Source organism: Roseateles saccharophilus, assembly GCF_031458095.1.
Taxonomy (GTDB): domain Bacteria; phylum Pseudomonadota; class Gammaproteobacteria; order Burkholderiales; family Burkholderiaceae_C; genus Pelomonas; species Pelomonas saccharophila_A.
Map to the genome: position 1 here is coordinate 675815 of NZ_JAVDXU010000003.1, position 57671 is coordinate 733485.

47 protein-coding genes (2 of these 47 running past the window's edge) are annotated in these 57671 nt (G+C 66.6%); 16 read left to right on the forward strand and 31 right to left on the reverse strand.

What is annotated here, in order from left to right; all coding sequences use genetic code 11:
- The 4 genes from J2X20_RS22050 to J2X20_RS22065 form a co-directional block, all read right to left on the reverse strand.
- Positions 1-133 carry the 5' end (the start) of an FmdB family zinc ribbon protein gene (locus tag J2X20_RS22050; protein ID WP_310269548.1) on the reverse strand. Its footprint begins 173 nt before the window's first position, so only the first 133 of its 306 coding nucleotides appear in the window; its start codon is at positions 131-133; its stop codon lies beyond the left edge, outside the window.
- Between the two features lie 52 nt (positions 134-185).
- Positions 186-1649, reverse strand: a complete 1464-nt coding sequence (locus J2X20_RS22055) for a high affinity choline transporter 1 (protein ID WP_310269551.1) — start codon at positions 1647-1649, stop codon at positions 186-188.
- 81 nt (positions 1650-1730) lie between these two features.
- Positions 1731-3293, reverse strand: coding sequence for a ubiquinone biosynthesis regulatory protein kinase UbiB (ubiB, locus tag J2X20_RS22060; RefSeq protein ID WP_310269554.1), 1563 nt, complete (start codon positions 3291-3293; stop codon positions 1731-1733).
- Positions 3290-3835: a hypothetical protein gene (locus tag J2X20_RS22065; protein WP_310269557.1), complete on the reverse strand. Its 546-nt coding sequence runs from the start codon at positions 3833-3835 to the stop codon at positions 3290-3292. The genes ubiB and J2X20_RS22065 overlap by 4 nt, the downstream gene beginning before the upstream one ends.
- Before the next feature lie 131 nt (positions 3836-3966).
- Here J2X20_RS22065 and J2X20_RS22070 point away from each other — a divergent pair, with 131 nt between their 5' ends.
- The 8 genes from J2X20_RS22070 to rfbC are packed head-to-tail and all read left to right on the forward strand — an operon-like array spanning position 3967 to position 12440.
- Complete coding sequence (locus tag J2X20_RS22070; RefSeq protein WP_310269560.1) at positions 3967-5355, forward strand: undecaprenyl-phosphate glucose phosphotransferase; 1389 nt, start codon at positions 3967-3969, stop codon at positions 5353-5355.
- Positions 5336-6592 carry a hypothetical protein gene (locus J2X20_RS22075; RefSeq protein WP_409034184.1) on the forward strand — a complete coding sequence of 419 codons (1257 nt, stop codon included), beginning with the start codon at positions 5336-5338 and terminating at the stop codon, positions 6590-6592. The genes J2X20_RS22070 and J2X20_RS22075 overlap by 20 nt, the downstream gene beginning before the upstream one ends.
- Entirely contained in the window at positions 6592-7611 is a 1020-nt protein-coding gene (gene galE, locus J2X20_RS22080) for a UDP-glucose 4-epimerase GalE (RefSeq protein ID WP_409034185.1), read from the forward strand. Before J2X20_RS22075 ends, galE begins: the two co-directional genes overlap by 1 nt.
- A gap of 15 nt (positions 7612-7626) precedes the next feature.
- Positions 7627-9060: a mannose-1-phosphate guanylyltransferase/mannose-6-phosphate isomerase gene (locus J2X20_RS22085; protein ID WP_310269563.1), complete on the forward strand. Its 1434-nt coding sequence runs from the start codon at positions 7627-7629 to the stop codon at positions 9058-9060.
- Positions 9057-10115, forward strand: coding sequence for a dTDP-glucose 4,6-dehydratase (gene rfbB / locus J2X20_RS22090; RefSeq protein ID WP_310269566.1), 1059 nt, complete (start codon positions 9057-9059; stop codon positions 10113-10115). Before J2X20_RS22085 ends, rfbB begins: the two co-directional genes overlap by 4 nt.
- On the forward strand, positions 10112-10993 hold the full coding sequence (gene rfbD / locus J2X20_RS22095) for a dTDP-4-dehydrorhamnose reductase (RefSeq protein ID WP_310269569.1): 882 nt from the start codon (positions 10112-10114) through the stop codon (positions 10991-10993). Before rfbB ends, rfbD begins: the two co-directional genes overlap by 4 nt.
- A gap of 8 nt (positions 10994-11001) precedes the next feature.
- Complete coding sequence (rfbA, locus tag J2X20_RS22100) at positions 11002-11886, forward strand: glucose-1-phosphate thymidylyltransferase RfbA (protein ID WP_310269572.1); 885 nt, start codon at positions 11002-11004, stop codon at positions 11884-11886.
- A gap of 2 nt (positions 11887-11888) precedes the next feature.
- Complete coding sequence (gene rfbC, locus J2X20_RS22105) at positions 11889-12440, forward strand: dTDP-4-dehydrorhamnose 3,5-epimerase (protein ID WP_310269575.1); 552 nt, start codon at positions 11889-11891, stop codon at positions 12438-12440.
- Between the two features lie 64 nt (positions 12441-12504).
- On the opposite strand, the gene J2X20_RS22110 is transcribed toward rfbC, so the two are convergent.
- From J2X20_RS22110 to J2X20_RS22120, 3 genes are all read right to left on the reverse strand, one after another.
- A complete protein-coding gene (locus J2X20_RS22110; RefSeq protein WP_310269576.1) occupies positions 12505-13596 on the reverse strand; it encodes a nucleotidyltransferase family protein in 1092 nt (363 codons plus the stop codon).
- A gap of 84 nt (positions 13597-13680) precedes the next feature.
- Entirely contained in the window at positions 13681-15006 is a 1326-nt protein-coding gene (locus tag J2X20_RS22115) for a UDP-glucose dehydrogenase family protein (RefSeq protein ID WP_310269579.1), read from the reverse strand.
- A 65-nt stretch (positions 15007-15071) separates the two neighbouring features.
- Positions 15072-16079: an NAD-dependent epimerase gene (locus J2X20_RS22120; protein ID WP_310269581.1), complete on the reverse strand. Its 1008-nt coding sequence runs from the start codon at positions 16077-16079 to the stop codon at positions 15072-15074.
- Between the two features lie 379 nt (positions 16080-16458).
- On the opposite strand from J2X20_RS22120, the gene J2X20_RS22125 reads away from it, so the two are divergent.
- The gene (locus tag J2X20_RS22125) at positions 16459-19581 is read left to right on the forward strand and encodes a carbohydrate-binding domain-containing protein (RefSeq protein ID WP_310269583.1); all 3123 of its coding nucleotides are present in this window, start codon (positions 16459-16461) and stop codon (positions 19579-19581) included.
- A 271-nt stretch (positions 19582-19852) separates the two neighbouring features.
- Here J2X20_RS22125 and J2X20_RS22130 read toward each other — a convergent pair whose 3' ends face one another.
- From J2X20_RS22130 to pstS, 21 genes are all read right to left on the reverse strand, one after another.
- Positions 19853-20854: an acyltransferase family protein gene (locus tag J2X20_RS22130; RefSeq protein ID WP_310269585.1), complete on the reverse strand. Its 1002-nt coding sequence runs from the start codon at positions 20852-20854 to the stop codon at positions 19853-19855.
- Positions 20855-21092: 238 nt separating this feature from the next.
- On the reverse strand, positions 21093-22205 hold the full coding sequence (locus J2X20_RS22135) for a DUF1972 domain-containing protein (protein WP_310269588.1): 1113 nt from the start codon (positions 22203-22205) through the stop codon (positions 21093-21095).
- Positions 22202-23347, reverse strand: coding sequence for a glycosyltransferase family 4 protein (locus J2X20_RS22140; RefSeq protein ID WP_310269591.1), 1146 nt, complete (start codon positions 23345-23347; stop codon positions 22202-22204). The genes J2X20_RS22135 and J2X20_RS22140 overlap by 4 nt, the downstream gene beginning before the upstream one ends.
- A gap of 11 nt (positions 23348-23358) precedes the next feature.
- A complete protein-coding gene (locus tag J2X20_RS22145) occupies positions 23359-24552 on the reverse strand; it encodes a glycosyltransferase (protein WP_310269594.1) in 1194 nt (397 codons plus the stop codon).
- 34 nt (positions 24553-24586) lie between these two features.
- Positions 24587-25576: a GT-D fold domain-containing protein gene (locus tag J2X20_RS22150; protein WP_310269598.1), complete on the reverse strand. Its 990-nt coding sequence runs from the start codon at positions 25574-25576 to the stop codon at positions 24587-24589.
- Positions 25577-25683: 107 nt separating this feature from the next.
- Positions 25684-27504 carry a right-handed parallel beta-helix repeat-containing protein gene (locus tag J2X20_RS22155; RefSeq protein WP_310269601.1) on the reverse strand — a complete coding sequence of 607 codons (1821 nt, stop codon included), beginning with the start codon at positions 27502-27504 and terminating at the stop codon, positions 25684-25686.
- The gene (locus J2X20_RS22160; protein WP_310269603.1) at positions 27501-28259 is read right to left on the reverse strand and encodes a glycosyltransferase family 2 protein; all 759 of its coding nucleotides are present in this window, start codon (positions 28257-28259) and stop codon (positions 27501-27503) included. The genes J2X20_RS22155 and J2X20_RS22160 overlap by 4 nt, the downstream gene beginning before the upstream one ends.
- Positions 28260-28270: 11 nt before the next feature.
- Positions 28271-29479 carry a glycosyltransferase family 4 protein gene (locus tag J2X20_RS22165; protein ID WP_310269606.1) on the reverse strand — a complete coding sequence of 403 codons (1209 nt, stop codon included), beginning with the start codon at positions 29477-29479 and terminating at the stop codon, positions 28271-28273.
- A complete protein-coding gene (locus J2X20_RS22170) occupies positions 29476-30972 on the reverse strand; it encodes a lipopolysaccharide biosynthesis protein (protein WP_310270015.1) in 1497 nt (498 codons plus the stop codon). The genes J2X20_RS22165 and J2X20_RS22170 overlap by 4 nt, the downstream gene beginning before the upstream one ends.
- Positions 30973-30985: 13 nt before the next feature.
- Positions 30986-32407, reverse strand: a complete 1422-nt coding sequence (locus J2X20_RS22175; RefSeq protein ID WP_310269609.1) for an O-antigen ligase family protein — start codon at positions 32405-32407, stop codon at positions 30986-30988.
- Entirely contained in the window at positions 32404-33336 is a 933-nt protein-coding gene (gene fcl, locus J2X20_RS22180; RefSeq protein ID WP_310269611.1) for a GDP-L-fucose synthase, read from the reverse strand. The genes J2X20_RS22175 and fcl overlap by 4 nt, the downstream gene beginning before the upstream one ends.
- Before the next feature lie 7 nt (positions 33337-33343).
- Positions 33344-34468 (reverse strand): GDP-mannose 4,6-dehydratase, encoded by a 1125-nt coding sequence (gene gmd, locus J2X20_RS22185; protein ID WP_310269613.1) that lies wholly within the window; start codon positions 34466-34468, stop codon positions 33344-33346.
- A 17-nt stretch (positions 34469-34485) separates the two neighbouring features.
- Positions 34486-35190 carry an exosortase-associated protein EpsI, B-type gene (epsI, locus tag J2X20_RS22190; protein ID WP_310269615.1) on the reverse strand — a complete coding sequence of 235 codons (705 nt, stop codon included), beginning with the start codon at positions 35188-35190 and terminating at the stop codon, positions 34486-34488.
- Positions 35187-36083 (reverse strand): exosortase B, encoded by an 897-nt coding sequence (xrtB, locus tag J2X20_RS22195; RefSeq protein ID WP_310269618.1) that lies wholly within the window; start codon positions 36081-36083, stop codon positions 35187-35189. The genes epsI and xrtB overlap by 4 nt, the downstream gene beginning before the upstream one ends.
- Positions 36084-36146: 63 nt before the next feature.
- Complete coding sequence (locus J2X20_RS22200; RefSeq protein WP_310269620.1) at positions 36147-37004, reverse strand: polysaccharide biosynthesis tyrosine autokinase; 858 nt, start codon at positions 37002-37004, stop codon at positions 36147-36149.
- Between the two features lie 32 nt (positions 37005-37036).
- Positions 37037-38473: a chain length determinant protein EpsF gene (gene epsF / locus J2X20_RS22205; protein ID WP_310269622.1), complete on the reverse strand. Its 1437-nt coding sequence runs from the start codon at positions 38471-38473 to the stop codon at positions 37037-37039.
- 13 nt (positions 38474-38486) lie between these two features.
- Complete coding sequence (epsE, locus tag J2X20_RS22210; protein WP_310269624.1) at positions 38487-39329, reverse strand: polysaccharide export protein EpsE; 843 nt, start codon at positions 39327-39329, stop codon at positions 38487-38489.
- Positions 39326-40306, reverse strand: coding sequence for an EpsD family peptidyl-prolyl cis-trans isomerase (locus J2X20_RS22215; protein ID WP_310269627.1), 981 nt, complete (start codon positions 40304-40306; stop codon positions 39326-39328). The genes epsE and J2X20_RS22215 overlap by 4 nt, the downstream gene beginning before the upstream one ends.
- A gap of 380 nt (positions 40307-40686) precedes the next feature.
- Complete coding sequence (gene ubiE, locus J2X20_RS22220; protein ID WP_310269630.1) at positions 40687-41418, reverse strand: bifunctional demethylmenaquinone methyltransferase/2-methoxy-6-polyprenyl-1,4-benzoquinol methylase UbiE; 732 nt, start codon at positions 41416-41418, stop codon at positions 40687-40689.
- 5 nt (positions 41419-41423) lie between these two features.
- Complete coding sequence (locus J2X20_RS22225; RefSeq protein WP_310269633.1) at positions 41424-41816, reverse strand: gamma-butyrobetaine hydroxylase family protein; 393 nt, start codon at positions 41814-41816, stop codon at positions 41424-41426.
- 22 nt (positions 41817-41838) lie between these two features.
- A complete protein-coding gene (gene pstS / locus J2X20_RS22230) occupies positions 41839-42882 on the reverse strand; it encodes a phosphate ABC transporter substrate-binding protein PstS (RefSeq protein ID WP_310269636.1) in 1044 nt (347 codons plus the stop codon).
- Positions 42883-42994: 112 nt separating this feature from the next.
- Here pstS and J2X20_RS22235 point away from each other — a divergent pair, with 112 nt between their 5' ends.
- Positions 42995-45025, forward strand: a complete 2031-nt coding sequence (locus J2X20_RS22235) for a M13 family metallopeptidase (protein WP_310269638.1) — start codon at positions 42995-42997, stop codon at positions 45023-45025.
- Positions 45026-45735: 710 nt separating this feature from the next.
- Here J2X20_RS22235 and J2X20_RS22240 read toward each other — a convergent pair.
- Positions 45736-47553 (reverse strand): S8 family peptidase, encoded by a 1818-nt coding sequence (locus tag J2X20_RS22240; protein WP_310269640.1) that lies wholly within the window; start codon positions 47551-47553, stop codon positions 45736-45738.
- Positions 47554-47983: 430 nt separating this feature from the next.
- Here J2X20_RS22240 and J2X20_RS22245 point away from each other — a divergent pair, with 430 nt between their 5' ends.
- Positions 47984-48484: a hypothetical protein gene (locus J2X20_RS22245; RefSeq protein WP_310269643.1), complete on the forward strand. Its 501-nt coding sequence runs from the start codon at positions 47984-47986 to the stop codon at positions 48482-48484.
- On the opposite strand, the gene J2X20_RS22250 is transcribed toward J2X20_RS22245, so the two are convergent.
- Both J2X20_RS22250 and J2X20_RS22255 read right to left on the reverse strand, forming a co-directional pair.
- Entirely contained in the window at positions 48474-48893 is a 420-nt protein-coding gene (locus tag J2X20_RS22250) for an HIT family protein (protein ID WP_310269645.1), read from the reverse strand. The two genes, J2X20_RS22245 and J2X20_RS22250, sit on opposite strands and share 11 nt — an antisense overlap.
- Positions 48890-52744, reverse strand: coding sequence for a DUF3683 domain-containing protein (locus tag J2X20_RS22255; protein WP_409034186.1), 3855 nt, complete (start codon positions 52742-52744; stop codon positions 48890-48892). The genes J2X20_RS22250 and J2X20_RS22255 overlap by 4 nt, the downstream gene beginning before the upstream one ends.
- A gap of 235 nt (positions 52745-52979) precedes the next feature.
- Between J2X20_RS22255 and ugpB the strand changes: the two genes are divergently transcribed.
- The 5 genes from ugpB to ugpQ form a co-directional block, all read left to right on the forward strand.
- Complete coding sequence (ugpB, locus tag J2X20_RS22260) at positions 52980-54275, forward strand: sn-glycerol-3-phosphate ABC transporter substrate-binding protein UgpB (RefSeq protein ID WP_310269650.1); 1296 nt, start codon at positions 52980-52982, stop codon at positions 54273-54275.
- A gap of 138 nt (positions 54276-54413) precedes the next feature.
- Positions 54414-55301 carry a sn-glycerol-3-phosphate ABC transporter permease UgpA gene (ugpA, locus tag J2X20_RS22265; RefSeq protein WP_310269652.1) on the forward strand — a complete coding sequence of 296 codons (888 nt, stop codon included), beginning with the start codon at positions 54414-54416 and terminating at the stop codon, positions 55299-55301.
- The gene (ugpE, locus tag J2X20_RS22270) at positions 55301-56149 is read left to right on the forward strand and encodes a sn-glycerol-3-phosphate ABC transporter permease UgpE (RefSeq protein WP_310269655.1); all 849 of its coding nucleotides are present in this window, start codon (positions 55301-55303) and stop codon (positions 56147-56149) included. The genes ugpA and ugpE overlap by 1 nt, the downstream gene beginning before the upstream one ends.
- On the forward strand, positions 56150-57205 hold the full coding sequence (locus tag J2X20_RS22275; protein ID WP_310269657.1) for a sn-glycerol-3-phosphate import ATP-binding protein UgpC: 1056 nt from the start codon (positions 56150-56152) through the stop codon (positions 57203-57205).
- Positions 57202-57671 carry the 5' portion of a glycerophosphodiester phosphodiesterase gene (ugpQ, locus tag J2X20_RS22280; RefSeq protein ID WP_310269659.1) on the forward strand. It continues 265 nt past the right edge of the window, so only the first 470 of its 735 coding nucleotides appear in the window; its start codon is at positions 57202-57204; the stop codon falls past the right edge of the window. Before J2X20_RS22275 ends, ugpQ begins: the two co-directional genes overlap by 4 nt.

Consider the following 57671-nt stretch of genomic DNA (forward strand, 5'->3'; position numbering starts at 1 on the left):
CGGCGGCGGTGATCTGCTTGGAAAAGCTCTCTGCCGAGCAGGCCGGGCAGGTGGTCAGCGGCGCGTCGGACAGCTTTTGCAGCACGTCCTTGGCGTGGCCACAGGCGCTGCAGCGATAGGCGTAGATCGGCATGGCGAGGTCTTCGGGGGCGAAAAGCCCGCCATTTTAGCGGAGGCGCCCGGACTCAGCCGTGGGGCTGCAGATGGTGGCTGACATGCTCGCGGCGGTCGGTCAGCAATTGGGGCATCAGCGAACCGATGACCATGCCGGCCAGAGCGGCCAGCAGGCCGGCAAGTTGGCCCGGGAAGAGCTCGCCCCAGGTTGTCACCTGCGGGAAGAAGGACACCCAGACGGCGATGCCGGCAAAGATGGAGAACACGGCGCCCTGGGTGGTCGCGCGGCTCCAGTACAGGCCGAAGACCAGGGGCACGAAGGCAGCCACCAGCGTCACCTGATAGGCGGCGCTGACGAGGTCGTAGATGGACGTGCCCTGCAGCGCGATGGCATAGGCCAGCACGGCGAAGGCGAAGATGACCAGGGTCACGCGCATGGCGACCAGGGACTGCTTGTCGCTCATGCCGGGGCGGATCTGCTTGAGGATGTTCTCGACGAAGCTGGTCGTCGGCGCCAGCAGCGTGGCCGACGAGGTGCTCTTGATGGCCGACAGCAAGGCGCCGAAGAACAGGATCTGCATCAGCAGCGGCATATGGCCCATGACAAAGCTGGGCAGCACGCGCTGGTAGTCGTTCTGGGCCAGCTCCAGGGCCTTGTCGCCCATGACGCTGACGGCGGCCAGCACGATGAACATGGGCACGAAGGCAAAGGCGATATAGCTGAAGCCGCCGATCATGGCGCCGCGCTGGGCGGTCTTGGCGTCCTTGGCGGACATGACGCGCTGGAAGACGTCCTGCTGGGGGATGGAGCCCAGCATCATGGTCAGGCCCGAGCCGATGAACATGGCCATCTGCGTGAAGCTGGGCTCGGGCAGGAAGCGGCCGAGGTCGCGACTCTGGGCCAGGGCCAGCACCTTGTCGGCACCGCCGGCCAGGTCGGCCGCAAAGACCGCAATGATGCCCAGGCCGAAGACCAGCACGATCATCTGGATGAAGTCCGTCCAGGCGACGGCCAGGAAGCCGCCGATGACGACGTAGACCAGCACTGCCAGCAGGCCGACGACCATGCCGGTCTGGGGGCTCATGGCGCCGTCGGTCAGGATGTTGAAGACCAGGCCCAGGGCCGTGACCTGGGCGGCCACCCAGCCCAGATAGCTCAGGATGATGGCCAGCGAGCAGAACACCTCCACGCCCTTGCCGAAGCGCTGACGGTAGAAGTCGCCGATGGTCAGCAAATTCATGCGGTAGAGCCGGCTGGCGAAGAAGGCGCCCACCAGCACCAGGCAGAAACCGGCGCCAAACGGGTCCTCGACGACGGCGCCCAGGCCGCCCTGCACGAACTTGGCGGGCAGGCCCATGACCGTTTCGGCACCAAACCAGGTCGCGAAGGTGGTCGTGACGACCATGATCAGCGGCAGGCTGCGTCCGGCAACGGCGAAGTCCGAAGTGTTCTTGATCCGCGTGCCGGCCCAGACGCCAATGCCCAGGGTGCCGAGCAGATAGAGCACGACGAAGACGATGAGCGTGGTGTTCATGGGCGGGGGGAGCGGGGAAAGGACCGAAAAACGGCGCGGATTATGAAGGCGGCGCCGCACGGCGGCCCTAGGGAGTGGAACTTAGAGCGTCAGGCCCAGAAAGCGCGCCGTCAGCCAGGCCGCGGCCACGCCCAGGGCAAAGCCTGCCGCACCCCAAAGCAGGCCGGACAGCAGCCGGTTGGTGCGCCGCAATTCGCGTACCAGGGCGCTCATGTCGGCGTCGCGGCCAGGGTGGGCCTGATTCTTCAGCGCATCGTGCAGCAGGCGCGGCAGCTCGGGGATGAGCTGGGCGAAGCGCGGCGCCTCCTTCTGCAGCTGCTTGGCCAGGGCCGGCCAACCGACCTGCTCATTCATCCAGCGCTCGAGGAAAGGCTTGGCCGTGGCCCACAGGTCCAGCTCGGGGTCGAGCTGGCGGCCCAGGCCTTCGACGTTGAGCAGGGTCTTCTGCAGCAGCACGAGCTGGGGCTGGATCTCGACGTTGAAGCGGCGCGAGGTCTGGAACAGGCGCATCAGCACCTGGCCCAGCGAAATGTCCTTCAGCGGCCGGTCGAAATGAGGCTCGCAGACGGCGCGCACAGCGCTTTCCAGCGCATCGACCCGGGTCTCGGGCGGCACCCAGCCCGAGGCGATGTGCAGCTCGGCCACCCGCTTGTAGTCGCGCTGGAAGAAGGCGATGAAGTTCTGCGCGAGGTAGTCCTTGTCCACCTCGGTCAGCGTGCCCATGATGCCGAAGTCCAGGGCCACATAGCGGCCGAAGGTCTCGGGCGCCAGGCTGACCTGGATGTTGCCCGGATGCATGTCGGCGTGGAAGAAGCCGTCGCGGAACACCTGGGTGAAGAAGATGGTCACGCCGTCGCGGGCCAGCTTGGGGATGTCGATACCGGCGGCCTCGAGCGCGGGTCGGTGCGAGATCGGCACGCCCTTCATGCGCTCCATGACGATCACCTCGGGGCTGCACAGGTCCCAGTGCATCTCGGGCACCAGCACCAGGTCCAGGCCGTCCATGTTGCGGCGCAACTGGGCGGCATTGGCGGCCTCGCGCACCAGGTCCAGCTCGTCGTGGAGGTAAGTGTCAAACTCGGCGACGACCTCGCGCGGCTTCAGGCGCCGGCCGTCGGACGAGAAGCGCTCGATCCAGACCGCCAGCTGACGCATCAGCGACAGGTCGTCGTCGATGACGTCCAGCATGCCCGGGCGCAGCACCTTGACGGCGACCTCGCGGCCGTCCTTCAGCGTCGCGAAATGGACTTGCGCGATGCTGGCGCTGGCCACGGGCTCGGCGTCGAAGCTGGCGAACAGCTCCTCCAGCGGCCGGCCGAAGGCGCGTTCCACCATCTCGCGCGACACCGCAGCGGGAAAGGGCGGCACGCGGTCCTGCAGCTTGGCCAGCTCCAGGGAGACATCCAGCGGCAGCAGATCGCGCCGCGTCGACAGCACCTGGCCGAACTTCACGAAAATGGGGCCAAGGTGCTCCAAAGCGAGGCGCAGGCGCACGCCGCGGGGCTGCTGCCAGCGCCGGCCCAGGCGGGTCAGCCGCCTCAGCAGCTGGAAGCGCCGCCGGCGCAGGCCCGACAGGGCCAGATCATCGAGACCGAAGCGCCAGACCGTCCACAGGATGACCAGCAGCCGCGAGACAAACCTCATGCGCCGCTACCGGACGTCGTCTTCGCGAAACGCGCGGCCATGCCGGACAGGGTACGCCTCAGGGTGCGGCCGAACTGGGCGAGCTGGCGGGCGGGCAAAGGCCCGACGATGCCGGCCAAGTCGTCCTCGATGTCCCAGCGCAGGTTGTCCATCAGCCAGTGCATCTCGCCGGCTACAGCCGCGTCACCCTGCACGCTGACCGTGGGCGGCTCGCCAGTGAGGGCACCCAGGGCCAATTTGGCGGGGTTGGAGGCGTCGATCTCGATGCGCAGACCGCTGGCGCCCTGAGGCGCCGCATCCAGGCGTTCGAAAAGACCCGCGGGTGTGACACCCAGTATCAGATCAGGCGCCGCGGGCAGCAGGCCGGGCCAGCCCGCCAGATGGACGACGAGGCCACGTCCGGCCAGGGGCCGCAGGCGTTGCGCGGCAATGGGCTCCCGCGACACGACATGGTTGATCAGCAAGACAAGGCGGTCCTGCAGGGCCGGCATCAGCAGGGGGCTGAGCGACGGCAGGGGCGGCATGGGCCAGGAAGCAGACATACACAAGATTGTAGGCAGCGGACCATGAACAAGGGACGTGGGCGGTTCGTCTGTCAAATTTGTTGATAGAGAATCCCTGATCGTTTTCCAGACCCGGGCAAACCCGCGCCCGAGGACCACCGCACACCACGATGTTTGAGGACCGCAGCTACAAAAGGACGTTCTACAGCGCACCCCAGTCGGTCGAATCGCTGATTGCCGCCTTTCTCGAACCCGGCCTCATCGTTCTGACCTTTCTTGTCGTGAACGGCCATTTCGACGAGCCGGTGCTGCGCCCGACCTTGACGCTGTGCCTGCTCGTCTTTGCCCTTACCTTCCCGGGCCGCAACCGCTTCGGCGACCACCCGGCGAGTGCCCTTGTGGACGTGCTGTCCTCGTGGTTGGTACTGCTGGGCATCCTGCTGCTGTGCGGCTATGCGACCAACAGCCTGCACTACTTCGAGAACGAAGTGCTGCTGTGGTGGGCCGTCATCACGCCCGTCGCCCAGATCGCTGCCATCGAGACCGGGCGGCGCATCCAGCAGTGGCGGGCGCGTGACCCGAGCGCGCGGCGCACGGCCGTCGTCGTCGGGGCAGGCCCGCTGGGCCACAAGGTGGCGCGCGCCCTGCGCGACTCCCAGGGCGTCATTTGCCTGGGCTATTTCGACGATCGCAGCCCGGAGCGCCTGCATCCCGAGGCCGGAGCATCCATGCTCGGCACGCTGGCCCAGCTCAGCGAATTCGTGCGCGACAAGGGTGTGCGCGAGGTCTACATCACCCTGCCCCTGGGCTCGCAGCCGCGCATCGTCGAACTGCTGGAGCAGGTGCAGGGCACGACGGCCTCCCTCTTCTTCGTGCCCGACGTGTTCGGCATCAGCATCATCCAGGGCCGGCTGCAGGACATCTCCGGTGTGCCGGTCGTCGGCATCTGCGAGACGCCTTTCACGGGCACCAACCAGCTCATCAAGCGGGTCAGCGACATCGTGCTGGCCTCGCTGATCCTGATCCTGATCTCGCCGCTGCTGCTGGTGGTTGCCATCGGCGTCAAACTCAGCTCACCCGGCCCCGTTATCTTCCGGCAGCGCCGCAACGGCCTGGACGGCGAGGAAATCATCGTCTACAAGTTTCGCTCGATGCGCGCCCAGGACAACGGCAATGTCGTCAAGCAGGCCACCAAGGACGACCCGCGCATCACCCGCTTCGGCGCCTTCATCCGCCGCACCTCGCTGGACGAACTGCCGCAATTCATCAACGTGCTGCAGGGCCGCATGAGTATCGTGGGCCCCCGCCCCCACGCGGTCGCCCACAACGAGGAATACCGCAAGCTCATCAAGGCCTATATGGTGCGCCACAAGGTCAAGCCCGGCATCACCGGCTGGGCCCAGGTCAACGGCTTGCGTGGCGAGACCGACACCATCGACAAGATGGTGGCACGCGTCGAATACGATCTGGAATACCTGCGCAACTGGTCGCTGGCCCTCGATCTGCAGATCATCCTGCGGACGGTGAGGCTGGTGGTGTTTGATCGCCATGCCTACTAAGCCTTCTCACCATTGCCGCTGGGCCGCGCTCGCGCCGCTGGCTGCCGCCCTCCTGGCGAATCAGGCCGCGCAAGCGCAGACGGATGACACCACGCCGTTTTATGTCGGTGGATCTCTGGGCTTGGCGCACGTCTCCAACGTCTACAGGGAGTCGACCGCCACCAACAACGACAGGGTCACCAGCGTCGGGCTGCTGGGTGGCATCGACAAGAAGCTGGGTCGGCAACACTTGACGCTGGACGGCTCGGTGCAGGACAACCGGTACTCGGAGAATCGCGATCTAAACAACCTGTCCTACACCCTGAAAGGTGCGGTCAACTGGCAAACAGTGGGCAATCTGTCGGGTGTGCTGAGTGCCAAGTCGGATCGATCCCTCGCCGACTTCAATATCGGCAACGGCGTTGACCCCATCCTCAAGAAGAACATCGAGCGTGAAGATGAATACCAGGCCCTGGTGCGCCTCGGCGTCGCCACGCGCTATACGCTCGAAGCGGGTTGGTCCCACCGACGGCGAGACTTCAGCGCCTCGGAATACGACCGTTTCAACTTCCACCAGAACACCGGCTCCTTCGGCATCTACGCAACACCGGGCGCCAACGTCAGGCTGGGCCTGGCAGCAAGGCACACCAGGGGCCAAAACCCGCGCTATCCCGTCGGCTTTGCGCTGGACCCGGAGACCTTGCAGATCGTGGTCGTGTCGGCGCCCAACGACTACACCCGCAACGACCTCGACTTCACGACGAAGTGGAGTACCGGCGGGCGCAGTACGCTGAACACGCGGATCAGTCGCAGCAAGACCCACAACAGTCTGGACACGCGGCTGCGGGATTTGAGCGGCACGACGGGCAGCCTCGGCTGGAATTGGCAGCCCACAGCCAAATTGCAGCTGAATCTGCAATACGCTCGCGATACCGGCCAGGAAAGCCTGGTTCAGGCCGCCGATCTGAACCGTGTCTACACCTCCCAGCAGCTGGGCGGCAGCTACGCCCTCACCAGCAAGCTCAGCTTGAGCGCCAAGGGCAGTCGCAATCGCAGCACCCGCACGAACTCGACAGGCGCTGCCGTCGTGGATGCGCTGGACGACTTCAAGACCTACAACCTTGGCGTGCGCTGGGCCTTCTCCCGCGGCATCAGTCTCAGCTGTCAATACGACCACGCCGACCGTGACAACAGCGTGCCTCAGTACGTCTACAGCGCCAGCAGCTATGGCTGCACCGCACAAGCCATCCTCTACTGATGACCACCGTTCTGCTCACCGGGGCCGCCGGCTATATCGCTTCGCACACCTGGCTGGCGCTGCAAAAGGCCGGCTACCGCGTCGTCGGCGTCGACAACTTCGTCAACAGCTCACCCGTCGTGCTGGAGCGCCTGGCCGAACTGGCCAGCGCGCCCATCGAGTTCGAGCGTGCCGACGTCTGCGATGCGGCGGCCATGGACGAGATCTTCGGCAGCTACCGGCCCGCCGCCGTCGTGCATTTCGCGGCCTACAAGGCTGTCGGCGAATCGGTCAGCCAGCCGCTGGCCTATTACCGCAACAACCTCGGCGGCCTCGTCAACACCTGCGAGGTCATGAGGCGCCACGGCTGCACGCGCATGGTGTTCAGCTCCAGTGCGACGGTTTACGGCGCACCCGAGAAGCTGCCGCTGCGCGAAGATGCGCCGACTTCGTCGACCAACCCCTATGGCGCCACCAAGCTGATGGGCGAGCAGATCCTGCGCGACCTCGGCGTGGCGGACCCGGGCTGGCAGACGGCCTGCCTGCGTTACTTCAACCCTGTCGGCGCCCATGAGAGTGGCCGTATCGGCGAAGACCCGCGTGGCACACCCAACAACCTGATGCCCTATGTGGCCCAGGTCGCCGTCGGCCGGCGCGAGAAGCTGTCGGTCTTTGGCAACGACTACCCGACACCGGACGGCACGGGCGTGCGCGACTACATCCACGTCACCGACTTGGCCCAGGGTCATGTCGCGGCGCTGCGCTGGCTGCTGGCCAACCCGGGTTCGCTGACCGTCAATCTGGGCACTGGACAGGGGTATAGCGTGCTGGATCTGGTGCGCGCCTACGAGGCCGCCAGTGGTCGCAAGGTGCCCTATGAAGTCGTGCCGCGCCGCCCAGGCGATATCGCGGCCTGCTGGGCCGACCCGAAACTGGCCCGTGAGTTGCTTAACTGGGAAGCCAAGCTCGACCTTGCCCGCATGTGCGAGGACAGCTGGCGCTGGCAACACGACAATCCCCATGGATTCAAACCTGCCTGACACGGGCGCAAAACAATGATCCAGGTTCAACCCGTCATCATGGCCGGCGGCTCCGGCACCCGGCTGTGGCCGCTGTCGCGCAGCGGCTATCCCAAGCAGTTCCTCGTGCTGTCCGGCAATGAAAGCCTATTCCAGCTGGCTGCGCGCCGCCTCGCCGCGCTGGCCTCACCCGAGTTCGAGCTGGCCGGCCCCTGCATCGTCGGCAACGAGGAGCACCGTTTCCTGGTCCTGGACCAGTTGCGCGAAACCCGGCAGGAACCCAGCAGCGTGCTGCTGGAGCCCATGGGCCGCAACACGGCTCCGGCGCTGACGCTGGCCGCCCTGGCGGCACTCGAGGGCGGCAAGGACCCGGTGCTCGTCGTCACGCCGGCCGACCAGACCGTCACCAACGCCGCCGCCTTCACGTCCGCGCTGCAGGATGCCGTGCGCATCGCCGCGGAAGGCGCCATCGCCATCCTCGGCATCACGCCGGACCGCCCCGAGACGGGCTATGGCTATATCCGCACCGCCGGCGACTCGGCCAGCCTGTCGGTGGCCCAGTTCGTCGAGAAGCCCAACCTCGAGACCGCCCAGCGCTATCTGGCCGAGGGCGACTACTACTGGAACAGCGGCATGTTCGTGCTGCGTGCCAGCGTCTGGATGAAGGCGCTGGAGCGCTTCCGTCCCGACATCGCCACGGCCACGCGCGCGGCCTGGGACGCGCGCAAGACCGACGCCAAGTTTGTGCGCCCGGGCAAGGCGGAGTTCGCCGCCGTGCCCAGCGAGTCCGTGGACTACGCCGTCATGGAACGCTGCCCCGGCACCGACATCCCTCTGCGCATGGTGGCGCTGGATGCCGGCTGGAACGACCTGGGCGCCTGGGAGGCCGTCTGGCAGGTGGCCGAAAAAGACGCCGACGGCAACGCTTTTGTCGGTGACGCCCTGATCGCCGACAGCAAGAACACCCTGGTCCACGCCACCAGCCGCCTCGTCGGCGTGGTCGGCCTGACCGACATCGTCGTCGTCGAGACGGCCGACGCCGTGCTGGTGAGCGACCGCGCTCGCAGCCAGGAGGTCAAGCAGATCGTCAACCGCCTGGGCGCCGAACAGCGCGGCGAACACGCCCTGCACCGCAAGGTGCACCGCCCCTGGGGCTGGTACGACAGCATCGACTCGGGCGAGCGCTTCCAGGTCAAGCGCATCATGGTCAAGCCGGGGGCCTCCCTGAGCCTGCAGATGCACCACCACCGCGCGGAGCACTGGATCGTCGTCAGCGGCACGGCCGAGATCGTCAACGGCGACAAGACCATCCTGCTGACCGAGAACCAGTCCACCTACATCCCGCTGGGCCAGACCCATCGCCTGGCCAATCCGGGCAAGGTGCCGCTGGAGATCATCGAGGTGCAGTCGGGCTCCTACCTGGGCGAGGACGACATCGTCCGCTTCGAAGACACCTACGGAAGAACATGACCATCCTCGTCACCGGCGGCGCCGGCTTCATCGGCAGCAATTTCGTGCTGGACTGGCTGCGCCAGTCGGATGAGTCCGTCATCAACCTCGACGCGCTGACCTATGCCGGCAACCTCGAGAACCTCGCCTCGGTGGACGGCGACGCGCGCTACATCTTCGTCAAGGGCGACATCTGTGACCGCAGCCTGGTCGACCAGCTGCTGTCCACGCACAAGCCGCGCGCCATCGTCCATTTCGCGGCCGAAAGCCATGTGGACCGGTCCATCCAGGGCCCCGGCGCCTTCATGAAGACGAATGTCGAAGGCACGTTCACGCTGCTGGAAGCCGCACGCGCCTACTGGACGGGACTCGTAAGCGAGGCCAGGCAGGCCTTCCGCTTCCACCACGTCTCCACCGATGAAGTCTATGGCTCGCTGAAGCCGTCGGACCCACCCTTCGCCGAAACCAATCCCTACGAGCCCAACAGCCCCTATTCGGCCAGCAAGGCTGCCAGCGACCACCTCGTGCGTGCCTGGCATCACACCTACGGCCTGCCGGTCGTCACGACCAACTGCTCGAACAACTACGGGCCCTATCACTTCCCCGAGAAGCTGATCCCGCTGATGATCGTCAACGCGCTGGCGGGCAAGCCCCTGCCCGTCTATGGCGACGGCCAGCAGATCCGCGACTGGCTCTACGTGACCGACCACTGCAGCGGCATCCGCGCCGTGCTGGCCGGAGGCCATCTTGGCGAGACCTACAACATCGGCGGCTGGAACGAGAAGGCCAACATCGACATCGTCAAGACGGTCTGCGCCCTGCTGGACGAGCTCAAGCCCTCGCCCGAAGGCCCTTATGAGCGCCTGATCACCTATGTGAAGGACCGCCCCGGCCACGACCGCCGCTATGCCATCGATGCGCGCAAGATCGAGCGCGAACTGGGCTGGCGCCCGGCCGAGACCTTCGACACCGGCATTCGCAAGACGGTGCAGTGGTATCTCGACCATCCGGACTGGGTGGCCCGCGTGCAGAGCGGTGCCTACAAGGACTGGGTCGCCAAGCAGTACACGCCATGAAGATTCTGCTGCTGGGCAAGGGCGGCCAGGTCGGCTGGGAGCTGCAGCGCTCGCTGGCCGTCGCCGGCGAAATCGTCGCGATGGACCATGACGATGGCGCCGACTTCACCCAGCCCGAAGCCCTGTTGGCCAGGGTCAGGAGCATTGCTCCCCAAGTCATCGTCAATGCCGCAGCCCACACGGCCGTCGACAAGGCCGAAAGCGAGCCCGAGCTGGCACGCCAGATCAATGCCAGGACACCTGCCCTGCTCGCCATCGAGGCCAAGCGCATGGGCGCCATGCTGGTGCACTACTCGACGGACTATGTCTTCGACGGCAGCGGCAGCCACGCGCGCGACGAAGAAGCCCCCATCGGCCCCTTGAGCGTCTACGGCGCCACCAAGGCCGAGGCGGAGGACGCCATCCGCGCCAGTGGATGCCAGCACCTCATCCTGCGCACCAGCTGGGTCTATGGTGCCCGAGGCGGCAACTTCGCCAAGACCATGCTGCGCCTGGCCGCCGAGCGCGAGCAGCTCAAGGTCATCGCCGACCAGATCGGCGCCCCCACTGGCGCCGACCTGCTGGCCGACCTGACTGTGCACATGTTGCGCGCCGCGCGCGTGAATCCAGCCTTGACCGGCACCTACCACGCGGTAGCGGGCGGCGAAACAAGCTGGCACAACTATGCGCGATTCGTCATCGAGTTCGCGCGGACAAGAGATAGCCTGATCAAGGTTGCTGCGGAGCAGGTACTGCCGATCCCGACGAGCGACTATCCAACGCCCGCCAGACGCCCGCTGAATTCGCGACTTTCCACGGACAAGCTGCAGCAGCGCTTCGGCCTGCGGCTGCCAGGCTGGCAGCAGGGGGTCGAGCGCATGCTGAACGAAATTCTTTGAGGTCTCCAATGAAAAACCGCAAGGGCATCATCCTCGCCGGAGGCTCTGGCACGCGCCTGCATCCGGCGACGCTGGCCGTCAGCAAGCAGTTGCTGCCGGTCTACGACAAGCCCATGGTCTATTACCCGCTGAGCACCCTGATGCTGGCGGGCATCCGCGACATCCTACTGATCAGCACGCCCCAGGACACACCCCGCTTCGAAGCCCTGCTCGGCGACGGTTCGCGCTGGGGCCTGAACATCAGCTATTGCGTCCAGCCCAGCCCCGACGGCCTGGCCCAGGCCTTCATCCTGGGCCGCGACTTTGTCGGCGGTGCGCCCAGCGCGCTGGTGCTGGGCGACAATATCTTCTACGGTCACGACTTTGCTGGCCTGCTCGGCAGCGCGACAGGTCGTGAAAGCGGCGCCAGCGTTTTTGCCTATCACGTGACGGACCCCGAGCGCTACGGCGTTGTCGCATTCGACCGCGGCCTGCGGGCGCTTTCCATCGAGGAAAAGCCCAAGGTGCCCAAGAGCAATTACGCCGTCACGGGCCTGTACTTCTACGACGAGCAGGTCTGCGATATCGCCGCCAGCATCAAGCCCAGCGCGCGCGGCGAGCTGGAAATTACCGACGTCAACGCGCATTACCTGAAGCAAGGTCAGCTCAGCGTCGAGATCATGGGGCGTGGCTATGCCTGGCTGGATACCGGCACCCACGACAGCCTGATGGAGGCTGGCCAGTTCATCGCCACGCTGGAAAAGCGGCAGGGCCTGAAAGTCGCTTGCCCCGAGGAAATCGCCTTCCGCTCTGGCTGGATCAACGCTGCGGAGCTTGAAGCCTTGGCCCGGCCACTGGCCAAGAACGGCTACGGCCAGTACCTGCTCAAGCTGCTCACCGATCTGGCACATTGACCATGAATCTGACCCCTACGGCCCTGCCCGAGGTTCTGCTCATCGAACCCAAGGTCTTTGGTGACGCCCGCGGCTTCTTCATGGAAAGCTGGAACGAGGAGCGCTTCAACCAGGCCGTCGGCTACGACGTCCATTTCGTTCAGGACAACCACTCGCGCTCCTCGCGCGGCGTGCTTCGCGGGCTGCACTACCAACTCGCCCCGCATGCCCAGGGCAAGCTGGTGCGCTGCGTATCCGGGGCGGTATTCGATGTCGCCGTCGACATGCGGCGGTCCAGCCCGAATTTCGGCCGCTGGGTCGGTTACGAGCTGTCGGCCGAGAACCGACGCCAGGTCTGGATTCCGCCCGGCTTTGCCCACGGCTTCGTCGTCATCAGCGAAACCGCGGACTTTCTCTACAAGACCAGTGGACGCTATGCGCCCGAACAGGAGGGAGCAGTGCGCTGGGATGATCCGACCATCGGCGTTGACTGGCCCCTTGACGGTATCCAGCCTCAGCTGTCGGCCAAGGATGTGGCAGCGCCGCTGCTGCAACAGGCGCGCTGCTTCGACTGAAGGTTCCAGGGCCCCGCTGAGCGCACGTCAGGCGCCAGCCTCATGGCCCTGGCTCCCGCAAGGTTCATGCGCGCGCGTCGCCCCAGCGCAATGGCGTGATCTCGTCGCCCACATAGCTGGTGTGGCCAGTGCGATCCACGCAGTACTGGGGCGAGATGATCATCTCGCGCACGGTCATGCCCTCGCCGATGCGGGTGTGCTCGATCAGGATGGACTTCTCCACGACCGAACCGGCTCGCAGATGCGAGCCGTGCCCGATCCAGGTCGGCCCGACCACACGGGCACCAGGTTCGATGCGCACGTTGGAGCCTATGTAGACGGGCCCCTCGATATGCACCTTGTCCCAGTCCACTGAGGTGTTGAGACCGACCCACACCTGAGGCCGCACCTCGCGACCGGGCATGTCCATCTGCGCAACTTCACCGGCCATCACCTGCTGCGTGACGGCCCAGTAGTCGGTCACGCGACCGATATCAATCCAGTTGAACGGCCGCTTCTGGGCAAAGAAGGGCAGCCCCTTCTCGACCAGCAAGGGAAACAACTGGCTGCCGATGTCGAACTCCACGCCCGATGGGATCAGATCGAGCACCGCCGGCTCGAAGATGTAGATGCCCGTTGAAGCCAGGGTGCTCCTGGCCTCCTCGGGCTTGGGCTTTTCCTGAAACGAAGTCACACGGCCGTCGGCATCGGCGACAACGATGCCGTAATTCTTGGTCTGGTCGCGGGGCACCTCGAGGGTGACGACGCTCGCGATGGCTCCCTTGGCCTTGTGCTCGGCCAGCGCCGCGCCAATGTCCAGATCGATGACGGCATCGCCGCACAGCACCAGGAAGGTTTCGTCGAAGAAACCGCCGAAGTCCTGGATCTTGCGCATGCCACCCGCCGAACCGACAGGCTTGCAGACGATTTCACCTTGCTCTCGCACACCTTCGTACGAATACCCCAGCTCGACGCCCCATCGGTGGCCGGAACCGAAGTAGTTCTCGATCTTCCAGTGCATGAAGGCCACGTTGACCATGATCTGCTTGACGCCATGGCGCGCCAGATGCTCGACCAGGTACTCCATGACCGGCTTGCCCAGGATGGGCACCATCGGTTTGGGCGTGTGCTTTGTCAGCGGGCGCACCCGAGTGCCCTGGCCGGCGGCCAGGATCATTGCTTTGGCCATACCGGCCTCCTAACGCAGTGAGTGATGCGCGGGAGCAAGCAAGGCCCAGGCCTGCCCCAAGCAGTTAGGGGGTCAGCCGCGACCGATGCCGCTGTAGTCGATGCCCAGCGCCTTCATCAGCTTGGGGTCGTAGAGATTGCGGCCGTCAAACACCATCGGCGCCTTCAACGCAGCCTTGATCGCATCGAAGTCCGGCGTGCGGAACTCCTTCCACTCGGTCACGATCAGCAGCGCGTCCGCACCCTGGAGCGCGGCCTCGGCGCGCTCCACCAGCGTCACGTCGTCACGCGGGCCCAACACACGGGCCGTCTCAGGCATCGACACCGGGTCGTAGGCCGCCACCGTCGCGCCGCGCTTCGTCAGCTCGTCGATGACCACCAGCGACGGCGCCTCGCGCATGTCGTCGGTATTGGGCTTGAAGGCCAAGCCCCAGATGGCGAAGCGGCGCCCCTTCAGGTCATTGCCAAAGCGGGCCACCACCTTGTCGACCAGCACGCGCTTCTGGCGCTCGTTGGCTTCCTCGACGGCTGTCAGCACCTTCAGCGGGATGCCGTTGTCGGCGGCGGTCTTCACCAGCGCCTTGACGTCCTTGGGGAAGCAGGAGCCGCCGTAGCCGGCACCAGCGTAGAGGAACTGGTAGCCGATGCGCGGATCGGAGCCGATGCCGCGGCGCACCAGCTCGATGTCGGCACCGACGCGTTCGGCCAGCAGGGCCAGCTCATTCATGAAGCTGATGCGCGTGGCCAGCATCGCATTGGCGGCGTACTTGGTGAACTCGGCGCTCTTCACGTCCATGACCAGCATGCGGTCCTGGGTACGGTTGAAGGGCGCGTACAGGGCGCGCATCAGCAGCGTGGCCTGCTCGTCGTCGGAGCCGATGACCACGCGATCCGGCTTCATGAAGTCCTCGACCGCCGCGCCTTCCTTCAGGAACTCGGGGTTGGAGACGACCGCATAAGCCATATCCCCCAGGCCGCGCTTCTCGAGCTCTTCCTTGACCGCGGCGCGGACCTTGTCGGCCGTACCAACCGGCACCGTGCTCTTGTCGACGATGACCTTGTAGTCCGTCATACGCTGGCCGATGGAGCGGGCCGCGGCCACAACGTATTGCAGGTCGGCAGAGCCGTCTTCATCCGGCGGCGTGCCCACGCCGATGAAGAGCAGAGTGCCATGGTTCACGGCCATGTCCACGTCGGTCGTGAACTGCAGGCGGCCCGCCGCCACATTGCGACGCACCACTTCCAGCAGCCCCGGCTCGTGGATGGGGATCTCGCCATCGTTGAGGATGCGGATCTTCTCGGGATTCACATCCAGGCAAACCACATGGTTGCCCATTTCGGCCAGGCAGGCCCCGGTGACCAGGCCCACATAGCCGGTGCCGATGGCGGTGACTTTCATTCTCAATCCTCGTGCAAAAACGGTTCACCCGTTTGTAACGCAGGCGCGTGACAGCGCCGTGGGAATCAGACCTTGTAGTAGTCCCGATACCAGGCGACAAAGCGCTGAATTCCTTCAGGTACAGGCATCGCAGGGCGAAAGTCTGTCCAGGCTGCGAGTTCCTCCACATCGGCGTGCGTGGCCGGCACGTCGCCATCCTGCAGCGGCATGTAGTTCTTGATTGCCTCACGGCCCACCGCCTGCTCGATGGCCTCGATGAAGCTCATCAGTTGAATAGGCGCATGGTTGCCAATGTTGAACACGCGATAGGGCGCGCTGGAACGCGCCGGATCGGCCTTGCTCGGGTCGTAGGTCGGGTCCGCCGTCGCCGTGCGGTCCAGCACGCGCACCACACCCTCGGCAATGTCGTCGACATAGGTGAAGTCGCGAATCATCTTGCCGTGATTGAAGACGTTGATGGGCCGCCCTTCGATGATCGCCTTGGTGAACAGGAAGAGAGCCATGTCGGGGCGGCCCCACGGGCCGTACACCGTGAAGAAGCGCAGGCCCGTCGTCGGCAACCCAAAAAGGTGCGAATAGGTATGGGCCATCAGCTCGTTGGCCTTCTTCGTCGCGGCGTAGAGGCTGATGGGATGGTCGACGCTGTGATGCTCCGAGAAGGGCATCAGCGTGTTGCCGCCATAGACGCTGGAGCTGGACGCGTAGGCCAGGTGCTGCACACCGCCGTGGCGGCAGCCTTCCAGGATGTTGGTAAAGCCGACGATGTTGCTGTCGATGTAGGCGTGGGGGTTCTCGATGGAATAGCGCACGCCGGCTTGGGCGGCGAGGTGCACGACACGGTCGAAACGCTGCTCGGCGAAGAGCTTGGCCATGCCTTCGCGGTCGGCCACGTCCATCTTCACGAAGCTGAAGCCGGCCTTGGGCGTCAAACGCGCCAAACGGTCATGCTTGAGCTGGGGGCTGTAATAGTCGTTCAGGTTGTCCAGGCCTACCACCTGATCGCCCCGCGCCAGAAGGATCTGGCTGACATGCATACCGATGAATCCGGCGGCGCCGGTGACGAGGACTTTCAACGCTGATCTCCCACTTGCAATTGAGGCTCGCTGTCGCGCAAGCCGGCGACAAGGCGCCGCCGCGAGCCCAGTATTCTCCCTCAGGGGTAGGCGATAGCACGCGCCCCTCCCCCACAAGCAGGGTCTGCCCCGCTGGGCATCCCGAGCCCTCGAAACCGCTCCTCCTACAAAGTCCCGAGCGCCTCGTCACCCCTCACTAGCGGGGGTTAGGTGCATTCCCTGCCCCCTGCAGGCGGAATTAGTGCTCGTTCGTTTCAATGCCTTACCCCCACTGCCCCCGAACTGCGAGTTATCTCACTGCGTCGCAGAGGGGCTCTCAAGACAATTCCGGGCACACGCTGAATGAAGTCCGATCAGCGGCAACCCAGAGTTTTCGACCATGAAGCAAAGCGATCACAAACTTGTAGACACCCGCAAGGGCGCCCTGGCTGGGCTGGTGGCTTCCACCGCCCTCCTCGCCGCCTGCGGCGGTGGATCCGGCGCTTCGGACAGCGCCAGCGCGACCCCCGCGGCCGCGACGGTTCCCGCCGCGACCGCGGCCAGTGTCGAACAGCCCATGGCCAAGGCCATGGCCGCGGGCGATCCCGGCACCAACCTGGTGATCAAGGCCCGCGGTGTCCTCGCCGGAAACGTCGGCCCGACCATCGAGATCCGCGTCAACGGCCTGCAGGTCGCCACCACCGAAGTGCGCTCCACCACGCTGCAGGACTACAGCTTCAGCGTCGCCGGCCTCGGCCCCGGCAGCGCCATCGACATCGTCTACACCAATGACGCCGTCGTCGGCGGCATTGATCGCAACCTGTGGGTCAATTCAATCACCGTCAACGGCCAGCCCTATGCCTCGACCTCGGCCAGCGTGGTCTTCGACCGCGGCAGCGGCAGCGCCGCCTTCGACGGCATCGACACCCTGCCCGGCCAGGAAGGCCTGTTCTGGAACGGCGCCCTGCGCTTCCGGATCCCCGGCGGCGCGGCGAGCGCCGTCTCCAGCACGGGCGTCTACGTCGACGCCTCCGCCGGCAATGACGCCAACCCCGGCACCCAGGCCCAGCCCTGGAAGACCTTGCGCAAAGTCACCGAGGCCCGGCTGACGACCGGCCAGAGCGTCTTCCTGCGCTGCGGCCAAGTCTGGCGCGAATCGCTGTCGCTGGACAGCATCCAACTGGCCAATGGCGTCAATGTCGTCGGTTATGGCACCGAGTGCGCGACGACCAAGGCCACTATTTCAGGCGCCGACGTCTTCAACGGTGGTTGGACCAAGAACGGCAACGTGTGGTCGCGTGCAGTTCCCGCCGGCACCCCCAAGATCCGCCGCCTCTTCATCGACGGCAGCTCACAGGCCACGGCCCGCTGGCCCAACACCACTTCAACCTCCCAAGGGTATGCGCTGGTCAATTCAACCGGTGGCGGCGCCAAGTGGTCCATCCGCGTCGCCGATGGTGATCTCACGGCCCTGTCCGGCAACGACCTTGCCGGAGCTGCCCTGTATGCGCGCACCATGGCCTACAAGATCGAGGCGCGCCGCGTGGCAAGCTTCGACTCCGGCACGGGCACGCTGAACCTCACGTCCGGCACCGATTTCACGATCGACGCCGGCGAGGGCTACGTGCTTGAAGACAAGCTCTGGATGCTCGACGCGCCGGGTGAGTTCTTCCACGACACCACCAACAACCGCCTGTATGTCTACCCTTCCGCTGCTCTGGCCCAGGCGGATCTGAACGTTCGCAACGTAGAGGGAAGCGTCCGGGATGTGGCCCTTCGCATCGCGGACCGTTCGGGCGTTGGCGTACGCGATCTGGTGCTGCAACGGGCGCGAGTCAGTGGCCTGGTTCTGCAGAATGCCAGCAGTGCCATCGTCGAACGCATCGAGGCCCGGGACAACGGCGAATCGGGCGTCTCCTCGGTACAGGTCGACACCCTGCCCGGCGCGACGATCCGCAGCAGCCGCATCAGCAACAACTTCGTCTACGGCATTGACGCCGGCTTCGGCGGCCCCACCACGATCAGCGACAACAACGTGACTGAGACCGGCACCATCAGCTACCCCGGCTGGACCCACGCGGCCATCGAGGGCGGCAAGGGGGCAAAGATTCTCAACAACATCGTCGACGGTGCGGCCTACCACGGCATCCGTTTCTCGGGAACGGGCGGCAGCATGGTCACGAACAACGCGGTGACACGCTACTGTGTGCGCCTGTCGGATTGCGGCGCCATCTATACCTGGAACGGCCCCAAGCTGACGGGCTCGACCCAGCTCGCCACGGTCGAGAACAACCAGGTGCATGGCGGCAGGCCGAACGTCGAAGGCGCTGTTGGCCTCGGCATCGAGGTCGTCGGCGGCATCTTCCTGGACGACTTCTCGCACGGCGTCACGGTGCGCAACAACATGGTCCGCGACGTACCCTTCGGCCTGGTGCTGCGCAACGGCTCGAACGATGTCTTCGAGTCGAACCGGGTGTGGCTCCCGACACGGGCCGCGGTCGCGGTGACCAACGACCAGACCGATCGCGACTATCTGGTCGGCAACACCTTCCGCAACAACCAGTTCGTGCCGGTCAAGTCGGCGGTGAACCAGTTCCCGGCGCTGCCGACCTTCAGCGAGTCGTACCCCATCTGGTTCTCCAACAATTTCGGCGCCGCCTCGTCGATCAGTTCCGGCAACAACACCTTCACGGGCAACCAGGTGGTGCGTTTCGACGGCAGCACGGACGGCGTGCACGCCTGGCTGCGTTCGAACACTGAAGACACGCGGATGAGTTCGGCCGCCTGGGCCGCTTTCAACCGCCTCGACGCGCCGACCGCCACGCCGATGGCGTTTGCCCTGTACCAGCTGACTCTCGGCCCCGAGCTCGTGCCCGGCGGCAACTTCGACAGCGGTTTTGGCGCCTGGAACAGCTGGTTCAGCAATGCGGGCAACGGCGGCAGCGCCGGCACCTCCTCCGGTGGCGGCTGCATCGGCACCTGCGTGCAGTTGACGGCTGGCACCAGCAACGACTGGATCGCGAGCCCCGGTTTCGTGATGCGCGCCGGTGCCCCGCACCTGTATCGCTACACCGCAACGCTGGGTGGCGCCGCCACGCTGGGCTGGCCTTACATCAGCCGCAACGCAACACCCTGGGACAGCATGGCCACCGCCGGCTATACCTCGTCGGTGGCACTGAGCGGCAGCGCCGGCCAGGTCATTCGCTACGAAGCCTTCTTCACGCCGAAGTCAAGCGCCGAGGCGCGTGTCAACCTGCAGGTCAAGACGCCCGGCGTCTCCGTGCGGTTCGACTCGGTGTCGGTCCGCGAGATCACCGGCTTCTCGTTCTCCACCACCGCCGACTGGGCCGCAGTCGCCACCGCGCCGGCAGGCCAGAGCAGCACGGTCTCTTGCGCCTCGCTGGGCTGGCCGGCCGGCTGCAGCGCAACCACCATCGACGGTGTTGCGGTGACCCTGCCGCAGACGCTGACCGCCGGCAGCTCTCAGCTGTACCTGCGAACCGACTCGAGCTGGCGCCGCTGAACGCGCTGGGTGTAACGTTTCAATAGTTGTTCATCCGTTCCTGATTTGGGAAGCTGGGGTTGTCGAGACCTTCCCCACCCAAGCAGGAGAACGGATAAACAGCCACAAACATGCGCGAATGACGCCGATGCGTCGAGCTGTGCTGGTCAGCAGGGTGCGTGAAATGGGCCGCACTGTGGCGACCGCGACGTAAGCGTCGGCCAAACCCATCTTGAGGGCGGCACGTGCGAAGTAGTGCAGATTCCTATCCCCCGGCTGGGGATAAGAATCGTCAGGCCAACTGACGCGCCGCCAAAGCGCCGCGCACACGCCGCACGATCGGCCGCTCAATGAGCAGATGGACAACGTGGCACGCGATGACAGTCGCAAGACACGTCACCGCAACGGCAACGGCCGGCGGCTGCCCGAGCTTCTTGCCGAGCAACACAACCAGGGCCGGCGCGATGAACGGATGGAATAAATACAGCGAATACGAGCTGTCGCCCAGCGCCACGAAGGGCTTCGCAACGCGTCCCATCTGAAGCGCACCAAGAAGCAAAACGGCAGCGCAGAACGCCACGACCACTACAGGCGTCTCGCCGACCAGCCAGCCCAGCAATACCGCACAGCCGGCCATCGTTGCAGCCGCGGCGGTTTTGGGCGCCGCCGAAGAAAGCAGAGCGCCAGCCACCATGCCGGCGACGAAGTTGAGATTGACCGCGCTTGTGGCCACCTTCACGAAAGCAGACTTGTCTTCGATCAAGAGGCCGACCACCCACAAAGCAACGATAGCTCCAGGCACCCAAATGACGGGCCTAAGCCGGGCCGACAAAGCGCCGGCAAAAAGGAGGTAGAAGAACACCTCATGGAGCAAAGTCCAGCCCACGCCGTGCATCGGCCTTACCTCGCCTGCAGCGTTGAAGTAAGGGATGAAAAGAAATGACTTCACGGCGTTCGCGGCCTCGAAGTGGTTGTGGTTGACCACCGCAGGCGCCGCAAGTGCGACCGCCACCTTGACAGCCGTTGCAAGCCAGTACAAAGGCACGATGCGCACGAAGCGCCGTAGCAAGAACGTCTGGGCGCCCTTTGGGTCAACCGGGAGGCGCGTCGTCGATAGCACCATCACCAGGCCACTGATCGCGAAGAAGATCGGAACCCCAATCTCGCCAAAGTGCCACACCCCAAGCCCGCTGCCGATGCGCTCTGCCGCATAAAAGGTGGTGTGTGTGATGACCACCAAGAACGCGGCAACAAACCGGGAAACCTGTACAAATTCACTGCGCTCGACATGCATCTCTTACCTCTGAGCAGGCGACTCTAGCGGTTGGTCTTCCTTACACCAACATGCTGTTGAGCACCGTCTTGAATCGCCCCGGGGGGCGGTTCAGTCAATGTCTGGTTGATAGTCGTCCGTACCCGCGCCGGCACGCGTTGCCTGAGTCAAGCTCCGTCCCTTCGATTGTTATGCGCTGCCGTCTTCGGCCATAAACATTCTTCTGGAATTCAACAGCTAGGCCGTGCGGTGTGGCGGCTCAGGGCCGTTGCATCGCGCGCAGGAAGCGTTCGTAGTCAGCGAGCACTGCTGGCCAGGTGAAGGCCTGCGCGAAGCGCGCCTCGCTCGCCGCCCGCATGCCCGCCAGCGCCGCACCATCGGCCAGCAGGCGGTCGAGCAGCTGCGCCAGCGTGTCGACGCTGTCGAAGTAGGCAGCACCCTCACCGGCCACCCAGCGATTGAAGCGGTTGTCGTGTGCGATCACCGCGTTGCCCGCACCCAGCGCTTCCACCAGCGAAGGGTTGGTCCCGCCGACGCGGTGCCCGTGCAAATAGGCCAGGCTGTGACGGCGCAACGCCTGGACCGTGGCGGTCTCGTAGATCGCACCCAGAAACCGCACCTCGGGCCCCGCTGCCGCCTTTACCGCACGCTGATACGGATGGCTGTCTCGGTAGTTGCCCAGCACCGCCAGGGTCACGCCCCGCGGCCGCCGTGAGAAGGCGGTCACGACCTCCAGCACCGAGTTCTCGGGTTCAGGCCGGGCGATCAAGCTCAGGTAGCGCCCGGGTTCCAGCCCGAGCGCCAGGAGCGGCGCCACGTCGACGTCGTCACCCACGCGGTCCGCGCCATAGGGAATCATCTCTATCTTGCGCGCCGCAGTGCGTGTCTCGAGGTGGCGGGCGATCTCTGGGTGGTCGGCTACAAGTCGATTGCCGAGCCAGCTGCCGGCCCAGTCGTTGAGCCAGAACCAGGTCTTCGCCATGGCGCCCCACTTGTCCCGGGCCCACTCGATGCCGTCCATGTTGATGGCGTTGGGAATGCCGCGCAACCGCAGCAGCGCGCAGAACACTGCGGTGTTGTAGCCCAGGGTCAGGCAGGGGTCGCGGTGACATGCCGCGTGCAGCGTGGCCTTCCAGTCGAAGACCACGGTGCTGGCCGCGCCATCGCCTTCGACGCCGATGTGAACGCGCTCGACGCCGTTCCAGCGATCTTCCCAGGGCGCGCTGCGGCCTTCTTCCTGGCAGTAGACGATGACACGCCAGCCGCGCTCGATCAGATACGGCGCCAGCCGTTCGGCAAAGGTTTCGAAGCCGCCATGGGCGGCGGGCACCCCGCGGATGCCAAGGATGCGCAGGGTCGGTTGTGTGTTCATTGTCGTTGCGTGGCCTGAAGCCTGTCATGCACCTGCAAGGCGTAGGACGCCACAGAAAAATGGTCGAGCTGGCGCTGCTGCGCTGCTGCGCCGAACTGCGCGCGCAACGCTGGCGACAGCACCAGCCGCTCAAGCGCCAGCGCTAGCGCCTCAGCGTCGCGCGGCGGCACCAGCAGGCCGGTGACACCGTCAGCGACGATCTCGATCAGTCCGCCGTGCGCGGCCGCGACCACCGGCTTGCCGAAGGCCATCGCCTCGATCGCGACCCGGCCGAAGGGTTCGGGTTCGGTAGACGGCACCACGGCGATGTCCGCAGCCGCCCATACCGACTCGACGTCGGCGCGAAAGGGCTGCAGCGTGATCGCGTCCGCCGCGCCCGACCGGTCCACGGCTTCGCGCAGAGCGGTCTCGAAGTGCTCCTGGCCGGCGAAAGCCGAGCCCACCAGCGCCAGCCGCATGGCCCCGCCGTAGCGGCGCCGCAGCGCGGAGAAGGCGTCGACCAGCAGTCCCTGGCCCTTCCAGGCGTTGACGCGGCCGACCATCACGATCAACACCTCGTCGGGCGCCGCGCCGAGCGAACGGCGGGCCGCCGCCGCATCCGGTTGCTGCGTCGGCGCGTCGTAACCGTTCCAGACGCGGACGTAGCGCGGATCACTGCCGGCGCGGGGGCCGGCAATCCACTGCAGCGTCTCGTCGGAGTTCGCGATCACGGTGTCGGCCAGTGCGCTCACGACGCGACGGTAGGCAGTGGTCAGCCGCGGCGACGCCGCCAGCAGCTCGCGAACATGCCAGACATGCGGCACCCGGCGCCTCCATGCCAGCAGCGCCCCGCCAAACACGGCCAGGCTGTTGGAATAAATCACGTCGAAGCGGTGCTCGCTGTGCAGCCGGCCGAGGAAGCGCATCGCCTGCACCATTTCCACCGCCGCGCCGAACAGGCCCGAAGGCGACAGCATGCGGCTCTGGACCTTCCCAACATTGCCCACCACCACCTCGGCGCCGGCCTCCTGCAGCTCAGCCACGAGCGGGCCGTGCTCGGGCAGCGCGACCGTGAACCGCTGGGCCGCCGGGCGCCGGCGCACCACTTCCAGCAGCGACTTGTCCGAGCCATACAAATCAGCCGACGAGTGCACGGCCAGCACATGCGCCGCCCTCATGCCGCCGCAGCCAGGCGAACCGCCTCGCCCACTGCCTCCATGCCGAAACGCCGCCGCGCCGCGTCGCGCGCCGTACGCAGCGGAAGAGGCGGTGGCGCATCGAGCGCGGCCACCAGGGCGTCAACAAAGTCGTCGCTATCTTCAGCCACCCGCACCGCGGCGACCACGTCGGCCGGCAGCCCGCGCACGCCTTGGCGAGTGGTGATCACATGAGCATCCGTCATCAACATGTCCATCAATTTAAGTTGCACGCCGCTGCCCGTCAGCACTGGGTTGACCAGCACGCGCGCACCGCGCAAATGTGGCTCGGTGTCAGGCACATCGATGCGGCCCTCGACGCTGGCATCGGCTTGCGCCAGCATCTCCTGGACATGGGGCGACGGCTTCGAGCCAACGATTGCAAGTCGCGCGCCCGGCCGGCGCGCGAGCACGCCCGGCCACACGTCCTGCAGCAGAAACTCGACGCCGCGCACATTGTTCGGCGTCGCGAGGTTGCCAACGAACACCACGTCGCCCGGCACCGCCGCACCGCTGGCCGGCTCCACGGCGGTCTGTGGCAGCGGTGGCAGCCAGTGCAGACGCTGCACGCCGGCCTGCCGCCAATGGGCGAGGTCGTCCAACGAGATGTCGAACACCGCCGCCGCGTCCTCCATCAGCCGGCGCTCCCAGCGCGCCAGGCCAATGCACACCAGACGCCAGGCGATCCGGTCCCGCAGGCGCACCGCCACCTGCGCCTGCTTCCAAAGATATTCATGTTCAATGTTGTGCGAGCGGTAGGCGAAGGGCACGCCGCGGCGGGCCAGGCGTTGCGCGACGACACCGAACCAGGGGCCCTCCAGCCAGACCAGGTCGGGTTTGAAAGCGTCCAGCCGCGGCGCCAGCACGGCCCACTCGGCCGCATCGGGTACCCGCATCGCGGCATGCCAGGGCAGCCGCCACGCGCCGGCGAGCTGGCGCAGCGTGCGCCAGGCGCTGCGCTTGAGCGGTAGCCCGAAGCGCCCGCTGACGACAGCTTCGATGGTCGCATGAGCGGCCGGCAGCGGCTTCGCCGGCCCGTCGGCCTCCTCCGCATGGACGAGGAACACCTCGTGTCCGAGCGCACGCAGCGCCAGGATGCGCCGCCACACGTCGGCGCGGCCGCCCCGGTATGCCGGGAAGGGAATGTCGGGTGCGAGCACGGCGATCCTCACGGCCTGCTCCCCCCGTTGCGAGCGTCGACCCGCATCACCAGTACGCCCCGCCTTCGACGACGCGGAAGTCCTTGGGCCGGTCTTCCTCGGCCGGGTAGACCCAGTGTTCGTTGAAGTGGCGCGCAATCTCGTCGTGGTCGGTTTCCCAGCGCTTGCCCTTGATGCCGAACAGGAGCTGCGTCTGGCCGCCCAGGTGAACACCCTTCTTGCCGAGGCGCTTGGCATGGGCGGCCAGCGGCAGGCCGTAGGCGCCGCAACCGATGATCGCCACGTCGAAGTCGGTCGCCGCCATCTGCGCCTTCATGTGGTCGAGCGCGTCGAACCAAGTCTCGAACGCCGTCTTCGTGTTGGCGATGGACTGCACCGCCTTGATCGTCTGCAGCTCGAATTCGGGCAGCACGTCGGGGTTGCCGAACAGCTTTGCGCGGCGCCTGTACTGGCTCGCGATGGTTTCGGCGAACGGGTGCACCACCAGCACGCGCTTGCCCGCCAGCACGCGGCTCCACGGCTTGTCGTGCATGTAGGGCTCGAGGTCGCGGAAGCGCACCTTGCGCGCTGGCGCAAGCAGGTCGCGGAACACCGCTTCCTGCTTGCACCAGGTGCCCAGCACGTCCACCTCCCGCAGGTCGTCGCACATCAGCTCGACGAAGCGGCGCCCGAGCGGCACGCTGGCCGGGAAAAAACCAGCGTTCGCGCAAAGCCCGCGGAGCAGCCCCTGGTGCATGCCGATGTCACGCACCAGGTCGTCGCCAGTCGCCAGCTTGAAGGCGTTGCCCGAGGTGAGCTCCGTGCGGGTCGCGGCCATGCAGTAGAGCTCCACCGTGCCGATGCGGCAGATCATGCTGGGCTTGGCGGCGGCCAGCTCGTCATGGATCAGGTCTGACGCCGACTGCCCGTAGGCCACGCCGGGGAAGCGCATCGGGTCCCACGCAGCCAGCGTCAGGTCCGTGCATGCCGGGTAGAAGGTGCTCTCCAGGCCTCGGCGTTTGCGCATCTGGCGGCCCGTGACGCGCAGCAGCTGCACGACGCGCGCGGCGATGGGGTGAAGGTCGGAATCAGCTCTCATCGGGCCGGTCGGAAGTGGATGGGGGCTGGGCCTGGCGCGGCATTTGGTCGAAGAGCCATCGCAGATCAGTCGCAAACGCTCACGGCCGCATACGTCGCCATGGGGGATGCTTCGGTGCAGCGGGCCGCCTTTGCGTCCGCCGCCGCCGCGCCGCTGCGCACCACCCGCAACGCGCGCGCCGCCGGCGACGCGGCACTGCGCTGCGCGCCCACCCGGCCCGTGTTGTCGACGGTAGCCAGCTGGTAGTTGCCGCTGCGCTCGACGTTGTCGGCCCAGGCGTTCTTCGGCCGCTCGGCCATCGCACCCAGCTGCTTGTCGTCGGCCGCGTCGATCTTCGGTTTTCCGCGCACCGCGACGGTGTTGCCGACGACGCTGTTGTTGTACGCGTTGTGCAGGTAGATGCCCTGGTTCGCATCGACGATCACGTTGCGTTCAACATTGACGTCGTTGGCGAACTCGTCGAGGTAAATGCCGACGAAGTAGTCGTTCACGCCCAGCTTCACCGAGGTGTCGCCCCCCACGCCCTCGATCACATTCCCGCTGATCTCCGACCGCGGGCGCCGGTCGTCAGCATTGCGGCGCCAGGTGTAGATGGCCGCGCAGTCGCTCAGGCGCAGGCAGCTATGGCGCACCTGGTTGTTGCGCACTCGCGCGTCGGCGGCGATGCGGATGCCGTGGTAGGCCGAACGGTCGACCTGGTTGTCTTCCACCACCGAGGCATCGGTGCGGTGAGCGTTGATCGCCGCCAGCACCGGGCGCGGGCCGCCGCTGACGTACATGCCAGCGCCCGCCACGGTGTTGCCGCGCACTTGGGCATCGCGCACCTCGGCGAAGAACACCGCGTCCTGAGCGACGTCCTCGATCCGGTTGCGTTGCACCAGCGCCTGGCGCGCGCCGGCCACGGCGATGCCATTGCCGTAGGCACGCCGGATGGTCACATCCTCGATCGTGACCAAGCCATCCAGCCGGACGTTGATCGCGTCGCCCCCGGCAGCGTCGAAGACCAGCCCGCGCACCGTCAGCGAACCGCGCTTGCCCGCCACCTCCAGCAGCGGCCCGCCCGTCACGGCCGACAGCCGCGCATCCGGCGCGACCTGCACCGTCAGCTGCTGGCTGCTGGCGTCCCACACCCAGCCGCGCCCGCCTTTGAGCATCCAGCGCTTGCCCGTGAGGACCAGCCCGGTGCGCGGTCGCAGCGCGTACTCCAGCGGCTTGTCGAGTTGGCCGTCGTCGCTGAGCACGGCACGCTCCTCGATGTACCACTCCTCGGTGCGCGCCAGCAGCCGGGCGCCGGCCAGCGGCTTGCCGGCCAGTGCGGCCAGCGTCGGCAGCCGGCGCTTGTCGCTGGCGTCCGTGTTGGCCGGCACAATCAGCGGCCCTTCCGCCGGGAAGCGGCCCACGGGCAACGGTTCGTCGTTGACGAACACCTGGACCACCGGCGTCGGCTGCGCCAGCTCGAGCAGGCCGTCGCGGTTCGGCGCCGGCAGTGGCTGGCGCGGGTCAAGCACCGGCTCGCGACCAGGTCGGCAATCCCCGTAGCTGCCGATGAGCAGCGCACCGCCGCCGCGGTCATCCAGCCTCAGCCGTACCGGGCCAGTATGGCGCTCGCCGCAGTGCAGCAGCACGCGATCGCCGTGTTGGAGCCGCAACTGCTCAAGGCGGCGCAGGCTCGCGAAAGGCCCCCGGCTGCCACCGGCGGGCGCCTGGGCCAGGCCGTCGTAGCCGTCATCGCCGTTGGCCGGGGACACGTGGTAGTCGATCGCCAGCGCGGGTGCCGTAAACAGGCTGAGCCCCAGGCCAAGCAGGAAACCGTGCAACCTGCAGGGCAACGCCCACAGCCTCGCCGCGCGAGTGCTCGCGCCACGCGTATTGCGACCTCGGTTCATGCGACCTCCTGGCCGCGCAGGCGGCGAAGTTTCAGCTTCACCCGCAGCAGCAGATGGCCCAGCAGCCAGCGCCAGCGCGGGCTGCAGTGGTGGGCGCGCACGCGGTCGCGCTCGATTTCGCTCTTCTGCGCTGCGGCCACATGGGCGCCGGCATCGTGGAACAGGGCCACGTCGCGCGGCACATAGCGCAGGCCGGCGCCGGTTGCGACGACCCTTAGCAGCCAATCGAAGTCAGCGTTCCAGCGGTAGGCCAGGTCGAAGGGGGCCACCTCGGTGAAGAAGCGGCGGCGTGCGATCAGGGCCTGGTGGCAGAGGTCGCCGTAGACGAGATTGCCGGCGGTGACCCAGTCGAAGCGCTTGCGGCGCTGGCCGTTGTCGCCGAAGTAGACGACGTCGCCGTAGACCACGCCGTCGCCGGGCCGGGCCGCGGCCACCAGATCGGCCAGGGCGCCCGCATCGGCGAGCCGGTCGCCGGCGTTCAGGAAATAGACCCACTCGCCGCGCGCCAGGCGCACGGCCTTGTTCATCGCGTCGTAGATGCCGCGGTCGGGCTCGCTGACGAAGGCATCGGGCGACTGCGCCGCGCACCATTCGGCGCTGCCGTCCTTGGACGCACCGTCCACCACCACCCACTCATAGTCCACGCCGCGCTGGGCGCGCAGCGACGCCAGCGTCTCAGGCAGCACCGCCATCGCATTGAAGCTGACGGTGATGACGGAGACCTGCGGGGTGGGTTTCGTTGTTGCTGAATTCATGCCGCTCATGCCTACAAAGCTCGTGCCGGCAAGCGGCGATACAGCTCGAGCAAATCAGCGACACGCAGCGAAGTGTCGGCCGACTCGCCGCCAAGTTCTTCAAGGGGGGTGGGGACGCTGGACACCAATCCTCCGACCAGCGCGTCAAGATCGGCGAACAGCCGAAGCTGGCCGGGTGCGCCGTAGCGCACCAACTCGGGCGTTCCGCCCCGCGCGAGCGCATAGCAGGGCAGGCCGACGCGCAATGCCTCGAGAGTAACCAATCCAAAGGCCTCTTCCCACAACGAAGGAACGACCGCGGCCGAAGCGCGCGACAGAGCTTCGAGCACTTCGGATTGATGAGCGTGGCCATGCCAGTGGATGCGAGCACTGCAGAGCTGGCGCAATTCGTCGCGGCGAGGACCGTCGCCATAGATGTGCAGTTCCCAACCTTCGGGCAACCGCGGCGCAAGCCGATGCACCAAGTCGACGATGCCCTTGGCGCCATCGAGGCGTCCCGCCACCTGAAGGCGGATTGGCTGGCCAGGAATGCGACGCGCCCTCGGCAAACGCCCCTCGTCAACAAAGTTGTGCATCACCTGCGACTTGCCCATGTCGGCATTAGGAACGGCACGCACGAAGTTGTCGCGCAGGAAGTCGGTGACGAAGATGACTGGGTGCTGCTGGAAAGCGCGCGCGGCTTCATCGCGGTAGCGACGCACCGCCATCGCCGAAATTGCCGTGCGGACCGGCCCTGGCGACGGATGGGCGCATTGGGCGCAGACTTTGGGGTCGAGCGCCTCGCACATGGCACCGGCACGGAAGCGCATGTGGGTGATGCATTCGCTGCCCTGGTCATGGCGGGTCTGGATGAAGGGTAGGCCAGGCGGCACATAGGCCCCCACCATGGGGTGGTGGCCGTGGTAGTGCAGCACGTCGAAGCCCGGCGCATGGGCGACGATGGCCTGGGCGATCTGTCGGGCGAGGTAAGGCCGCTTCCAAGGGTTGAACAGGCCCATGGGGCCTTCTTTCCAGCCCTTGACGGGGTCGGCGAAGCCGGGAATGAAAGGGCCGTTGAAGCCCACCTCGGTCGCACAGTCGGCATAGGCCGGCTGGCTGCGGCCCATCAGGCTGACCTCGTGGCCCGCGGCCAGCAGCGCATTGCCCAGGGCCACGACGTGCTTGCCCAGGCCACCGAGCTGCGGGGCCGGAATGTTTTCGCAAATCAGCAGGATCTTCATGTGCTGCCCATGCCCGTCAGGCGGCGCAACCGGCCGGCCACCGCGGCGCGGTGCCCCGGCTTGATGACAAAGGCCCAGCCCGCGGCGGCATGCAGCAGGGCCACGAGGGCGGAGGCGGCGATCAGCGGCAACCAGCCCTGGGCGGCCCAGCCGCGCAGCGCCCAGCCCGCCACCGCCCCTGGCAGCAGCGCCAGCGTGGGCACCAGCGCGGCCTGCTTCAGCCAGGCGCCGAGCGGAAAAGGCAGGGAACGGCCATGGGCATAGGCAATGAAGGCGGCGCCCAGCAGCAGCGAGCCGGCTACATGCGCCCAGGCCGCGCCGACGATGCCGGCGTGCTGCACGCCGACGGCGATCAGCGCCAGGCCGAGCAGCGCGCGCGTGACGGCGAACAGCCCGCTCACTCGCGGGTGGCCGAGGCCGTCGTTGACAAGGGAGGGCACGTGGGTGAGCGAGTCGAACCACTGGGCGACGGCCATGAGGCTGAGGATGGTGGCGCCGGTGGCAGCGAAGCCCGGGCCCATCCAGACGGTCAGGATAGCTGGCGCCAGCAGGGCCAGCAGCAGCGCCAGGGCGCCGTTGAGGAAGCAGAGGTAGCGCGAGGCGCTGAAGTAGACGGCCTGTAGCTCGCCCATGCGGTTCTGCGCGGCGAGCTGGCTGGCGTGCGGGAACATCACCGCGGCCAGACGGAACAGCAGGGCCATGACGCGGTTGACCAGCGTGGTAGGCACCGCGAAGAGCGTCAGCGGGCCGGCCCCGACCATGGCGCCGATGATGAGCTTGTCGCCGTGGGAATAGGTCAGCGCGGCGAAGCGACTCAGGAAGGCGAAGGCGCTGAAGGACAGCATGGCGCGCCGGGTGTCGCCGTCGGGCCGGGCCCAGCGCAGCTGCATGCGTCGCATCAGCCAGAACAGCACGCCCAGGCCCTGCACGATGCTGAGCACGATGCGCAGCCAGATCAGCTCGACGAGGCCGCCGCCGAGCATCAGCAGCGTAACGGTCAGCAGCGGCAGCAGGATGCCGAAACCGGCCTCGACACTGCCGGCGAGGTCGTAGCGCGACAGTGCGCCGGGCAGGCTCTGCAGGTAGACCTGCACTTGGCCCATGAGGAAGCCGAGGGCGGCCCATTGCAGGGCGCGGATGGCGTCGGCCTGCCGGGCCGGGCTGACCTTGAACACCTGGGTGGCCAAGGGCTCGGCGAAGGCCCACAGCGCCGCGCCGCCGACCAAGCCGAGTCCAAGGTAGATCAGCAGACCGAAGGTCACGGTCTGGTGCACCTGACGCTGCGCACCCTGGGCATGGTGCTGGGCGACGAACTTGGTGGACGCCGCCGTCACGTTGATGTCGATCAGGGCGAAGTAGCCCATGATGGACGTGACGAGCATCAGCAGGCCATAGTCCTCCTGGCCGAGATGGCGCACGACCACCGGCACGGTGAGCACGGCGAGCAGCGCCGGCACCGCCGCGCCGAGCAGGTTGAACCCCGCGCCGCGCATCAACCCCACGGGCCTACCCATGTTTGTTGGCGGCGGCGACCGCGAGGTAGGGCAGCGCCAACACCAGCGCCAGCAACTGCATGGTTCTGAATTCGATGACCGGCGTGCCGAACAAGAAGTTGGGCAAGCTGAACAGCCCCGCTGCAGCGCCCGCCAACAGAAGGCCGCGCTCGCGCGGCTCCAGGCGCGCACTGTTCCTTGCCACGAAGCGGAAGAAGCCGGCCGCCACAAGCACCACGGCAGCAACGCCGATCAGCCCGGTCTTCAGAGCGATGTGAAGCACGCCGCTGTGCATCCAGCCGAAGTCGCCCCGGTGCCAAGCCAGGTCGGAGAAGCGGAAACCGTCATAGCGGCCCCAGGCGCCGAGGCCCCAAAGCGGGCTCTCGCGCACCGACAGGAAGGCGGCGTAGAGCTCGGCGAAGCGGCCGGTGGTGAAGCTGAGGCTGCCGTGCTGGAAGATATCGGGGAAGGCCTTTTCCAGCAGGCTGCCACCGGTAGCGCCGCCGTGGCTTGCGGACGTGGCGCTGCGCTGCACGAGCTTGTAGATAATGAGCGGCAGGCCGGCGAATACATAGCTGCCGAGCAGCCAGAAGCGATGCACGCGCTTGACGCTGAAGGCAAGCAGCAACAGCGCCAGGGCCAGACCAGCCCAGGCTGTTCGCCGGTAGGAGAAGACGACGATGAAGAGCTCCAGCAGCACGACGAAGATGTAGGCCGAGCGCTGCGCCAACGTCTGCGCCTGGCCGCTGAGCAGCCGCCAGGCGGCGACGAACAGCGCGATGGTCGCGAGCAGGGAGTCGTTGATGTCAAAGAAGGTGAGGCGGACGTCGATGCGCTGGAAGTTGGCGTAGAAGTTGGCCGGGTCGCCGCCGAGGGCGACAAAGCGCGCCAGGCCCCACAAGCCACGCAGCACCACCACCAGCAGCAGCAGGTTGATGAAGCGCTCCAGCGGCTTGCGCTCGGCAAGGCAGGTGGTCACCGCATAGAAGGCCAGCATCAGGTTGAAGACATTCATCAAACCCGAGGGCGACAGCAGCTGGAACCAGTACACCTTGGGCAGGGCCATGCCGACGACAAGATTGCCCAGCAGCAGGGCACCGAAGATGTAGACGGGTAACTTGAGGTTGTGAGGGGCGGGCGGCAGCGTGCCCAGGCGGCGGATGACGAAGGCCTGCAGAGCCACGCCGAACAGCAGCAGGTTGATGAGCGAGAAGAAGAAGGTGCCGACGCCGCGGGTGTAGAAGTTGGACCCTGCCGTCGTCTCCACCAGTCCCCAGGAGGCGTTCGGGAAGCAGAACAGGAAAACGAAATAGAACATCACCCACAGCGACGCCGAACGAGACCCGACCACCACCCAGGTGACCATCATCAGCGGAATGACGATGGCCACCACCCAGGGCAGCGCGAGGAAGACGTACTGGAGGATCTCGTTCATCGGCTCAGGAAGTCTGCATAGGCCAGGGCGATGCCCTCGCGCAAGCCGGTGCGGGCTCGCCAGCCGCGGCTGGCCAGCAGGCTGACGTCCATCAGCTTGCGCGGGGTGCCGTCGGGCTTGCTGGTGTCGAACACCAGTTCGCCCTGGAAGCCGACCACCTCGCAGACCAGCTCGGCGAGCTGGCGGATGGTGACGTCCTCGCCGACACCGATGTTGGTCAGCACGTCGTCGGCGCCGGTCTCCATCAGGTGGACGCAGGCGTCAGCCAGATCGTCCACGTAGAGGAACTCGCGCAGCGGCGTGCCGGTGCCCCACACGACGAGCGCCGTGTCGCCGCGCGCCTTGGCCTCGTGGGCCTTGCGGATCAGCGCGGGCAGCACATGGCTGTTGGCGAGGTCGTAGTTGTCGTTGGGGCCGTAGAGGTTGGTCGGCATCGCACTGACGTATTGCCGGCCGTACTGGCGGTTGTAGCTTTCGCAGAGCTTGATGCCGGCGATCTTGGCGATGGCATAGGGCTCGTTGGTGGGCTCCAGCGGGCCGGTCAGCAGGCTGTCCTCGCGCAGCGGCTGCGGCGCGAGCTTGGGGTAGATGCAGGACGAGCCGAGGAACATCAGCCGCTGCACGCCCGCGAGATGGGCGCCGTGGATGAGGTTGGCCTCGATCATCAGGTTCTGGTACAGGAACTCGGCGCGGAAGACGTTGTTGGCCTGGATGCCGCCCACCTTGGCCGCCGCGATGAAGAGGTAGTCGGGCCGGTGCTCCTGCAGCCAAGCGTGCACGGCACGCTGGTCGAGCAGGTCGAGCTCCTGACGCGATGCGGTCAGCACATTCGTGTAGCCACCGGCCTGCAGCCGGCGTACCAGGGCGGAGCCCACCATGCCGCGATGGCCGGCGACGAAGATGCGCGCATCCTTGGCAATGCTGCTCATGCCGCGCTCACTCGTTGTAGTCGTAGGCCTGGAAGCCGGCGAGCTTGACGAGGCTGTCGCGGCGTGCGGAGGTGTAGTCGGCCTGCACCATTTCGGCCACGAGTTCCTTCAGCGTGGTCTTGGGCACCCAGCCCAGCTTCTCCTTGGCCTTGGTCGGGTCGCCCAGCAGCGTCTCGACTTCGGTCGGGCGGAAGTAGCGCGGGTCGACCTTGACGATGACGTCGCCGACCTTGCACTTGGCCTTGTCGCCCTCGACCTTGGCGACGACGCCGATCTCCTGCTCGCCCTCGCCTTCGAAGGCGACGGTGATGCCCAGCTCGGCCGCCGCGAACTCGACGAACTGGCGCACGCTGTACTGCACGCCGGTGGCGATGACGAAGTCCTCGGGCTCGTCCTGCTGCAGCATCATCCACTGCATCTCGACGTAGTCGCGGGCATGGCCCCAGTCGCGCAGGGCGCTGAGGTTGCCGAGGTAGAGGCAGTCCTGCAGGCCGAGCGCGATGCGGGCGATGGCGCGGGTGATCTTGCGGGTGACGAAGGTCTCGCCGCGCAGCGGACTCTCGTGGTTGAACAGGATGCCGTTGCAGGCATACATGCCATAGGCCTCGCGGTAGTTCACCGTGATCCAGTAGGCGTACATCTTGGCCACCGCGTAGGGGCTGCGCGGGTAGAAGGGCGTGGTCTCCTTCTGCGGGATCTCCTGCACCAGGCCGTAGAGCTCGGAGGTGGAGGCCTGGTAGAAGCGGGTCTTCTTTTCAAGGCCGAGGATGCGAATGGCCTCCAGCAGGCGCAGCGTGCCGATGCCGTCGGCGTCGGCCGCGTACTCGGGCTGCTCGAAGCTGACCGCCACATGGCTCATGGCGCCGAGGTTGTAGATCTCGTCGGGCTGGGTTTCCTGGACGATGCGGATCAGGTTGGTGGAGTCGGTCAGGTCGCCGTAGTGCAGCTTGAAGCGCTGGTTGTCGACATGGGGGTCCTGGTAGAGGTGGTCGACCCGGTCGGTGTTGAACAGGCTGCTGCGGCGCTTGATGCCGTGCACCTCATAGCCCTTGGACAACAACAACTCGGCGAGGTATGCACCATCCTGGCCGGTCACGCCGGTGATCAGCGCGATCTTTTTTGAACTGCTCATGATGAAGGTTGAAAGAGTCAACTGGCCAACGCGCTGCCAAACACCCTCAGCCGCGAGGGCTGGGGCATGGCGGCGCGCATGTCGGCGATGAACCGCGCCTGCTGCCGGTAGGCAGCCTCGGCGTCGGAGTCGATGCTGGAGACTCGCACCAGCATGCCGTCGGGAATAAAGCCTTGCATGCCATAACGCAGCTGGGCGATCTTTTGCTGCTGGCCGCTGATAGCGATGTGCTCGCCGACCACGAACCAGAAAGTCACGGGTTCGTAGCGCTGCGCCAGCTTGGCGGACATGTGGCGCACCGGCATGGGCTGGCCCGCGCCGACATCGATGGCGGCGTCCTTGTTGGAGAGGATCTCGAAGCCCTGCGTCGGGTAGCAGACGTCGGGGCGGTGGGCCCGGGTCGCGTCGGACTGGTCGCCGCCATAGGCCACCGACAGCATGATGCGTTCGCCCGCAGGGCCGACGTAGGTGCGACTGACGGTCTGCGCATAGAGCGTCTTCAGCAAGGCTTCGACGTCGGGCGAGATGATGGTCACGGGCATGCTGGTGTCAAGGCGCCAGTTGCCGAAGGCGGGCGGAAACAGGGTTTGGAGGTCGACCTTGGCGTGCTGGTCGGCCAGGTGCTGGGTGGGCTTGGCGACATGGGCCAGCCCGGAGGCCGACACCAACAGCAGGGCCGCGAGCAGGGCGCGCAGGCGCACGGGCGTGATCAGGGCGCTCATGCCGGCTTCCCCTTGGCCGCGCCACGCTCGGGCTTGAAGAAGAGGTTGAGCAGCTTGTCGACCAGCAGCATCAGCATCAGCGCCAGCATGAAGAGCACCATGCCGGCGAAGCCATGCACGAAGCCCTGGCCAGCCGCATCGCCGAAGAAATAGGTGACCAGCACCAGGATCATGACGCGGCCGATGTTGGCGCAGAAGGCAATGGGCACGAGGGTCAAGGCCAGCGTGACATTGCGTGCCACCGAGGTGTAGCGCATCAGGTTCATGTACAGCATGCCCAGGGCCTCGAGCGTGAACATGGAGTTCAGGCCGGCGCAGGCGTCAGCCACCAGCAGCTGGTACTGGCCCACGGTCAGCGTGACACCGGAGCGGCCGACCGGCAGGCCCAGCCCATAAAGCAGGTTGCTCGCCACATAGGACACCGCCATCTTCAGCGGCGCCGTGACGGAGGCGACCAGGGCCTCGGGCAGAGGCACCATGAAGATCATGAAGAAGAGCGGAAACCAGATCACGCGCAGGCCGCGCCAACCCTTGAACAGCAGGGCCAAGCCAGCCAGCATCCAGATCTGGGAGCCGATGGAGAAGATCCAGATGTCCTGAGAGCGACCGACGACGTAGAGCAGGCTGCCCAGCAGCAGCACCACGGCGGCACTGACGCCGGCCGGGCGGCTCGGCAGCTCAGCCAGGGTATGGCGCAGGTTGTAAAGCAGCCAGAGGCTGACGACGAAGATGATTGGGCCGTGGCCCTGCTCGTCGGTGCGCCAGATCGTCCGGCTCAACTCGAGGTACTCGGGCGCATAGGCCGCCAGAAGGCCCACCAGCACCAGCACGACGGCGGGCAGGTCGGCACCCGCAGGGAGCAGGCCCTGACGTTCAGAAGGCAGCGCAGACATCGCGTTCGCACTCATTCAACACCCCAGTGCAACTGCCGTGCCAGAGGCAGCCGATGCGCCTCATCAGAATTCGTTGACGACGGCGCCGAGCAGTTGCACCGAGCTGCCGGCCAGGCTGGCCACCAGGTCCTGCAGGGCCGCGACCTTGTTCTCGTGCTTGCGGGTCAGCACCAGGGCCGCGCCGCACTTGGCCGCCACAACGCAGCCGTCGGCACCCTGGGATGCCGCTGCGGTGTCGATGACGACGTGGTCGAACTTGGCCGCCAGCTCGCGCACCAGAAGGCCGAAGGCCGGGCGCTCCAGCAGCTCCAGCGGGTTGGGAGGGATGGGACCGCAGGGCAGCACGAACAGGCCGGCGACGCCCTCGACGGATTGGATGACCTGGGTTTCGGCCCGGCCGGACAGCAGCGAGGACAGGCCGGCGGCGTTGCTGATCTTGAACACCTCGTGCTGGCGCGGGCTGCGCAGGTCGGCATCGACAAGCAGGGTGCGGCCGCCAAGCTGGGCCAGCGACACGGCGAGGTTGGCGGCGAAGAAGGTCTTGCCGTCGCCGGTGCCGGGGCTGATGACGGCCAAGCCCTGGCGCACCGCGTCGGGGCGGTTCCAGCGCATGACGACCTGGCTGCGCACCGCACGCACGGCCTCGGCCTGCACCGAAAAGGGCTGCGTCAGCGCGACCAACTCGGGGCTGGCGTCACGGCGCTCGGCATTGGCCAGCGGGTAGTGGAACTGCTGAGCGAGGGCATTGAGCACGTCGTCGGGGCTGGCCAGCCCCAGGGCGACGGCGGCTTCACCGAAGCGCACGCCATGTTCACGCTGATAGCTGAGGACCCGTTCGACCTCGGCGGCGCTGAGGTTGCGCGCGTCGCGGATCAGGTCACCAATCGAACGGGCGGCGTGCAGATCGGCAGTGGCGTTCACGGAAGCTCCAGAGATTGCGGCATTCATGGGACTCAGGCTGCCTTGCCGGTGCCGGGCATGTGCCCGAGCAGGCGCTGTTGCATCAGATTGGCCTTGGCGGCCCGGCCGAACAGGCGGCGCGCGTTCGGCGATGGCAGCACGCCGATGATGGGCAGGGCCACGGCCTGAGCCACGTCTTCGGCGCTGCGGACACGCCGGTCCATCATTTCCATGCCGACGACGACGCTCAGCGCCAGCAGGGTGCCGAGGAAGATGGCCACGATCATGTTGAGGACGAGCTTGGGCGAGGCCGCATCGACCGGCGGCACGGCCTGGGACAGCACCGACACATTGCTCTGCGTGGCCAGGCTTTCGAGCGTGGCCTGGTTGAGGCGGGCCATGATCTGGTCGTAGGTGCGCTGGGCGTTCTCGACGTCGCGCACCAGCACGGCGCCGTCATCGCGCACGGCCTTCATCTGCAGCACCTTGGCGCGCTGGGCCTCGAGTTGGGCCTTGATTTCGCCGGCTCGCTGCTGATTGATGCTGTTGGAAATGCCCAGCGAACTGCCGACCTTGGCGGTCTCGCTGTCAATGCGAGATTTCAGCTCGGCCAAGTTGGCACGTGCCTCGATGACCTGTGGGTTCTTGTCGCCAAGCTTGGAAGTGAGTTCCTGCAACTTGGCCTGCAGCCGTGCCTGGTCGGCCTTGAGCCCGGCGATCAGCGGGTTGTTCAGCACTTCCTGCATGCTGCTGGAACCGGCGCCCCGGGCAGCGGCTTGACGACTCACGGAATCAGAAGCCAGCGACTGCAAGGCGACGAATTGAGACGACAGCTCGCCCAATCGCGCATTCTCGACGTCAAGACGCTCGTCGGTGGCGATGATGCCCTTCTCCTTCTGGAAGTCGGACAGCTTGCTTTGCGCCTTTTCAAGCACATCGCGTGCTTCCTTGGCTCGCTGATCGAAGAAGGACGAGTACAGGCGCGCCGGCTCGACGCGCATCTCGATGTTGGTCTCGAGATAGGCCTGCACGAAGGCGTTGGCCAGCACCGCAGCGAACTTGGGGTCGGCTGCCTTGTAGGAAACCGTGACGACGTTGGACTCTCGCGAGGGCTTGACGTCCAGGTTTTTCTGGAACAGCGCGTTCAGCCACTGCTCGATGGAGCCCTCGCCGTTCGTCGCGGTCTGCCATTGCTCACGGATCTGCGGGTTCTCGTTGAGCTTGAGGTTGCGCACCACCTTAAAGGCCACGCGGTCGCTCTGGATCACGTCGATCTGCGTCGCGATCAGGCTGGGATTGACACCTCCCGCATAGAGGACCGCCGCCAGGGGGTCGGGCTTGCTCGAGTCGATGACCACCGACGCCGAGGCCGTGTAGCTCTTGGGCCAGACCAGGCTGAGCACCAGAGCCAGCAGGACGATGCCGGCAAACACGCCGAGCGCCATCTTGTAGCGCGCACGCAGGATGGCCAGAAATTGCACAAAATTCATCGCTGCATCCCTATCAGAAGAGGCTTTCCTTGACGTAGACGACATCCCCATCCTTGAGGCTGTCGTCCATGCCCGGCTGCATCACCTGCACCTTGCCCTCGGCCGACTTGCGGTGCACACGGATGCCGCGCTCCGTGCCACGTTGCGTCAGGCCACCACCAGCTGCGAGCGCCTGCATGACGGTCATACCGCGCTCCAACCTCATCGGCCCAGGACGCTGGACTTCGCCATAGATATAGACCAGCGGCGCGCGGTCCACCCACAGCACGTCACCGTTCTGGATCAGCACATCATTGGGGCGGCCGTGCTCGGCGCTGGGGCCGAAGACGCTGGGCAGGTCGATCTCCAGGCGGAAGGGCTTGCCGGCGCGGGTGCCGCTGAGGACGAGGATCTCGGCACCGGTGGTGGCAACGCCGCCGGCGTTGGCGAGCAGGTCGGTCACGCGCATGTCCGCCGTCTCGATGGGATAGCGGCCGGGCCGGTTGACCTGGCCCAGCACGCTGGCCTGGTTGCCCTTGACCTGCAGCAGCACCAGAGTGACCTGCGGCGACTTGACGAAGTTGCCGTTCTTCAGGCCGTCGGCGATGAGCTTTTCGGCAGCGCTGACACCCAGGCCGCCGATACGCACATTGCCCAGCAGCGGATAGCTGACGACACCGGTCTCCGAGACCCGGGTCTCGAGGGTGAGGTCGGGGTTCTGATAGACCACGATGCGGACGACGTCGCCCGCGCCGAGGCGGTATTCAGGTGCAGCCGCGGCCACTGCGGTGGCGGAGACGCCGGCCTGGGCCTGCGCCCCGAGGGCAGCCAGGCCAAGGGTGGCGGCGATGAACAGTTGAGCAATACGCATCTTCATTTCAGGCCCATGCCCTTGGAAATGGAAGCAGGATCCAGGCCACTGGCGGCCGGAGCGGGTGCCGCGGCGGGCGCGACGATGTCGGAAGCAGAGGGCAGCACCTGCGGCACCACACCCCCAGGCGCCGAAGCCGCCTGAGCGAATTTGCCCACGTACTCGATCTTGGAGCTGTCACGCAGCGCCTTGATGTCCTTCTGCACGGCCTCGCCCTTGCGCTGGTTCAGCAGGAAGGCTTCGATGGCCGGGCGGGCGCGGGCTTCGTCGACGGGCTGGCTGCGCGAGCTGACGAGGAAGAGGACGGTGATGCCGTTGGGGCTGGGGCTGACCATGGAGTCGCCGTCCTTCATCTTGGCAATGGCGTCCAGGCCGGCCAGCGGCAGCTGCTCGGCGGCGCGCACAGCCTGGTTGCCGTTGAAGCGGATGTCGGCGGACTTCAGGTATTCGGCGAACTCGTTCAGGTTCTTGGCCGCCGCCAGCTTGGCGCGAATGGCTTCGAACTGCTCGGGCCTGGCCTCGATCTGCAGTTCCTGCAGGCTGTAGATGCGGCGGTCCTTGAACAGCGCCGGCTTGTCGTTGTAGTACTTGGTGATCTCGTCGGCGCTGGGCTTGGCGACGCTCTCACCCACGCGCTCGGCATAGGCCCTGGCGATGATCTCGCGCTTGGCGTTCTCGATCTGTTGCACGACGCGCGGGTCGCGGTCGAGCTTCTGCTCCTGGGCCTTCTGCACCGCGAGTTCCTGATCGATCAGGCGCTCCAGCACCTGGCGGCTGGCGGCTTCGGCCTGCTCGGGCTTGAGGCCGGGCTGGCGCTGCAGCACGAAATTGATCTGGTGGACGGTGATCTCTTCCTTGTTGACCTTGGCTGCCGTCTGGGAGGCCTTGTCGCCCTTGTCACCACCGCAGGCGGTCAACAGCGCCACCGCTGCAACGACCGCCAACAACAGGGGAGCACGGTGCTTGTTCTGTTGGATTGCCATCTGAAGAAGGTCCTTTTTATGCAGAGGAAGGGCACCCGCCCCAAGGAGCGAACGAGTGTAGCGGCGCGATATGTCGCTTCTATGGGGCCCACGACCCCAGAACTGGGTTCGTCGGCAGCTCGCGGTTAGAGCATTTGCAAGCGGGAAGTTCCCAGATCCCCCACGTTCTTGGGGGATGGTCGGGATGAAGTGAGGATGACGCCTCCCGACGTCATCCGGTACGAGGTGCTCGGCATCCGGTATTCGGGCCGAGCGCTGGGCCGCTCCCGAGCCGGCCCACTTTGGCGATGTGCTTGCGGCTCGATGCCGCAAGCATCGCCGTCCCCCCGGGGGACCGGTTGGGCCGGCCCGCGTTCAGCGCGGCCGGACCAGACGAGGGGCTAGCACTTGATCCCAGCATGCAGCGCCACGATGCCGGCGCTGAGGTTGTGCACGTCCACATGGCCGAAGCCGGCCGTCTTCATCATGGCCTTCAGCGTGGCCTGGTCGGGGTGCATGCGGATGGATTCCGCCAGGTATTTGTAGCTCTCGGCATCGCCGGCGAACAGCGAGCCCAGCTTGGGCAGGATGTTGAAGGAGTACCAGTCATAGGGCTTCTTCAGCGGCTCGGCGATCCTGGAAAACTCCAGCACCAGCAGGCGCCCGCCCGGCTTGAGCACGCGGCACATCTCGGCCAGGGCCAGGTCCTTGTGCGTCATGTTGCGCAGGCCGAAGGCGACGCTGACGAGGTCGAAGCTCTCGCTCTTGAAGGGCAGCTTCTCGGCGTCGGCCAGGCTGGTGGGCAGGATCAGGCCTTCGTCCAGCAGGCGATCGCGGCCCTGGCGCAGCATGGCCTCGTTGATGTCGGTGTGCACGACGACGCCGGTCTCGCCGACCTTGCGGGCGAAGGCGCGAGACAGGTCGCCCGTGCCGCCGGCGATATCCAGCGCCCGCTCGCCCGGCTTCAGGTTGGCGACCTGCACGGTGTAGGCCTTCCAGGCCCGGTGCAGGCCGGCCGACATGAGGTCGTTCATCAGGTCGTACTTGGACGCGACCGAGTCGAAGACGCCGCGGACCTTGCTGGCCTTCTCGTTCTCGTCGACGGTGCTGAAACCGAAATGCGTCTGCGTCATGGAATTCAATGTGAGTGGCAGGATCCGCCGGCCTTGACCGGCATCGCGTCGTCGCGGCTCTTGCCGGCGGCGGCCAGGCGGGCTTCGTAGTCGCGCCACAGCGCGTCCTGCTGGCTGCCGAGCTTGTGGAGATAGTCCCAGGAGAACAGGCCGCTGTTGTGGCCGTCGCTGAACTCGGGCCGCACGGCGTAGTGGCCGACGGGCTCCAGGGCGGTGATGACGACGTCGCGCTTGCCGGTCTGCAGCGTTTCCTGGCCGGGGCCGTGGCCCATGACCTCGGCCGAGGGGCTGTAGACGCGCATCAGCTCGAAGGGGATGCGGAAACGCGCGCCGTCGTCGAAGGCGATCTCCAGCACGCGGGACTGCTGGTGGACGGTGATCTCGGTGGGCGCAGGCATGCTGTCAGTGTAGGCGCCTGCCTCAGAGAACCAGATAGGTCGGCACGACGCCGTCCTTGGGCCTGACCTGCGTGAAACGCGCAGCCAGGCGCGACTGCACGCTGATCGGCAGCGGCGCGAAACCCGTGCCGCGGGTCAGGTCGTCGCCGTGCATGAAGCACCAGTAGAGGTATTTCAGGGTGGGGCTAGCCTTGTTGGCCGTGGCGGGTTCGGCGTCGACGAGGACGAAGCTGGTCAGCGTGATCGGCCAGGTCTCGTTGCCGGGCCGGTCCAGCAGCGTAGCGAGGTCGTCGCCCTGGCGGTGCATGTCGCTCTCCAGGATGGCGGCGCGGAAGCCCGCTTCGGTGGGCTGCACAAACTTGCCGGCGGCGTTGCGCAGCTTCACGGCGGCCAGCTTGTCGCGCAGCACGCGGTCGTAGGAGACGTAGGCGATGGATCCCGGCGTCGCCCGCAGCGTCTGCACCATGCCGTCATTGCCCTCGGCCTTCAGCGGCTCGCCGGGCCAGGCCGGTGCCTGGCTGGCGCCGACCTCGGCCTTGAAGGAGGCAGACACGCCGGCCAGATAGCGGCTGAAGCCGTCGCTGGTGCCCGACTTCTCGGCGCGCACGACGCGCTTGATGGCCAGGGCCGGCAGGGCGATGCCGGGGTTGAGGGCGGCGATGCGGGCGTCGTTCCAGAGCTTGACGCGCCCCATGAAGATCTCGGCCAGCACCTCGCCGTCCAGCTGCAGCGCGGCAGAGCCCGGCAGGTTGACGACCGGCACGACGCCGCCCACCAGCATCGGGATCTGCACCAGCTTCTGCCTGGCCAGCTCGGCCGCCGGCAGCGGGGCATCGGTGCCGCCGAAATCCACCTTGCGGGCGCCGATCTGCTTGATGCCGTCGCCCGAACCCGTCCCCTTGTAGGCCACGCTGCCACCGCCGGCCTTCTCGAAGGCGCGCGCCCAGGTGTCGTAGACCTTGGCGGGAAAAGTGGCGCCCTGCCCTTGCACGGGCTGGGCGATGGCGGCGGCGGACAGCAGCAGAGGGGCCGCGAAGGCCAGGATCAGGCGCGGGAGGACGGGCATGGCCAGGAGTTCAAAACTTGGTGAAAACCCGCAATCATGCCCTGTGTCTTCCGATGAGGCCGGTAGGCGGGCGCTCTAATCTGCTGTTTCCACGGCCAAAGATCGCCCCGTCATGTCCCGTTTCCCTCGCCATCGCCTCGCCGCCGCAGCCACCCTGCTCGGCCTGGCCGCCGCCGCACATGCCCTCGACCTGAGCGGCCTGTCCAAGGAGGCCCAGCCCTGCGACGACTTCTATGCCTTCGTCAACGGCCCCTGGGAAGCCGCGACGGAGCTGCCCGCCAGCCGCGCCCGCATCGGCAGCTTCGAGGACCTGCGCCAGAACAATGCCGCCGTGCTGGACAAGGCCTTGAAAGAACTGGCCGACCGGCCCGAATTGCAGAAGACGCCGGGCCTCAAGCTCATCGCCGCCTATTTCTCCAGCGGCATGGACGAAGCCGCCATCGAAGCACGCGGCCTGACTTCCGTGGCACCGCTGCTGAACCGCATCGACGCCCTGCAGCGCCGCGAAGACCTCCCTGCCCTGCTGGCGCTGCTGAATCGCAGCGGCATCGCGGCGCCGCTCGGCTACAGCGTCCAACCCGACCGCAAGGACACGCGGCGCAATGTGCTCGGCCTGGGGCAGTCCGGTCTGGGCCTGCCGGACCGCGACGACTACTTCCGCGACGATGACCGCACGCGCAGCGTGAAACTGGCATACCGCGCCTACAGCCAGGCCCTGCTCGCCGCGGCAGGCAAGCCGGCCACCGACGCCGAGCTGGACACGCTCTATCAATTCGAGACCCGACTGGCCGGCGCCTCACGCGCACGCGATCAGTTGCGCGATCCGAACGCCAGCTACAACCCGATGAGCCCGGCCGAACTGGCGGCGGCGGCGCCCGGCCTGGACTGGAACACCTATCTCGCCGTGCTGACGGCTGGCGCCAAGCTGCCACACCGCCTCATCGTCGGCCAGCCGGAGTTCGCGACTCACGTCGCCCAGCTCGCCGCCGACACACCGCTGCCCGTGTGGCGCCAGTACCTCGCGTTGCGGGTACTCGACGCGGCCGCCCCCCGCCTACCCACGGCGTTCGCGACCGCCTCCTTCGACTACCGGGGCAGGACCCTCATCGGCCTGCAGGCGCGGCAGCCGCGCAGCGAGGAGGTCATCCTCATGATCGGTGGCAGCTATGGCACCGAGCCGGTGGCCCTGGCCCTGGGCGAACTCTTCGTCGCGCGCGCCTTCTCGCCCGAGGCGCAGAAGCGCTCGCTGCAATTGCTGGACGACATCCGCGCCAGCATGAAGGAGCGCATCGAGAAGCTGGAGTGGATGACGCCCCCCACCAAGGCCAAGGCGATCGAGAAGCTGGCGCAGATGCAGCCCATGATCGGCGCGCCCGACAAGTGGCCGCAGTTCGAGGGCCTGCAGCTGAGCAACAACGACTTCACCGGCAACTGGCTCAAGGTGGCGCTGTGGCACAGCGGCCAGCAGATGAAGGATCTGGACTCGCCGGTCGAGCGCGGCAGATGGCGCACCAGCCCCCACATCGTCAATGCCTTCGCCGGTGGCCTGAACCAGATCACCTTCCCGGCCGGCATCCTGCAGCCGCCCTTCTTCGACGCCAAGGCGGACGACGCCAGCAACTACGGTGGCATCGGCATGGTCATCGGCCACGAGATCACGCATCACTTCGACGACAGCGGCCGCAACTTCGACGCCGGCGGCTCGCTGACCGACTGGTGGACGCCCGCCGACGCGGCCGGCTACAAGGCCCGCGCCGACAAGGTGGCCGAGCGCTATTCGGCGATCTCGCCGCTGACCGGCTACAACATCAATGGCCGCATGACGCTGGGCGAGAACATCTCCGACATGTCGGGCCTGCCCCTCGCCTACGAGGGCCTGCAGCGGGCGCTCAAGCGCAGCGGCAGGGCTGACAAGAAGATCGACGGCTACACGCCGGCCCAGCGCTTCTTCATCAGCACGGCGCTGATCTGGCGCACCAAGGTGCGCACCGAGTTCCTCATCAACCAGATCCGCACCGACAACCACTCGCCGGCCAAGTTCCGCGTGCTGACACCGATGAGCAACACGCCCTACTTCGCGCAGGCCTTCAGCTGCAAGCCGGGGAGCGCGATGGTGGCGAGTGATCCGATCACGGTGTGGTGAGTGGGGCGGTTTGATTGAACTTGGACGGGGCTTCGGCCCCGTTTTTGTTTGGTGGTTGCTTTTGCCAAGGTCCTCATGACTCGCGTGCAGTGCCGCCGGAGTCCGCCCGGCGAGGGCGGGTAACTTTTCTCTGACGCGCCAGAGAAAAGTCACCAAAAGAGGAGCGCTCAATGCAATCTGCACTCGAGCGGCGTCTGCCGCTCGCTGCGCTCGGTGTGGGCCGTGCCTCCACGCGAGCCGCTGCGCTCTCGCCCACCACTTTTGAAGAGCGCCAGCGATCGCGCCTTCAAGCCAGCTAACGCCGGCTGCACGCCGGGCTCATCAGGAAATACCGAACAGCCGCGTCGCCCGAGCGACGCTGCATGGGGCTGTTTTGATGAGCACGGCGTGCAGCCGCGCGTCGAACGGGGTGCTGATGCGATGGATGCTGCTCGCGACAAGTCGTGTGCGAGAGCGCAGCGGTTCGCTTCTTGTCGCAATGCCGCTGGTTGTTTTCGCGCGCCGCTCTTGGCGGCGCCGCGGTCGTGTGCGGTTCAGGGCCTCTTCTTTGGTGACTTTCTTCTGGCCCCGCAGAAGAAAGTTACCCGGCCGCCGGGACGGACTCCCGGCAATGCACCGAGCAAACGCACTCTCCGCAAAAGCAACCATCCCACCAACAAAAAAACGGGGCCCGAAGGCCCCGTCCTTTCTTCAGGCAAAGCGCCCGACGATTACCAAGTCAGCTTCAGCGTGTAGCTGCCGGTACCGCTGTAGCGCAGCACCTGCACATACAGCGTCACCGAGCCGCTGCCGCCATTGGCGTAGCTGGTGCTGTCGACCTGTCCGGCGGCCTTCTCGCTGCTGGCCAGCGTGGTGCCGGAGCTGTTCTTGATGTACAGGTCGAAGTCGTTGCTGCTGCTGCCCATGGTCAGCGTCGCGGCCAGCGTCTTGCCGGCCGGCAGCGTCACCTTGAAGTAGTCGGTGTCACTGCTGGAGCTGATCGAGCCGGCCACGATGGCGGGCGACGACACGGTGTTGGCCGTGCCGATCGTGCCGTTGGACTCGGTCTCGTTCACCGTCGGCAGGGTCGTGCCGGTGATGGCCGTGACGGCAGCGGCGGCGTCCAGGATGCCGGCGCCGCACTGCGAGCAGCTGCCCGGGAAGGCACGGGCGCTGCTGACCAGCGCGGCCTTGATCTGGTCGGGCGTGGCCGTCGGCTTGGCGCTGTACATCAGGGCGACGACGCCGGCCACGTGGGGCGTGGCCATCGAGGTGCCCTGGTAGTAGGCGTAGCTGTCGGCGCCCGGCGCCTTGGTGCCGGCGTTCAGCGTGCTCAGGATGCCGTTGCTGCTGCTCGAGCGCACATCGCCGCCGGGCGCGGCCAGCGTCACGATGGAGCCGTAGTTCGAGTAGTAGGCGCGGGCACCGTTGCGGTCCGTCGCTGCCACGGCGATGACGCCGGAGCAGTTGGCCGGGTTGGAGTTGCTGGCGTTCTGGTTCTCGTTGCCGGCCGCCACGACGACGGTGGTGCCGCGCGAGCGGGCACTGTTGATGGCGTTCTGCGACGTGGTGTCGCAGGCGCCGCCGCCGCCCAGGGACATGTTGATGACCTTGGCCGGCGTGGCGTTGGCGGGCAGGCCCGAGACGCTGCCGCCCGAGGCCCAGACCATGCCGTCGGCGATGTCGGACGTGTAGCCGCCGCACTTGCCAAGCACGCGCACCGGTTGCACCTTGGCGTTGAAGGCGATGCCGGCGACGCCGCTGGCGTTGTTGGTCTTGGCGGCGATGGTGCCGGCCACGTGGGTGCCGTGCCAGCTGGAGTTGCTGGCGGGTTCACCCGTGCCGCATTCGCCGGCAGCCACCCAGTCGCCCGGGTCGCTGGGGTCGCTGTCGCGGGCCGAACCGTCGTTGGAGACGGCCGTGTCATTGATCATGTCGTAGCCGGCGACGATCTGGCCGGACAGGTCGGCATGCGGGCGGTAGCCCGTGTCGATGACGGCGACGACGACGCCGGAGCCGGTGGCCAGGTCCCAGGCAGCCGGGGCGCGAATGCCGCCGGTGTTCTCGTACAGATCCCACTGCGAGCTGTAGCTCGAGTCATTGGGGGTCATCATGGGGTACATCTTGCGGTCGGGTTCCGCATAGGCGATGTTGGCGTCGGCGGCCTTGAGCTGGTTGGCCAGGCTTTGCATCTCGCCGTGCGAGAGGGCCTTGTCGAGCTTGTAGATGTGGGCGCCGGTGCCCATCTGGCGCAGCAGGCGGGCCTTGGCGCCACGCAGGGCCAGGGCCGAGTTGACGGCGTTCAGGCGGGCGTCGAGGGCATTGGCCGTGACGCTGACCGCGCGCAGCACGCTGGCGTCCTTGACATCGGCCTGGGAGGCATCGCGGTAGCTGACGATGAGGCGGTCGGTGCTGGCGGCACGCTGAGCCAGGCTCGCGACACCGACGTCAACCTGGGTGTTGGACACGCCGGCCTGGACTGCGCCTGCCGTCAGCAGGCCACAGGCCAGTGCGAGCAGGGTTCTCTTGTTGGCAAAAGCAAAACTCATTTGGTGGTTCCGGAAAAGTCACCGTGGCGGACGGCGCACCGGCTCGGCCCGCGGGATCTCCACGAGGAGCGCCGCTGTGTTCAGCTCACCGACAGGACTCAACCCAACAACCAGAAACGGTCCTGCCGGCATGGCGCATCCGAAGCGGCGCGCAGTGTGTCCGCGACACGAAGCCAGCCTTGTCACCAACCGGAGTGACGCAAGTCACCCTAGCGGGCAACTACCGATGGACGCCCATGACGAGTGGCACGCGAGGCCGAAGAACACGCGCGAGCCTGCGTCTCAATTCGGTGGCGGTTTTCGGCATGCCGTCGCATGCCGACGGCATCTCATCGCCTGCTGCTTGGGACCGCTCGGTCAGACGCCTAGCCTGAGCACAGGTCGACGTCATTCACGTCCCCTGCCCCTCAAAGTCCAACAGGAGCTCGTCATGTCCTCTCGCTATTCGATCGCACAACGCACACCGGTTCTCAACGGCCTCTTCGCCGCCGTCGCCTGCGCCGCCACGCTGGCCCTGACAGCCGGTCCGGCCATGGCCGCACCCGACGACCTGGAGCGCGTCGAGGTCAGGGGCCGCGTCATCGAGGCGCCCGCCCGCTACGACGTGCACGCCGCCTGCGAAGACCTTGAAGGACAGCTGCAGTCGGCACTGGAGCGGACCTGGGCCATCGAAGGCCGCTATGGCGAAGTGAAGGTGCAGTTCGTCATGGAGAACGGGGAAGTCGGCGCCGTGCAGGCGAACGGCATCTCGCGCAGCATCGCCCGCGACGTGCGCCAGGCCGTGAACCGCCTGCATTGCGGTCCGCAGAACACGGCAAGCGCGCAGATCTACCGCTTCAGCGTCGACTTCATCGATCCTCGCGCCCCCGCCATGGACACCTTGACCGCTCGCAGCGGCAGCGGCACGCGCGTCGCGCTGTTCAGCCGCTGAGCACCTGGGCAATGGCCGCGTCGACGGTCTCCAGCGGCCGTGCCAATGCGGGCACGGCCTCTCGCTGAGCGGGTGCCCAGATGGGCGCCGGGAAGTGGCTGTCGCCCTCGAAGCGCGCAATCACATGCCAGTGCAGATGCGGCACGACATTGCCCAGGCTCGCGAGGTTGACCTTGGTCGGTGCGAGCAAAGACCTTAAGGCCCGCTCGATCTCGGTGACAGCGTCCATGCAGGCGTGTCTATCCGTGACGCAGAGGTCACTGAACTCGGCGACATGGGCGTTCCAGATGAGTCGGTAGAAGGCCGGGAAGCGTTGTGCTTCCTCGCCCTCGACCACACGCACGACGCGGAACTGCGGCGTGCGGGCGACGACGAGGCCGCCGTCGCCGTCACACAGCGCGCAGCTCACACCAGCACCCGCTCGATGCCGCCGTTGTTGGCCTTGGCCACGTAGTCGGGCATCCAGTTGGGGCCGAGGATCTGGTTGGCCATCTCGACGACGATGTAGTCGGCTTCCAGCAGGCCGTTCTGAAGGTCGTTGCCGTAGCGGCTCAAACCCTGCAGGCAGCTCGGGCAGGAGGTCAGGATCTTCAGGTTGTCATTGGCGCCGACCTGGCCCGACTCGCGCAGCTGGGCCTCGGTCTTGCGCAGTTCCTCTTCCTTGCGAAAGCGCACCTGCGTGGAGATGTCGGGCCGCGTGACGCCCAGCGTGCCGCTCTCGCCGCAGCAGCGCTCGCTCTTCACGACGTTGTCGCCCACCAGCGCCTTGACCGTCTTCATCGGCTCCTGCTGCTTCATCGGCGAGTGGCAGGGGTCGTGGTACAGATAGCTGTTCTTGGAGCCCAGGGTGATGCCCTTCTCCAGCAGGTACTCGTGGATGTCGATGATGCGGCAGCCTGGGAAGATGTCCTCGAACTTGTAGCCCTGCAGCTGGTCGTAGCAGGTGCCGCAGCTGACCACCACCGTCTTGATGTCGAGGTAGTTCAGCGTATTGGCGACGCGATGGAAGAGCACCCGGTTGTCGGTAATCATCTTCTCGGCCTTGTCGAACTGGCCCGAGCCGCGCTGCGGGTAGCCGCAGCACAGGTAACCCGGCGGCAGCACGGTCTGCACGCCGGCATGCCAGAGCATGGCCTGCGTGGCCAGGCCGACCTGGCTGAACAGACGCTCCGAGCCGCAGCCGGGGAAATAGAACACGGCCTCCGTCTCGCTCGGCGTGGCCGGCGGGCGGATGATGGGCACGTAGTCCTTGTCCTCGATGTCCAAGAGCGCCCGCGCCGTCTTCTTGGGCAGGCCGCCGGGCAGCTTCTTGTTGATGAAGTGGATGACCTGTTCCTTGATCGGCGCGGCGCCCAGCGTCGCCGGCGGCGCGCTGGTCTGCTTGCGGCCCGCAAGCTTGAACAGGTCGACGGCAAAGCGCTGCGCCTTGAAGCCAATGCCCACCATGGCCGTGCGGGCCAGCTTGATGGTCTCGGGGTTGGTCGCGTTCAGCATGAACATGGCCGCCGCGTTGCCGGGGCGCCAGGTCTTCTGGCCCATCTTGCGCAGCAGGTTGCGCATATTCATCGTCACGTCGCCGAAGTCGATCTTGACCGGGCAGGGCGACAGGCATTTGTGGCAGACCGTGCAGTGGTCGGCCACATCCTCGAACTCCTGCCAGTGCTTGATGGACACGCCCCGGCGGGTCTGCTCCTCGTACAGGAAGGCCTCGACGAGCAGCGAGGTGGCGAGGATCTTGTTGCGCGGCGAATAAAGCAGGTTGGCGCGCGGCACATGGGTGGCGCAGACCGGCTTGCACTTGCCGCAGCGCAGGCAGTCCTTCACCGAGTTGGCGATCTCGCCGATGTCGCTCTGCTGCATGATCAGCGACTCATGCCCCATCAGGCCGAAGGACGGCGTGTAGGCATTGCGCAGGTCGGCCGGCATGGCCTCATCGCGGAGCAATTTGCCCTTGTTGAAGCGGCCCTCGGGGTCGACGCGCTTCTTGTAGGCCGTGAAGTTGGCCAGCTCGTCGTCGGTCAGGAACTCGAGCTTGGTGATGCCGATGCCATGCTCGCCCGAGATGACGCCGTCCAGCGAACGCGCCAGCTTCATGATGCGGGCCACGGCCTCATGGGCCGTCTGCAGCATCTGGTAGTTGTCGCTGTTGACGGGGATGTTGGTGTGCACATTGCCGTCGCCGGCATGCATGTGCAGGGCCACCCAGACGCGGCCGCGCAGCACTTCCTTGTGGATGCGCTTGAGCTCGGCGATCAGCGGCTCGAAAGCCGCGCCGTTGAAGAGGGCCTGCATGGGCTTGAGGATCTGGGTCTTCCACGAAGCGCGCAGCTCATGCGTCTGCAGGCCCTCGAAGAAGCCACTGTCCAGCCCGTTCAACCACTGCTGCCACAGCTCGCCCACCTCGCGCAGCAGGGTCAGGGCCTGCTGCACGCGGTCTTCCAGCAGCTCGGCGCTCGGGATGTCGCCGGCGTCGTCGCTCTTGCCCAGCGGCAGCTTGCCCGTCATGAACAACGCTTGCAACGCCGTCACCAGGGCCAGCTTGTTGCGCAGGGACAGCTCGATGTTGATGCGCTCGATGCCCAGGGTGTACTCGCCCATGCGGTGCAGCGGGATCACCACGTCCTCGTTCACCTTGAACGCGTTGGTGTGCTTGCTGATGGCCGCGGTGCGCTTGCGGTCCAGCCAGAACTTCTTGCGCGCGTCGGCGCTGACGGCGACAAAGCCCTCGCCCGAGCGCCCATTGGCCAGGCGCACGACCTCGGAGGTGGCACGCGCCACCGCATCGGCGTCGTCGCCGACGATGTCGCCCACCAGCACCATCTTGGGCAGGCCGCCGCGCTTGCTCTTGGTCGCGTAGCCCACCGCCTTCAGGTAGCGGTCGTCCAGGTGCTCCAGTCCGGCCAGCAGCACGCCAGTGTCGGCAATCGAGAACATGTAGTCCTTGATGTCGACGATGCTGGGCACACAGTCCTTGGGGTTGCCGAAGAACTCCAGGCAGACGGTGCGCACATGGGCCGGCATGCGGTGCACGATCCAGCGCGCAGATGTGATGAGGCCGTCGCAGCCTTCCTTCTGGATGCCCGGCAGACCGGCGAGGAACTTGTCCGTCACGTCCTTGCCCAGGCCCTCTTTGCGGAAGACACGGCCGGGGATGTCCAGCCTCTCGGTCGTCTCGAGCTTGGTGCCCGACGCGTCGAAGTAGCGCAGCTCGAAGCTGGCCATCTCGACGTCATGGATCTTGCCGAGGTTGTGGTTGAGGCGGATCACCTCCAGCCATTTGGCCTCGGGCGTCACCATCTTCCAGCTGGCCAGGTTGTCCAGGGCCGTGCCCCACAGCACGGCCTTCTTGCCGCCGGCGTTCATGGCCACGTTGCCGCCGATGCAGCTGGCCTCGGCCGAGGTCGGGTCCACCGCGAAGACGAAGCCATGGGCCTCGGCCATGTCCGCCACCCGTTGCGTGACGACGCCGGCCTCGCTGAAGATGGTCGGCACCTCGCGGTCCAGGCCCGGCAGGCGCAGCATCTCGACGCCGCGCAGGGCTTCGAGCTTCTCGGTGTTGATGACGGCGCTGTTCCACACCAGCGGCACCGCGCCGCCCGTGTAGCCGGTGCCACCACCGCGCGGGATGACGGTCAGGCCCAGCTCGAAGCAGGCACCCACCAGCCCGGCCATCTCGGCCTCGGTATCGGGCGTCAGCACGACGAAGGGGTACTCGACGCGCCAGTCGGTCGCGTCCGTCACATGGGACACGCGGGACAGGCCATCGAACTTGATGTTGTCCTTGGCCGTGTGGCGGGCCAGCGTCTTGGCGGCGCGTTTGCGCAGCGTGCCGACGCTGTCGAAGAACTTGCCGAACTCGGCCACCGCGCCGCGCGCGGCCTGTAGCAGTTCGCCGACGGCGGCGTCGCGCTGCGCGTCGCCAGCGGGGTCGCGGCGCTTCTGCACCTCACCCAGGCGGTGATGCAGCGCCTCGATCAGCAGGGCGCGGCGCTTGGGGTTGTCCAGCAGGTCGTCCTGCAGGTAGGGGTTGCGCTGCACCACCCAGATGTCGCCCAGCACCTCGTACAACATGCGCGCGGAGCGGCCCGTGCGGCGCTCCAGCCGCAACTGGTCCAGCAGCTCCCAGGCCCGGGAGCCCAGCAGGCGGATGACGATCTCGCGGTCGGAGAACGACGTGTAGTTGTAGGGGATCTCGCGCAACCGGGGGGCTGCGGTCTCGTCCGCTTCAGCGGTGGGCATCAGGGGATGCGGTGCGTTCATGGCAACCGGCGTGACCGGAAAATAAGCCTTGGCAGGCTGGTTCGGGCGGGCAGCGGCTCGGGTCGGCAGCAAGGCGGGCGAGGAACACCCGGCTTGTGGCCACGGCCCCTCGCGGCAGGGGTTGGAATCCTAACCGAGGGGGGCTTCTCCCTAGAGGGCCACCGTGTTTGCCCGCCATTCGTGCCTCATCAAGCGGCGCTATGCTGGCCCGCAAAACCCTCAAGGAGACACCGCAATGAAGTCGTTCGCCCTTGCTGCAGGCCTGCTGGCCCTGGCCGGCTCGGCCCAGGCCCAGATCGAGATCCAGTGGTGGCATGCCATGGGTGGGGCGCGCGGTGAATGGGTCAACGACCTGGCCCGGGACTTCAACGCCAGCCAGAAGGACTACAAGGTCGTCCCCACCTTCAAGGGCACCTACGAGGAATCCATGCCCGCGGCCATCGCCGCCTTCCGGGCCGGCCAAGCGCCTCACATCCTGCAGGTCTTCGAGGTCGGCACGGCCACCATGATGGCCAGCAAGGCCGCCATCAAGCCGGTGGCCGACATCATGAAGGAAGCCGGCGTGCCCTTCGAACCCGGCGCCTATGTGCCGGCGGTGGCCAGCTACTACACGGCGCCGAGCGGCCAGATGCTGAGCTTCCCCTTCAACAGCTCCACCACCGTCTTCTTCTACAACAAGGACGCCCTGAAGGCCGCCGGCGTCGACAAGCCGCCCACCAGCTGGCCCGAGGTGGCCTCGGCCGCCGCCAAGCTCAAGGCCAACGGCAGCAAATGCCCCCTCACCACGTCGTGGATGAGCTGGACGCAACTGGAAAGCTTCTCGGCCTGGCACAACGTCGAGTTCGCCACCAAGAACAACGGCTTCGGCGGCCTGGATGCGCGACTGGCCTTCAACACGCCGCTGCACGTTCGCCACATCGAGAACCTGGCCAACATGGCCAGGCAGGGGCTGTTCGTCTACAAGGGCCGCGGCAATGCGTCGGACGCCACCTTCGTCTCGGGCGAGTGCGCGATGACGACGGCCTCGTCCAGCATCTACGGCGACATCAAGAAGAACGCCAAGTTCGCCTTCGGCATCACCGCCCTGCCCTATTACCCCGACGTGCCCGGCGCGCCGCAGAACACCGTCATCGGCGGCGCCAGCCTGTGGGTGATGGCGGGCAAGAAGCCGGCTGAGTACAAGGGCGTGGCCAAGTTCTTCGAATACCTGGCGCGGGCCGACGTGGCGTCCGAAAGCCACAAGCGCACCGGCTATCTGCCTGCCACCAAGGCGGCCTTTGTAGCGACGGAGGCCAGCGGTTTCTACAAGGCCAACCCGGGCAGCGACGTGGCCGTCAACCAGATGATCCGCAAGACCACCGACAAGTCGCGCGGCGTGCGCCTGGGCAACCACCCGCAGATCCGCACCATCGTGGACGAGGAGTTCGAGCTGATCTGGGCGGGCAAGAAGACGGCCAAGGAAGGAATAGCTGCCGCCATCCAGCGCGGCAACGAGCAGCTGGAAAAATTCCAGAAGACCGCAAAATTGTGAGCCCCTCGTCCAACGGGTATGTCGGCCGGTCCCCCGAGGGGACGGCGATGCTTGCCGGATTGACCGGCAAGCACATCGCCGTCGCGGGCCGGCTAGGGAGCGGCCCGGCGCTCGGCCCGCATAGCAGGAGCCTTTGAGGTGGCGCAAGAAAAACGCGTCGTCTTCCGCTCCCGCTGGCTGCCCTGGCTGCTGCTGGCGCCGCAGGCGGCCGTCATCGGTGTGTTCTTCTTCTGGCCGGCGGCCCAGGCCCTGCTGCAGTCGCTGCAACAGCAGGACGCCTTCGGCCTGTCGACCGAATGGGTGGGCCTGGCCAATTTCCAGGCCCTGTGGGCCGACGCCAGCTACCTCGCCTCGTTCAAGACGACGGCCTTCTTCTCCGTGCTGGTCGCGGTGCTCGGCCTGTCCATTTCGTTGCTGCTGGCCGTCATGGCCAACCGCGTGGTGCGCGGTGCGGGCGTCTACAAGACCCTGCTGATCTGGCCCTATGCCGTGGCGCCCGCCATTGCCGGCGTGCTGTGGCTGTTCATGTTCGCGCCCTCCATCGGCGTCGTGGCCTATGGGCTGCGCGCCCTGGGCCTGGACTGGAACCATCTGCTCAACCCCGACCACGCCATGACCCTCATCGTCATGGCCGCGGTCTGGAAGCAGATCTCCTACAACTTCCTGTTCTTCCTGGCCGGCCTGCAGTCCATCCCGCGCTCGCTGATCGAAGCGGCGGCCATCGACGGCGCCAGCCCCTGGCGGCGCTTCTGGGACGTGACCTTCCCGCTGCTGTCGCCCACCAGCTTCTTCCTGCTGGTCATCAACGTCGTCTACGCCTTCTTCGACACCTTCGGCATCGTCGACGCCGCCACGCAGGGCGGCCCGGGCAAGGAAACGGCCATCCTGGTCTACAAGGTCTATCACGACGGCTTCAAGGCCCTGGACCTGGGCGGCTCGGCCGCACAGAGCGTGGTGCTGATGGTCATCGTCATCAGCCTGACGGTGCTGCAGTTCCGCTTCGTCGAGAAAAAGGTGCAGTACTGATGGTCGAGAGAAAGCCCTGGCTGGACTGGCTGGCCCACGCCATCCTGCTGCTGGGCGTGGCGGTGGTGGCCTTTCCGCTCTACATCACCTTCGTCGCCGCCACCCACACCGCCCAGGACATCGTGCACGCGCCCATGCCGTTGCTGCCCGGCAGCCACCTGCTCGACAACATGGCCACCGCGCTGGGCGGCGGCACGGGCGCGGGCTCCAGCGCGCCGGTGGCCCGCATGATGTGGGTCAGCCTGGTGACGGCCATGGTCATCGCCATCGGCAAGATCGCCATCTCGCTGCTGTCGGCCTTTGCCATCGTCTACTTCCGCTTCCCGCTGCGCCAGCTGTTCTTCTGGGCCATCTTCGTGACGCTGATGCTGCCGGTGGAGGTGCGCATCGGCCCGACCTACCAAGTCGTGGCGGACCTGCACATGCTCAACAGCTTTGCCGGCCTCACCGTGCCGCTGATCGCCTCGGCCACGGCCACTTTTTTGTTCCGCCAGTTCTTCCTGACGGTGCCGGATGAGCTGGTGGAGGCCTCGCGCATCGACGGCGCCTCGCCGCTGCGCTTCTTCAAGGACGTGCTGCTGCCCCTGTCGCGCACCAGCATCGCCGCCCTCTTCGTCATCCAGTTCATCTACGGCTGGAACCAATACCTCTGGCCCCTGCTCGTCACCACCGACGAGTCCATGTATCCGGTGGTCATCGGCATCAAGCGAATGATCAGCGGCGGCGAGGCGGCCAACGACTGGAACCTCGTCATGGCGACGGCGCTGCTGGCCATGATCCCGCCGGCTCTCGTGGTGATCCTGATGCAGCGCTGGTTTGTCAAAGGTTTGGTCGACACCGAGAAATAAATGGCTGCGATCTCCATTCGAAAACTCATCAAGCGGTATGGCCATGGCCCCAAGGCCGTGCAGGTCATCCATGGCGTGGATGCCGAGGTCAAGGACGGCGAATTCGTCGTCATCGTCGGCCCGTCGGGCTGCGGCAAATCCACGCTGCTGCGCATGGTTGCGGGGCTGGAAGAGGTCAGCGAAGGCGAGATCGCCATCGGCACGCGTGTCGTCAACGACGTCGAACCGGCCGACCGCGACATCGCCATGGTGTTCCAGAACTACGCCCTCTATCCCCACATGAGCGTGGCCGAGAACATGGCCTATGGCCTCAAGCTGCGCAAGATGCCCAAGGCCGAGATCGACGAGCGGGTGCAGCGCGCCGCCAAGATCCTGGAACTGGGCCATCTGCTCGCCCGCAAGCCGCGCGAACTGTCGGGCGGCCAGCGCCAGCGCGTCGCCATGGGCCGGGCCATCGTGCGCGACCCGCAGGTCTTTTTGTTCGACGAGCCGCTGTCCAACCTGGACGCCAAGCTGCGCGTGCAGACGCGCCTGGAGATCCAGAAGCTGCACCGCGAGTTGGGCGTCACCTCGCTGTTCGTCACCCACGACCAGGTCGAAGCCATGACCCTGGCCCAGCGCATCATCGTCATGAACGGCGGCCGCATCGAGCAGATGGGCACGCCCGAGGAGGTCTACGGCCAGCCGGCCTCGACCTTCGTCGCCAGCTTCATCGGCTCGCCGGCCATGAACCTGCTGCCAGGCCGCCAGCATGGCGGGCAGTTCCACATCGACGGCGCGGCTCTCGATGTGCCACCCGGCGTGGAAGGCGAATTGACGCTGGGCCTGCGCCCCGAGCACGCCCAGCTCGCCGACCGCGGCTGGCCGCTGCACGTGGAGATGATCGAGATGCTGGGCGCCGAGCGCCTGGTCTACGGCAAGCTGGGGGCCGGCACGCCCTTCACGCTGCGCCTGGACGCCACCCTGCCCTCGCCCCAGCCCGGCGACTGGCTGCATCTGGCCTTCAGCCCCTTGCACCTGCATCGCTTTGACGCCAAGACCGGGCACCGCCTATGAAAACGCATTGGCCCTATCCGCTGTGGCTGGCCCATCGTGGCGCCGGCAAGCTGACGCCGGAGAACACGCTGGCCGCCTTCCGTACGGGCGCGGGCTTCGGATTCCGGGCCTTCGAATGCGACGTCAAGCTCAGCCGCGACGGTCAGGCCTTTCTGCTGCATGACGACACGCTGGACCGCACCACCAGCGGCCAGGGTTCGCCGGCCGAGCAGGATTGGGCCGGCATGGCGCGGCTCGACGCCGGCAGCTGGCACAGCCCGCCGTTTGCCGCGGAACCCCTGCCGCGCTTCGAACAGGTCGCCGCGTTCTGCCAGGCCAATGGCTGCGCGCTGAACGTCGAGATCAAGCCTTGCCCCGGCGAGGAGGCCCGCACGGGCACAGCAGTGGCCCGCGAGGCCGCGCGGCTTTGGGCCGGCGCCCTGCCGCCGCTGTTGAGCAGTTTCAAGCCGGAAGCCATCGCCGCCGC

Excerpts from the sequence above, each read along its gene's own strand:
- pstS (WP_310269636.1), bottom strand. The coding sequence starts at position 42,882 with ATGCCCGTCCTCCCGCGCCTGATCCTGGCCTTCGCGGCCCCTCTGCTG.
- J2X20_RS22085 (WP_310269563.1), top strand. The coding sequence starts at position 7,627 with ATGATCCAGGTTCAACCCGTCATCATGGCCGGCGGCTCCGGCACCCGG.
- J2X20_RS22160 (WP_310269603.1), bottom strand. The coding sequence starts at position 28,259 with ATGAATTCAGCAACAACGAAACCCACCCCGCAGGTCTCCGTCATCACC.
- J2X20_RS22155 (WP_310269601.1), bottom strand. The coding sequence starts at position 27,504 with ATGAACCGAGGTCGCAATACGCGTGGCGCGAGCACTCGCGCGGCGAGG.
- epsE (WP_310269624.1), bottom strand. The coding sequence starts at position 39,329 with ATGAAGATGCGTATTGCTCAACTGTTCATCGCCGCCACCCTTGGCCTG.
- ugpE (WP_310269655.1), top strand. The coding sequence starts at position 55,301 with ATGGTCGAGAGAAAGCCCTGGCTGGACTGGCTGGCCCACGCCATCCTG.
- J2X20_RS22130 (WP_310269585.1), bottom strand. The coding sequence starts at position 20,854 with ATGCATGTCGAGCGCAGTGAATTTGTACAGGTTTCCCGGTTTGTTGCC.
- xrtB (WP_310269618.1), bottom strand. The coding sequence starts at position 36,083 with ATGTCTGCGCTGCCTTCTGAACGTCAGGGCCTGCTCCCTGCGGGTGCC.
- epsI (WP_310269615.1), bottom strand. The coding sequence starts at position 35,190 with ATGAGCGCCCTGATCACGCCCGTGCGCCTGCGCGCCCTGCTCGCGGCC.
- J2X20_RS22070 (WP_310269560.1), top strand. The coding sequence starts at position 3,967 with ATGTTTGAGGACCGCAGCTACAAAAGGACGTTCTACAGCGCACCCCAG.
- rfbA (WP_310269572.1), top strand. The coding sequence starts at position 11,002 with ATGAAAAACCGCAAGGGCATCATCCTCGCCGGAGGCTCTGGCACGCGC.
- J2X20_RS22115 (WP_310269579.1), bottom strand. The coding sequence starts at position 15,006 with ATGAAAGTCACCGCCATCGGCACCGGCTATGTGGGCCTGGTCACCGGG.
- ugpB (WP_310269650.1), top strand. The coding sequence starts at position 52,980 with ATGAAGTCGTTCGCCCTTGCTGCAGGCCTGCTGGCCCTGGCCGGCTCG.
- J2X20_RS22235 (WP_310269638.1), top strand. The coding sequence starts at position 42,995 with ATGTCCCGTTTCCCTCGCCATCGCCTCGCCGCCGCAGCCACCCTGCTC.
- J2X20_RS22275 (WP_310269657.1), top strand. The coding sequence starts at position 56,150 with ATGGCTGCGATCTCCATTCGAAAACTCATCAAGCGGTATGGCCATGGC.
- ubiE (WP_310269630.1), bottom strand. The coding sequence starts at position 41,418 with ATGACGCAGACGCATTTCGGTTTCAGCACCGTCGACGAGAACGAGAAG.
- J2X20_RS22165 (WP_310269606.1), bottom strand. The coding sequence starts at position 29,479 with ATGAAGATCCTGCTGATTTGCGAAAACATTCCGGCCCCGCAGCTCGGT.
- J2X20_RS22175 (WP_310269609.1), bottom strand. The coding sequence starts at position 32,407 with ATGAACGAGATCCTCCAGTACGTCTTCCTCGCGCTGCCCTGGGTGGTG.
- J2X20_RS22225 (WP_310269633.1), bottom strand. The coding sequence starts at position 41,816 with ATGCCTGCGCCCACCGAGATCACCGTCCACCAGCAGTCCCGCGTGCTG.
- rfbC (WP_310269575.1), top strand. The coding sequence starts at position 11,889 with ATGAATCTGACCCCTACGGCCCTGCCCGAGGTTCTGCTCATCGAACCC.
- J2X20_RS22170 (WP_310270015.1), bottom strand. The coding sequence starts at position 30,972 with ATGCGCGGCGCGGGGTTCAACCTGCTCGGCGCGGCGGTGCCGGCGCTG.
- J2X20_RS22055 (WP_310269551.1), bottom strand. The coding sequence starts at position 1,649 with ATGAACACCACGCTCATCGTCTTCGTCGTGCTCTATCTGCTCGGCACC.
- J2X20_RS22215 (WP_310269627.1), bottom strand. The coding sequence starts at position 40,306 with ATGGCAATCCAACAGAACAAGCACCGTGCTCCCCTGTTGTTGGCGGTC.
- rfbB (WP_310269566.1), top strand. The coding sequence starts at position 9,057 with ATGACCATCCTCGTCACCGGCGGCGCCGGCTTCATCGGCAGCAATTTC.
- J2X20_RS22255 (WP_409034186.1), bottom strand. The coding sequence starts at position 52,744 with ATGAACGCACCGCATCCCCTGATGCCCACCGCTGAAGCGGACGAGACC.
- galE (WP_409034185.1), top strand. The coding sequence starts at position 6,592 with ATGACCACCGTTCTGCTCACCGGGGCCGCCGGCTATATCGCTTCGCAC.
- J2X20_RS22240 (WP_310269640.1), bottom strand. The coding sequence starts at position 47,553 with ATGAGTTTTGCTTTTGCCAACAAGAGAACCCTGCTCGCACTGGCCTGT.
- ubiB (WP_310269554.1), bottom strand. The coding sequence starts at position 3,293 with ATGAGGTTTGTCTCGCGGCTGCTGGTCATCCTGTGGACGGTCTGGCGC.
- J2X20_RS22245 (WP_310269643.1), top strand. The coding sequence starts at position 47,984 with ATGTCCTCTCGCTATTCGATCGCACAACGCACACCGGTTCTCAACGGC.
- J2X20_RS22110 (WP_310269576.1), bottom strand. The coding sequence starts at position 13,596 with ATGATCCTGGCCGCCGGCCAGGGCACTCGGGTGCGCCCGCTGACAAAG.
- fcl (WP_310269611.1), bottom strand. The coding sequence starts at position 33,336 with ATGAGCAGCATTGCCAAGGATGCGCGCATCTTCGTCGCCGGCCATCGC.
- J2X20_RS22135 (WP_310269588.1), bottom strand. The coding sequence starts at position 22,205 with ATGAACACACAACCGACCCTGCGCATCCTTGGCATCCGCGGGGTGCCC.
- J2X20_RS22065 (WP_310269557.1), bottom strand. The coding sequence starts at position 3,835 with ATGTCTGCTTCCTGGCCCATGCCGCCCCTGCCGTCGCTCAGCCCCCTG.
- epsF (WP_310269622.1), bottom strand. The coding sequence starts at position 38,473 with ATGAATTTTGTGCAATTTCTGGCCATCCTGCGTGCGCGCTACAAGATG.
- rfbD (WP_310269569.1), top strand. The coding sequence starts at position 10,112 with ATGAAGATTCTGCTGCTGGGCAAGGGCGGCCAGGTCGGCTGGGAGCTG.
- gmd (WP_310269613.1), bottom strand. The coding sequence starts at position 34,468 with ATGAGCAGTTCAAAAAAGATCGCGCTGATCACCGGCGTGACCGGCCAG.
- J2X20_RS22125 (WP_310269583.1), top strand. The coding sequence starts at position 16,459 with ATGAAGCAAAGCGATCACAAACTTGTAGACACCCGCAAGGGCGCCCTG.